We start from the raw sequence: 55,247 nt of genomic DNA on the forward strand, positions 1-55,247 counted from the left end.
GTTGCGCCGCAGGCGGTGGCGGTCGCAGTCGGCAATGCCTCGGTGATCTGCGCTCTGCTCCTTGCGGCACAGCCAGTAGGCCGTCGGGCTGTACTCCTCGCCGAACCATTCCGGGTGGACCGGGTCGGGGGCCGGCAGCCGGGCGGCGATGACCTGGTGGCGCAGCCGCCATTCGGCTTCCGTCATGTCCCCCCGGCGACAGCCACGCTCCAGGTCCCGTGGCCGCACCTGATCGGCATTGGCCGGCAGCGCGAGGCTAACGGCGATGAGGGCGCCGGCCAGGAGAGGGCCGCCTGCCACGCGGGTGCGGTCTGTTTCGTTGCGGCGAGGTGGTGGGTGCTGGCGGATGAGATGGGGTCATGATGCTGGGACTCCTATCGTCGATGCGCATGCCGATGGGGTGATGCCTGACGGCTCGGCGCGAGGTCTTGAGCCGAGCGTTGCGTTTCTAACACACTCTGCGGCGCTGCTGGCGTATCGAGCTTGCCGCGCACCCGCCGCCCGGCGGGCATGGCGTCATGCACATGCCGCATTGCCGTCGGCAGGCTGATCAATCTGCACCAGCAGTCATCATGGCCGGGTGTGGCTCACCGCCGCCTCGCTGCGCATGAAAAACACCAGCGCCTGGTCGACCAGCTCGTCCAGGCTCATCCTGCCGTCCTGCTTGTACCACTGCGCCATCCAGTTCAGCGCGCCGAACACCATCAGGCGGTCGATGCGGGTCGGCATGGCCCAGTCGCCGGCGGCCTGCAGGCGTGCGATCACGGCGTCCCACAGCGCTTCGTAGCGGTGCTGCAGCGCGATGATGCGGGCCTGGGCCGGGGCTTCGAGCGAGTTCCACTCATACAGCAGCACCGGGATGAAGTCGTGGTTGGGCGACAGGATGGTGTCGAGATGCGCGTGGATCAGCGCGCGGAAAGCCTGCGGCGCCGGCAGGGCCTCGACCTTGAGCGTCTCGATGCGTTCGAGCGAGTTGGCCATGCCCTCTTCCATCACCGCGGCGAGGATGTCCTGCTTGGTCTTGAAATAGTAGAACCAGCTACCGGCCTGCACGCCGCTGGCGGCGGCGATGTCGCGCACGGTGGTGCGCTCGTAGCCCTTGCTGCGGAACAGCGCGGCCGATTTGGCGATCAGCTCCTTGCGCAGGCTGTTGTTGTCGCCCTTGGGCGGGCGGCCGCGGCGGCGCGGGGTCGGGGTGTCGTTCATGCGGTGTCGTGCCTGGGGCGGCGCGCGCTTTGCGCGGCGCCATTGTCGTGAAGCCGGTATTTTCCCGTCTGTTGGCCGCAACGTCCAATCGCATGCGGGCGGATGGCCTTGCATATCGCTCCATCCGCGTTTGCTTATTTATTAAATCAAACGATTGATTTTTTATTCTGCGGCGTTATGATGGGTGGATCGAATCCTGCAAGGTGCCCTTCCGTGCGCGACTCCACTCTCAGAATAGGCTGTGCCGCCGGCTTTTGGGGCGACACCAATACCGCTGCGTTCCAGCTCGTGCGCGAGGCGCGGCTCGACTACCTGGTGTTCGACTACCTGGCCGAGATCACGCTATCGATCATGGCGGCCGCGCGCGCCAAGGATGCGGCGCTGGGCTACGCCACCGACTTCGTCGAGGTGGTGATGAAGCCGCTGCTGAAAGAGCTGGCCGAGAAGCGCATCAAGGTTGTCAGCAATGCCGGCGGCGTCAACCCGCAGGCTTGCCGCGATGCGCTGCAGGCCGCCATCGACGCGGCCGGCGTGGGCCTCAAGGTGGCCGTGGTGGCCGGCGACGACCTGCTGCCGCAGATTGACGCACTGCGTGAGGCCGGCGTGCGCGATATGTTCAGCGATGCGCCGCTGCCGGCGCGGCCGCTCACCGCCAACGCCTATCTCGGCGCGCAGCCGATTGCCGCCGCGCTGGCGGCCGGCGCCGACATCGTGATCACCGGCCGCGTGGCCGACAGCGCCGTGGTGCTCGGCCCGCTGATGCACGAGTTCGGCTGGGCTACGGACGAATACGACAAGCTCGCCGCCGGCTCGCTCGCCGGCCACATCATCGAATGCGGCGCGCAATGCTGCGGCGGCAATTTCACCGACTGGGAGACCGTGCCCGGCTACGACAATATGGGCTTCCCCATCGTCGAGGTCGAGCCGGATGGCCGCTTCACCGTCACCAAGCCCGAGGGCACCGGCGGCCTGGTCAGCTGCGCCAGCGTGGCCGAGCAGATTGTCTACGAGATTGGCGATCCGCAGGCCTACCTGCTGCCCGACGTGGTGTGCGATTTCAGCGAAGTGACGCTCACGCAGGCCGGCGACAACCGTGTCGCCGTCAGCGGCGCGCGCGGCCTGCCGCCGACCGACAGCTACAAGGCAAGCCTGACCTGGCAGGATGGCTACCGCGTCACCGCCGTCTTCCTGCTGGCCGGCGTCGATGCGCGCGGCAAGGCGCAGCGCGTGGCCGACAGCATTCTCGGCAAGGTCTCGCGCCTGCTCAGGCAGAAGGGCCTGCCGCCGTTCTCGGCCAGCTCGGTCGAGCTGCTCGGCAGCGAGGCGACCTACGGCCCGCATGCGCGCGCGACGGCCAGCCGCGAGATCGTGGTCAAGCTCGCCGTCACCCACCCGCTCAAGCCGGCGCTGCAGTTTTTCGCCGCCGAGATCGCGCAGGCGGCCACCGGCATGGCGCCCGGCATCACCGGCCTGCTCGGCGGCCGGCCCAAGCCATCGCCGGTAGTGAAGCTGTTCTCCTGCCTGGTGCCGAAAGCGCAGGTGGTGGCGACGCTCGACGGTGCCGCCCTGCCCGCCGCCGCCGCGCAGGCAGGCTACGAGCCAATCCCAAAGCGGCCCGCAGGCCCGCTACCAGAGCCATTCTTCGGCCAGATGATCGAGGTGCCGCTGTGGCGGCTCGCCTATGCGCGCAGCGGCGACAAGGGCAACGACGCGAACATCGGCGTGATCGCCCGCCGCGCCGACTACCTGCCGTGGCTACGCCGCGCGCTCGACGAAACGGCGGTGGCGGGCTGGTTCGCGCATGTGCTCGACCACCCGCAGAGCCAGGTGGTGCGCCATGAATGGCCGGGCCTCGATGCGCTCAACTTCGTGCTGAAGAACGCGCTCGGCGGCGGCGGCACATCGAGCCTGCGCATCGATCCGCAAGGCAAGGCCTTCGCCCAACAACTGCTGGACATGCCGATCGCCGTGCCAGCGCAACTACTGGAATAGTCATGCCCATCATTGATTCCCAGATCGATACGAGCCGCGACGACTACCGGCGCAACCGTGCGGCCATGCTGGCGCTGGTCGGCGAGGTCGAGGCGATCCGCCTGCGCGGGCTCGACAAGTCGCGCGAGGAAAAGCCCAAGTTCGACAAGCGCGGCCAGTTGCTGCCGCACGAGCGCGTGCAGCGCCTGCTCGACCCGGGCTCGCCGTTCGTCGAGCTGCTTGGCCTTGCCGGCTACCTGATGGACGACGACCGCGACGGCAGCGAAGCCGGCGGCGGGCTGATCGCCGGCATCGGCTACGTCAGCGGCGTGCGCTGCCTGATCAGCGCCAACAACAGCGCGATCAAGGGCGGCACCATCGCGCCTTCCGGCTTGCGCAAGACGCTGCGGCTGCAGCAGATCGCGCTCGACAACAAACTGCCGGTGATCACGCTGACCGAGAGCGGCGGCGCCAACCTCAACCACGCGGCCGACATCTTCGTCGAAGGCGCGCGCACCTTCGCCAACCAGGCGCGGCTGTCGGCCGCCGGCATCCCGCAGATCGCCGTGGTGCACGGCAATGCCACGGCCGGCGGCGCCTACCAGCCCGGCCTGTCGGACTATGTGGTGGCGGTGCGCAACCGCGCCAAGCTGTTCCTCGCCGGCCCGCCGCTGCTGCTGGCCGCGACCGGCGAAGTGGCGACCGATGAAGAACTGGGTGGCGCCGAGCTCCATGCCGCCGTCGCCGGCACCGCCGAGTATCTGGCCGAGGACGATGCCGACGCCGTGCGCCATGCGCGCGAGATCGTCGCCAACCTGGGCTGGGAGACACCGCCGCGCGCGCGCGCCAGCTTCAGCGAGCCGCGCTACCCCGCCGAAGAGCTGCTGGGGCTGATCCCGTGCGACGCCAAGCGCCCCTACGATGTGCACGAGGTGATCGCGCGCATCGTCGATGACTCGGCCTTTCTCGACTTCAAGCAGGAATACGACGCGCAGACCGTGTGCGGCTGGGCCGCCATCGCCGGCCACCGCCTGGGCATCATCGGCAACAACGGCCCGATCACGCCGCAGGGCGCGGCCAAGGCGGCGCAGTTCATCCAGCTGTGCGAGCAGAGCGGGCGGCCGCTGTTGTTCCTGCACAACACCACGGGCTTCATGGTCGGGCGCGAGGCCGAACAGGGCGGCGTGATCAAGCATGGCTCGAAGATGCTGCAGGCCGTCGCCAACGCGCGCGTGCCCAAGCTGTCGCTGGTCATCGGCGGCTCTTACGGCGCCGGCAACTACGCAATGTGCGGCCGCGGCCTCGACCCGCGCTTCATCTTCGCCTGGCCCAATAGCCGTACCGCCGTGATGGGCGGCGCGCAGGCCGGCAAGGTCATGCGTATCGTCGCCGAAGCGAAGCAGCGCAAGCTCGGCATCGAGCCCGACGCCGCAAACCTTGATGCACTGGAGCAGATGACGGCCAAGGGCCTCGACGCGCAATCGACCGCGCTGTATGGCACGGCGCGGCTGTGGGACGACGGGCTGATCGACCCGCGCGACTCGCGCCGGCTGCTGAGCTTCCTGCTCGACGTGATCGACGAGGCCGGGCAGCGCGAGCTGCGGCCGAACAGTTTCGGGGTGGCGCGGTTTTAGGGGGAGACGGGGGCCGGTGCGCTGACGCACAAGGCATTTGGGCGGGATTCCGTCCCGCTGCCGGGTTACTTCTTTTGCTTCGCTCCGGATCGCCGGCCGCCGGATCGCCGGCCGAAAGAATGTAAGTAAAAAGGCGACTGAAGTGCCGGCTTACGCGCCTTGCGCCTGCGGCTCCGGTCCCCCAGCGCTGCTCGGCGGTTGCGGCTGCCGCGGAACTCGCTGCGGCCCGATGGACTCCCGTTCAAACAGTCCAAGCCGAAAGCTACGCCTGACGCCTTGCGATGACCCCGCAAGGGGGAAAGCTGGCGCTAGGCGCGGAGCACCAAGGATTCAGCTTTCCGGCGCGCCACACGGGAACATCGAGTGCCAGCGCCGCTACCTGTGGCTATTGCCATGGCCGAGGCACTGGCACGTACCCCCTCTCCCTTGACGGGAGAGGGCTGGGGAGAGGGTGAGCACGGGACGAAAACCCGCCCCAACAACACTCGCGCCCCGGCACAAACAACACTAAGGGATTCAGAGGAGAAGCCATCATGCAATTCACCACCGAACACGAGCAGATGCGCCGCACGGCGCGGCAGTTCGTCGCCAACGAGATCGACCCGCACGCGGCCGGGTGGGAGCAGGCCGGGCGCTTCCCGGCGCATGCGCTGTTCAAGAAGCTGGGCGACCTGGGCCTGCTCGGCATCCACAAGCCGGTCGAGAACGGCGGGCTCGGGCTCGACGTGTCGTACAACCTGGTGGTCGCCGAGGAGCTGGGCCGCGCGGCCTGCGGCGGCGTGCCGCTGGCGATCGGGGTGCAGACCGACATGGCGACGCCGGCGCTGGCGCGCTTCGGCAGCCGGGAGTTGCGCGACGAGTTCCTGACGCCGGCGATCGCGGGCGACTATGTGTCGAGCATCGCGGTGTCCGAGCCGCACGCGGGCTCCGATGTGGCGGCGATCAAGACCACGGCGCGCAAGGACGGCGGCGACTACGTGATCAACGGTAGCAAGATGTGGATCACCAACTCGCTGCAGGCCGATTTCTTCTGCCTGCTCGCCAATACCGGTGACGGCCCCAAGCATGCCAACAAGTCGCTGATCATCGTGCCGGCCAAGACCCGCGGTATCAGCTTCTCCGCGCCGCTGAACAAGCTCGGCATGCGCTCGAGCGACACCGCGCAGGTGTTCTTCGACGACGTGCGCGTGCCGCAGCGCTACCTGATCGGGCAGGAGAACTTCGGCTTCATGATGCAGATGATGCAGTTCCAGGAAGAGCGCCTGTTCGGTGCCGCCAACACCATCGGCGCGGTGGAGCGCTGCATCGAGCTGACCACGGCCTATGCGCGCGAGCGGCAGGTGTTCGGCATGTCGCTGCTCGACAACCAGACCGTGCATTTCCGCCTGGCCGAGCTGCGCACCGAGCTCGAAGCGCTGCGCGCCCTCACCTACCAGGCCTGCGAGAAACACATCGCCGGCGATGATGTGACCATGCTCGCCTCGATGGCCAAGCTCAAGGCTGGGCGCCTCGTGCGCGAGGCGGCGGATGCCTGCCTGCAGCTGTGGGGCGGCCAGGGCTACATGTGGGACAACCCGGCCTCGCAGCTGTATCGCGACGGGCGCCTGTGCTCGATCGGCGGCGGCGCCGACGAGGTGATGCTCGGCATCATCTGCAAGCTGACCGACACCCTGCCGGGAAGGAAGAAAGCATGACACTGCCCGCTTGCGACACCCTGCTGCTGCGCCAGGACGGCTGGCTGCTCCACGTCACCCTGAACCGCCCCGAGCAGCGCAATGCGATGAGCCTGCAGATGGTGGACGAGCTGTCGGGCGTGTTCGAGGCCTTGAAGACTGCCGACGATGTGCGTGCCGTGGTGCTGCGCGGTGCCGGCGGCCATTTCTGCGCCGGCGGCGACGTGCGCGACATGGCCGGGCTGCGCCAGCGGCTGGCGGCCGACCCGCGCGCCGCCGCCAGCTTCAACCGTGCCTTCGGCCGCATGCTGCAGATGGCCGAGCGCACCCCGGCCGCGCTGATCACCGTGCTCGAAGGCGCGGTGCTCGGCGGCGGCTTCGGCCTTGCCTGCGTGTCGGATCTGGCGCTGAGCCTGCACGACGCCCAGTTCGGCCTGCCCGAGACCGGGCTCGGCCTGATCCCGGCGCAGATCGCGCCATTCGTGCTGCAGCGCATCGGCCTGACGCAGGCGCGGCGCCTGGCGCTGTTCGGCAACCGCATCGACGGGCGCGAAGCCAAGGCCCTGGGCCTGGTGCACAGCGTCTGCGACACGCCGGCCGCGCTCGATGCCGAGCTGGCCGCCGCACTTGCCCAGCTCGCCCGCTGCGCGCCGGCCGCCAGCCGCCGCACCAAACAACTGCTGCACGCGCTCGGCCCGAGCAAGCTCGACGCGGTGCTCGACCAGGCCGCCGACTGGTTCTCCGACGCGGTGCAGGGCGCGGAAGCCGCCGAGGGCGCCGCCGCCTTCATCGGCAAGCGCCAGCCGGCGTGGGCGACGAGACAGGAGTGAGGCCATGTTTAGCAAGATACTGATCGCCAATAGGGGCGAGATAGCGTGCCGGGTGATCACCACCGCCAGGCGCATGGGCTACCGCACCGTGGCGGTGTATTCCGAGGCCGACGCCGAGGCGCGCCATGTGCGCCTGGCCGACGAGGCCGTGCCTATTGGCCCCTCGCCCGTGGGCGAGTCCTACCTGAACATCGAGCGCGTGCTGGCGGCTTGCCGGCAGTCGGGCGCGGAGGCGGTGCATCCGGGCTACGGCTTTCTGTCCGAGAACGAAGACTTCGCCCAGGCCTGCCTTGACGCCGACCTGGTGTTCATCGGTCCGCGCCCCGAGGCGATTCGCCTGATGGGCAGCAAGCGGCTGGCCAAGCTCGCCATGCAGCAGGCCGGTGTGCCCTGCGTGCCCGGTTACGACGGCGAGGCGCAGGACGACGCGACGCTGCGCCGCGAGGCCGAGCGCATCAGCTATCCGCTGATGATCAAGGCCTCGGCCGGCGGCGGCGGGCGCGGCATGCGCCTGGTCGAGTCCGGCGACGGCTTCGAGCCAGCCTTGCGCACGGCGCGCAGCGAGGCGCTCAACGCCTTCGGCAGTGACGAGCTGATCCTCGAACGCGCCATCATGCGGCCGCGCCACGTCGAGATCCAGGTGTTCGGCGATAGCCTGGGTAATGTCGTGCATCTCGGCGAGCGCGATTGCTCGATCCAGCGCCGCCACCAGAAGGTGGTCGAAGAGTCGCCGTGCCCGGCCATGACCCCCGCGCTGCGCGCCAGTATGGGCGCCGCCGCTGTGGCCGCCGCCAGGGCCTGCGACTACGTGGGGGCGGGTACGGTCGAGTTCCTGCTCGATGCGCAGGGCGCGTTCTATTTTCTCGAAATGAACACACGGCTGCAGGTCGAGCACCCGGTCACCGAGCTGGTGACCGGGCTCGATCTGGTCGAATGGCAGTTGCGCGTGGCGGCGGGTGAAGCGCTGCCGCTGGCCCAGTCCGACATCCGCCTCGACGGCCACGCGATCGAGGTCAGGCTGTATGCCGAGGACCCGGCCCAGCAATTCCTGCCGCAGACCGGCCCGGTGCTGGCCTGGCGGCCCGGTGATGGCGTGCGTGTGGACCACGGCATGGTCGAGGGCGGTGCGGTCAGCCCCTATTACGACCCGATGGTGGCCAAGCTGATCGCCCATGGCCGCACGCGCGACGAGGCCGCACGCATGCTGGCGCGCGCCGTCGAGGATACGGTGCTGCTGGGCGTGAACCACAACCGCGATTTTCTCGCCGAGGTACTGCGCCATCCGGCCTTCCTGGCCGGCGACACGCACACCGGCTTCATCGCCGACCACATGACGGCGGCGGCGAGCCTGCTGCCCGCCGTCGCCACTGCCGAGCAGGTGGCGCTGGCCGCGGCGCTGCTCCACCATCTGGCGACGCCGGCGCACGCCTTTGCCGACTGGCAGCGCGAGCGTCTGGGGCCGCAGACACGCCGGCTGCGCATCGGCGAGCGCGAGCGCGTGGTGGCGGTGGCACGTGACGGCGAAACGCTGCATATCAGCGAGGCCGGCAGCCCGCCGCTGGCGGTCACGCTGTCGGCGGTCGGCGATGGCCGCTGCCTCGCGCAATGCGGCGAGCGGCGCTGTGAGCTGGCCTATGCCTGGTTCGATGGCCGGCTCCAGCTCGATCTGGGCCATGGCAATCTGCCGGTCGAGGACGTCACCCACGCACCGCCTCAGCGGCAGGACGCCGCCGGCAGCGGCGTCGTCAATGCACCGATGGACGGTGCGGTGGTCGATGTGCGCGTCGTCATCGGCGAGCGTGTCAGCAAGGGCCAGACCTTGCTGGTGCTGGAGGCGATGAAGATCGAGCACCAGCTCAAGGCCGATTGCGACGGCGTGGTCGGCGAGCTGCTGGCGGGCCTCGGCGTGCAGGTCAAGCGGCGCCAGCGCCTGCTGACGATCGCGGCGGAAGCCGGCTGATCGCGCACGAAAAAACGCCGGTGCATGGGCACCGGCGTGGCAGTGTGGGAGTCTTGGTGTCGTCTGCTTACCAGCTCAGCTTCAAGGTATATTTGCCATTGGCGGCGCCTGTGCCGCCGCTGTAGTACACGACGCGCGCGTAGCGGGCGATGGTGGCGCTGCCGCTATTGGTGACGCTCGCGCCGTCGACCAGGCCGGTGCCCTTCGTGCTCTTGGCGATCTGGCTGCCGGCGCTGTTGTAGAGGTACAGGTCGTAGTCCGCGCTGCCGCTCGGCGTCAAGGTCGCGGTCAGCGTCTTGCCGGCCGGCAGGTCGACGCGGAAGTAATCCGTGTCGCTGCTCGATCCCATCGTGCCGTTCATCGTCGTGCCGCTGCTGCTGACCAGGTTGGCGGTCGAGATCGTGTTGTTCGACTCCGTTTCGCTGTTGCCCGCGGGCGGCGTGGTGCTGCCCGCCGCATCGACCGCCGCGTTGGCATCGACGATGCCGCTACCGCACTGCGCGCATGTTGCCGGGAAGGCGCGGGCCGTGGCCTTGAGCTTGCTCTCGACATCGTCGGGCGTCAGGCTCGGGTTCTTCGACAGCATCAGCGCCACCACGCCGGCGACATGCGGCGTTGCCATCGAGGTGCCCTGGTAGAAGGCGTAGCTGTCCGCCCCCGGTGCCGTCTGGCCGGCATTCAAGGTCGACAGGATGCCGTTCGCGTCGGTCGCGCTGCTCATCGCCCCGCCCGGTGCCGCCACATCGACCACGCTGCCGTAATTCGAGTAGTAGGCGCGCCCGCCCTGGCGATTGGTCGCCGCCACGGCAATCACGCCCGAGCAGTTGGCCGGGTTGGAGTTGGCTGCGTCCTGGTTCTCGTTGCCGGCTGCCACCACCACCACCGTGCCGTGCGAGCGCGCGCTGTTGATCGCATTCTGCGTGGTGTTGTCGCAGGCCCCGCCGCCGCCGAGCGACATATTGATCACGCGCGCCTTGTTCGGGTTGGCCGGCACGCCGCTGACACTGCCGCCCGAGGCCCAGATGATGGCATCGGCGATGTCCGAGGTGTAGCCGCCGCACTTGCCGAGCACGCGCAGCGGCAGCACCTTGGCGCCGAATGCAACGCCCGCCACGCCGCTGCCGTTGTTGCTCAGCGCCGCGATGGTGCCGGCCACGTGCGTGCCGTGCCAGCTCGACGGCTCGTCCTGCGCGGGCTCGCCGCTACCGCACTCGCCGGCCTTCACCGCGTCGCCGGGGTCCTTGGCGTCGGCATCGCGACCGTCGCCATCGTTCGATACCGCGGTGTCGGAGATGAAGTCATAGCCGCCAATGATGTTGGCCGCCAGATCGGCATGCGGGCGGTAGCCGGTGTCGATCACGGCGACGATCACGCCGGCTCCGGTCGACTTGTCCCAGGCCTGCGGCAGGCGCATGCCGCCGGTGGTTTCGTAGTACTCCCATTGCTCGTTGTAGCGCGTGTCGTTGGGCGTGAACAGCCGCTTCATCATGCGGTCCGGCTCGGCGTATTCGATCGTCGGGTCCTGCGCGGCGATCTGCGCGGCCAGGCTGGCTGCCTCGGCCACCGTCACCTTGCGGTCCAGCTGCATCACCTGCGCGCCGCCCGCCGTCTGGCGCAAGGCCTTGATGGTGAAGCCGAGCCCGTGGCCGATGCGCTGCGCCGCGGCCATCCTGTCGACTGCAATACCGCCGGCAGCCATCGCGGCCACTGTCGGCTTGTACTTGATGATGAGACGGTCGGTATGCGCAATGCCGTAATTTACCGCCGTTGTTGCCGCAAATGTCATGTTTCCGCCTGCTAGCGCAAAACCTGGGAATGCCAGCGCCAGTGCGATAATGCATTGCTTTATTTGTGTCTTATTCCTCGATCGTTGCTGCTTCAAGTGAACTCTCCTTGATGAGTTTTTCGTTTATAAATATCTGTCTGTACGAATAAACTGATTGTTGTCCACCATTGCATTAAATCTTTTCCAGATCACCTCATTTTGTGCAAACAGAGCTTGGTTTTAGTACAGGGTATTGGAAAGGTCAAACACAATATGACGCACTCATTACCGCTGCAGAACAGGCTCTGGCTTGCACGGGGAGACATCGGAAAAGACGCTGGACTGCGGGTATTTTGCAGCCAGGCCGGTGCGGGCACATCGGCGAGCCGCACGCAAGCGGGGGCGGGCGACCGGGCGCTGTCTACGCGAGGCTGGGAGATGCGAGAGGGAGAGAAAACGTCCGGCCGGGATGGGGAAATATGGCGGCAGCGGTGTCGGCGGTGAACGGCGGCGGCGACAGGCGTCGGGGGTTGGATGGGGTCATGCGCGGCACCTCGATGGCGGTTTGAAAGGCCGCCCACACTTGCTGCCGGGGGCTCAAAACCATAATAGCCACGTGGCGTAGGACATTACTGCGCGCGCCGCGGCAATCCTGCTGGGGTGTGGGCTAAACCGGCTGTGCTAGCGTGCCTGCCGGGGCGGCATCGCACCGCGCAAACACGAAGAACTCGCGATTGCCGTCGCCGCCCTTGATCGGGCTGTCGAAATAATCGAGCACCGACAGCTCAAGCCGTTCGCACAGCGCCACGATCTTGTCGCGCACCGTGTCGAAGAGCCGTTCGTTCTTGACGATGCCGCCCTTGCCCAACCCCTCGCGCCCGACCTCGAACTGCGGCTTGACCAGGCTCAGCAGGTGGCCACCCGGGCGGATCAGGGCGGCGGCGGCCGGCAGCACGAGTTCGAGCGAGATGAAGGAGACATCGATCACTACCAGGTCCACGCCGGTGGCGCCCGTGTGCGCGGCGATGTCGTCGGCGTGCAGGTGGCGCGCGTTGACACCTTCGAGCAGCACCACGCGCGGATCGGCGGTGAGCTTCGGTGCGAGCTGGCTGTGGCCGACATCGACGCCGATGACCCTGGCCGCGCCGACCTGCAGCAGGCAATCGGTGAAGCCGCCGGTGGAAATGCCGAGATCGAGCACGATGAGGCCGCGCACATCGAGCCCGGCCTGCGCCAGCGCGCCGGCCATCTTGAGCCCGCCGCGCGAGACATAGCGGTCGGCCTCGTCCGGCACGATGTCGAATTCGATATCGGCAAACAGTTTCTGGCTCGCCTTGCCGACCGCCACGCGGCGCCCGGCGTCGAGCACGAACACGCGCCCGGCCTCGATCAGGTGCTGTGCGGCGGTGCGCGAGGCGGCAAGGCCGCGTTCGACGAGTAGCAGGTCGGCTCGAGTGGTCATGGCGGGTCGTGTGGCTGGATGGCCCGCCATTATAGCGGCGAAAAAACGGGCTCCGTAGAGCCCGAAAACACTGCCTGACAATGGTCGACGATCAGGCTGCGATACTGAGCGTGCTGCTGCTCGTCGTGCTCTGCGACGACTGGTCGAGTGCCGCCAGCAGGCGCCCGGCCAGACCACCACCACCGCCGTGGTGCGGCTGGCGGCCCTCGCTGCGCATCTGCTGGAACTGGCTTTGCAGCTGCTGCTCGACCTGTTTCATGCCGCTCTTGAACTCGTCGAGCGAGAGCGAGCCGTTGCCATCGCTGTCCGAGCTGCTCATCAGGTTGCTGCTCGACAGCAGCTGGGCCAGACCCGCCGGCGCGGTGTCGCTGGCGGCCTTGAGTTCCGCCGCGCTGACTTGGCCGTCCTGATCGGTATCGAGCTTGTCGAACAGCTTCTGCTGGCGGCTGCTGGCCTGGGTCGAGCCCACGGCCTGGGTGTCGTCACCGTCACCGTCGCCATCTCCCGGCGGCGGCCCCGACGGTGGGCCGCCCTGCGCGCCGCCGATGCGCATCTGCTGGAACTGGCTGTGCAGCTGCTGCTCCACCTGTTGCATCGCGGACTTGAACTCGTCCACGCTGAGGCTGCCGTCGCCGTTCGTATCCGATTGCGTGAACGCGCTGTCGCTGCCGCTGAACAAGCTTTGCATGCCCTGCGGCGCAGCCTTGGCCAGTACATCCAGCTCGCTGCTGCTGAGCTGGCCGTCGCCGTTGCTGTCCAGCTTGCTGAACAGCTTCTCCTGCATCTCGCTGCGCCGGCTGCTCGCAGTGCTCTGCGCACTGCTGTAGCTGCCGGTGTAGCTCGAACTGCCTATCGAACTCACCATGTTGCATCCTCCATAACGGTCAGCGCGGGAATTGCAGCCGGCAGGCCGCATCGGGGCTGGACGGGACGCTCCCGCGCCGTCCCGCCCGTCGTCGATCACGTCTGGCGCCAGGCACGCCCAGCCCCCATACTGGAAGCGGGCGTGCAGGCGTCAGGCGCAATGTCGGACGCTGGCAGCCTAGGCCGGCCATGTGCATGGAAGATGTGAGGTGGCGCGGCCTTGGTTAGCGGATGTGTCCAAGTGCGCCGTCTGAAACATTTGCTTACATTTCGCCGGCCGGATCCGGCGGCGCTCCCGGTAAACTGCGGCATGGAAAATACCCCCGACATTCTGCTGATCGACGACGATCCCGAGCTGCGCAGCCTGCTGCAGCAATACCTGGGCAAGCAGGGTATGAACGTGCGCACCCTGCCTGACGCGGGCGAGCTCGACCGGCGCCTGCTGCGCCAGCGTCCCGACCTGCTGGTGCTCGATGTGATGATGCCGGGCGAGGATGGCCTTGCTGTGTGCCGCCGTCTGCGCGGCCAGGGCGACGACCTGCCGATCATCATGCTGACCGCGCGCAGCGACGACATCGACCGCATCGTCGGCCTCGAACTCGGCGCCGACGACTACCTCGGCAAGCCCTTCAATCCACGCGAGCTGGTGGCCCGCATCCATGCCGTGCTACGGCGTCGCGTGCGGCTGCCGCCGGGCAGCCCCGACCCGTACGGCGAGGTGCTGCGCTTCGGGCCGTTCCGGCTCGACATGGGCGCACGCACGCTGTTTCACGACGACGAGCGCATCACGCTGACCAGTGGCGAATTCTCGCTGCTCGCCGCGCTGGCCAAGCACCCGCGCCAGCCGATGTCGCGCGAGCGGCTGATCGACCTGGCGCGCGGCCGCAGCGCCGAGACCATCGAGCGCAGCATCGACGTACAGGTGTCGCGGCTGCGCAAGCTGATCGAGGATGACGCCTCCGCGCCGCGCTACATCCAGACGGTGTGGGGGGTCGGCTACGTCTTCATCCCCGATGGCGGTGGCGCATGAGGCGCGGGTTCGACAGCCTGCTCGGGCGTCTGGCGCTGGTGATGGCGCTGGTCGTGGTGGCCAGCCACGCCTCCCTGTTCTATGTGCTGCGCAACAGCCATGACGAACAATTGCTCGATCAGGTGCGCGCGGCGCTGCACGACCCACAGCAGGCCCAGCGCGCCAGGCCCGGCGAGATACCGGACTGGGGCGCACGGCGCGAGCCGCCGCTGCTGCCCGCTGGCGAGCCCGAACGCCGCGCGGGTGGCGGGCCCGAGCACCACGAAGGGCCGCCGCACCAGGACATCGCCCTGCACCTGTCGCAGGAGCTGGGCCAGCCGGTGGCGCTGCACTGGCGCCGCGAGCCGCGCCCCACGCTGTGGGTGGGCATCGGCACGGGCGCGAGCCAGGTCTGGTATCACATCCCGATGAAGCCGGGCGAGCCGGGCTGGTTCGGCTCGCCATGGATGATGCTCGCGGTGGTGACGGCGCTGTCGCTGATGGGCTCGCTGTTCGTGCTGTGGCAATTGTCGCGGCCGATCGCCAGCCTGGCCGATGCGCTGCGGCGCACCGGTGCCGGGCATGCTGTTGCGCCCCTGCCGGTGGCCGGGCCGCTGGAGCTGCGCGAGCTGACCACGAATTTCAACCAGATGGTGCAGGACCTGTCACGCCTCGAAACCGATCGCCAGACCCTGCTCGCCGGCGTCTCGCACGACCTGCGCACGCCCCTGACGCGGCTCAGGGTGCGCGCCGAGCTGCTCGATGACAGCGCGCGCGCCGGTATCGGCCGCGACATCGACGACATCGAGCGCATCGTCGAGCAGTTCCTGCTGTTCGCCAGATTGCAGGCCGACAGCGAGCCGGCAAGCCAGGTCGAACTGGGCGGCTGGCTCACTGGCTGGCTGGGGCGCGATGAATACACCGATATTGGCTACCGGCCTGCCTTGCAGCCGGTGTCGTGTGCGATCCATCCGATCGCGCTGGCCCGTGCGCTGGCCAATCTGGTCGAGAATGCGCGGCAATACGGCGCCATGCCGATCGAGCTGAGTCTGGCGCTCGACGGCACAACCGCCCGCATCAGCGTGCGCGACCACGGCCCGGGCATCCCGCCCGAGCGGCTCGAACAGGCCCGCCAGGCGTTCGTCCGACTCGATGCGGCGCGTGGCGGGCGTGGACATTGCGGACTCGGGCTGGCCATCGTCGATCAGGTGGCGCGGCTGCACGGCGGCGAACTGCTGCTGACCAATGCCATGGACGGCGGCCTGCTGGCGACGCTGAGCTTGCCGTTGGGCCGAGCGCCAGGCAAATAGAGCAAACCGGCAATTGCCGGTTTGCTGTGCTTACTCGGGCTTGCCCATCTCGTGTCCCGGCCCTCGGCGGTGCGACTGCATCCAGTGTTCATGCTTCTGCATCTGCTGCTTGAGCAGGTCGCTGACGGTCTGCTTCTGCGCCGTCGACAGGCTGGCATAGGCCTTGAGCCAGGCGTCGCGCGCCTTGTCGTGGGCCGCGCGGCTGGCCTCGTGCAGCGCCTCGCTCTGGTCGGACAGCTTCTGCAGGTCGATCACGGCTTGCTTTTTCTGTTCGTCGAGCAGGGTCTTCATCTTCTCGTGCTGCGCCTTCATGGTGTCCATGGCATCGTGCGTGGCCTTTTCCGCCGCATCGAACAAGGCATTCTGCTCGCTGCTCAGGTTCAGCGTGGGCTTGGCCTGGCTCAACGCAGCGAAGGGGCCGCCGGCGCGCGGGCCGTCGCCATGGGACAGGGCCATCGCTGGCGCGGTCAGCGCAGCAAGCAGGGGGACGGCGAGCAAGAGGCGTTTCAGGCTGGGACTCATTGTGTGCTCCTTTTGATTTGCATCGTTAGTCAGGACTCGGCCGATTCGGTTCCCCGAACCGTTAGCGAAGCCAGTCTAGTCGGACGATGTCAATCAAAGGTGTGCGGCCGGCCCGGTGTGTTAGCAGGTGTGTCGCGGCGGCGCCGGTGCAACAGATATTTACGGTTGGCCGGGCGCAGCCTGCGCCGGCCCCTCGGCGGCCTCGGGCAGGGCGCGCCGGCGATACCACACGGTCCAGGCCCAGAGCGTGCCGTAGCAGCCGTATTGAACGAAGGGCGAAACGGCGAGGAAGCGCTCGGTCGTCAGCGTCCACAGCAGCACGGTGCGCAGGCCGGCCTCGGCGACCATGCCGGCGCTCCACACGGCAGTCATCGCGGTCATCAGCCGGCGCAGCGAGGGTGACGTCTGCCAGTAGGCCTCGAACTCGGCGGCGCCGGTGGCATCCTCGCGGCCCGCCGTGGCGCGGGCAAGGTAGTAGAGCACCGGGCGCGGCCACAGCAGCGACGACAGAGCCAGCAGGCCCATCAGCCCGGTCACGCCGGCCTCGCGCAGCAACAGCAGGCGCTCGTCGCCGCCGAACAGCACGGCTAGCAGCGACAGCGCGATGCCGAGCAGCACGGTGATCGAGATCGCATCCACGCGGCGGTGGCGCGCCAGTTCGAGCAGCGACCAGAGCAGCGGCGGCAGCGCTGACAATGCGATGGCGTTGAATTCGCCGGTGTACTGCCTGGCGAGCGTGTAGGCGCCCCAGGGCAGCAGGCCGTTGACGAGCAGTTCGAGGACGAGCTTGCCGCGTGTCATGGGTGTGCGGTCAGACGAACGATTCGTCGGCGCTCAGATAGCGCCACTTGCCAGCCGGTAGGTTGCCGAGCATGACGCGGCCGATGCGGATGCGCTTGAGGCCGACCACCTTGAGCCCGACCAGATCGCACATGCGGCGGATCTGACGTTTCTTGCCTTCCTTCAGGATGAAGCGCAGCTGGTTTTCATTCTGCCACCATACCTTGGCCGGCTTCAGGCGCTGGCCGTCGAGGCTGAGGCCGTGGTTGAGCTGCTGCAGCCCTTCCTTCGACAACGTGCCGTCGACGCGCACCAGGTATTCCTTCTCGACATCCGAATCCTCGCCGATCAGCTGCTTGGCGATACGGCCATCCTGCGTCAGGATCAGCAGGCCGACCGAGTCGATGTCGAGCCGGCCGGCCGGTGCCAGGCCGCGCAGGTGCGCCGCGTTGAAGCGGATGCGCGAGCTGTCTTCCTTCCATTGTCGGTCCGGCGTGATCAGCACGCTGGCCGGCTGGTAGCCCTCCTCCGCCTGGCCCGAGACATAGCCGACCGGCTTGTTGAGCAGGATGGTGACGCGGCTGCTCTGCGCGGCCTGGGCCTGGCGCTCGAGCGTGATCTTCTGGTTCGGCAGCACCTTGCTGCCGAGCTGGTCGACCACCACGCCATCGACGCGCACCCAGCCTTTGGCGATGTAGTCGTCGGCCTCGCGGCGCGAACACAGGCCGAGCTCGGCCATGCGTTTGGATAGGCGGATGGGTTCCATGGGGTGTCCGATGTGCAGGGCAAACGCGTAGTTTAACCCGCGCGCCGCAGTCTTGGCCCGTCCGGCGTGTCCTCGACATCGTAGCCGGCGGCGGTGATCTGCCCGCGCAAAGCATCGGCATCCGCCCAGCGTTTGTCCTGGCGCGCCTGCTGGCGCTGTTCGGCGAGCCGTTCGACAGCGGGCGGGATGTCGGCGCTGGCCGCCTGCCAATCGGCCAGGCACAGGCCCAGTACCTCGTCGATCAGGCTCAGCGTGGCGCGCTTGGTGGCGGGTGGCAGCGGTCCTTTCACCAGCTCCCAGACCAGCGCCAGCGCTTTGGGCGCATTCAGATCATGGTTCAGCTCATCGCGGAAGCGGCCGAGCGTGGCGGCGTCGGCCTCGCCGCCCGCAGGCCAGCTGTGGTAGGCCTCGCGCAGGCGGTTCAGCGCTGTCTGTGCCGCATCGAGACTGTTCCACGTGAAACTGAGCTGGCTGCGGTAGTGCGCGGTCAGGCACAGGTAGCGGTAGGCCAGCGGGGCGTAGCCGCGCTCGAGCAGCGTCTGCAGGCGCAGGAAATCGCCGCTCGATTTCGACATCTTGGCCGCGTCGAGCTGCAGGAAATAACCGTGCAGCCAGAAGTTGGCGAGCCGCGTGCCGTGGCAGGCTTCGGTCTGCGCGATCTCGTTGCTGTGGTGCACCGGGATGTGGTCCTCGCCGCCACAATGGATGTCGAACCACGGGCTCAGGTACTTGGCCGACATCGCCGAGCACTCGATGTGCCAGCCCGGGAAACCGCGCCCCCATGGGCTGTCCCACTCCATCTGGCGTTGCTCGCCGAGGCGGCTGAATTTCCACAATGCGAAATCGGTCGCGCTGCGTTTCTCGCCGAGGTCCACGCGCTTGCCGGCCTGCAGGCCGGTGCGGTCGAGCCGGGCGAGATAGCCGTAGTCGTCCTGCCGTGCCGTGTCGAAATACAGTCCGTCCGAGGTGCGGTAGGTGAAGCCCTTGGCTTCGAGCGTGGCGATGAAGTCGATCTGCTCGGCGATGTGGTCAGTGGCGCGGCACCAGACCGTCGGCTCGCGCAGGTTCAGCGCCGCCATGTCGGCCTTGAACGCGGCGGTGAAGCGCCCGGCGATGTCCCAGGCCGATTCGCCGGTGCGGCGGCTGCCCTTCTCCATCTTGTCCTCGCCGTCGTCAGCATCCGACACGAGGTGGCCGACATCGGTGATGTTGACCACGTGCCGTACCACGTGGCCGTTGAGTTCGAGCACGCGGCGCAGCAGGTCCTCGAACAGGTAGGTGCGCAGATTGCCGATATGGGCGTAGTCGTACACCGTCGGCCCGCAGCAGTACAGGCCCACGTGGTCGGCGTGGATAGGCTCGAAGCGGCGCAGGCTGCGGCTGTAGGTGTCGTAGAGGTGCAGGTCCATCTCGGTCTCGCAAGGAAAAAGAAAATGGCCGCAGGTGAGTTCACTCTGCGGCCATCGGGATTCGTTCGGACAGGCGAATGCGTGTCGGCGGGCCCCTACGGCCGGCCGCGACAACACTGGATCAGGAAAGGGCGTGCTGCAATCGCATTCATGTCCCTGATGCTAACGGGGGCATCCACGGTGGGTCAAGCGGGTTGACGTGCACCGCCGCCGGGCGTAGCGTCGCGCCTCATTGAAACGAGGGCTCGGCATGGAAACCATCATCTTCGAATTGAGCGGCGAATACATTGAGCTCAACAACCTGCTCAAGGTCGTTGGCGTGGCCGATAGCGGCGGTGCCGGCAAGGCGCTGGTGGCTGCGGGCGAGGTCAGCGTCGATGGCACGCTGGAAAGCCGCAAGACGGCAAAGATTCGCGTCGGCCAGGTGGTGACGCTGGCCGGGGTGCGCATCGAAGTCGTCGAGGGCGCGGCCGAGTAGTACGGGGCCAGAGGCCCCCTGCCCGATTGCAGCCTGGGCGGCTCGCTCAGGCGAGCACTTCGCTCATTTCCGCTTGCGGCAGGCCGACCAGGGCCTCGATGATTTCCAGTGCCGGCACGACAACCCCTTTTGCCGCATCGAAAATGACCGAGGTCACGGTCGCCTCGGCCACCACCTGCTTCGATTGGCGGCATTGCACCAGCTGCTTGAGCACGAAGCTGTTGGCCTTGACCGATTGCAGCGTGGTGACGATGTCGAGCAGCTGGCCGAGCCGAGCCGGCATGCGGAAATTCACCTGCATCGACGCCACCGGCACGGCCAGGCGCTTGCGCACGTATTCCTCGCGGCGCCCGCGCAGGTTCATGATGTCCCAGCGCCCCATCTCCAGATATTCCATGATGCGGGCGTTATTGACGTGACGGAAGGCATCCACATGGGATACCTGCACTTCGATCTGCGTCACAGATTTCAGGTCCTGCATACACTTCCCCCTTCTCTCTCTTTTTATGGAGTTGTTTTTTATTGCTTTGTCATTTGGCGTGCTTGGATGGCAATCCAATGTGCATATATTCGCACGACTGATATTTGTCTGAAAAGCCCTACTGGCGTTGGGTGTACCTGATTTGCCGCTTGCCGCTGCTCCGTCGTGGGCAGGGGCGGAATGTGCCGGATGGCCATATCGTCATGCCTCGCCTGGCTGGCCCGGCGTTTTTGCCGTCCGCCGTGGGGGTGTTGCCGCGGCCGACTCTGTATTAAGCTCGCCGCTCGAAATGAGGTGGTGAGATGAGTGAAATCGACATGGCGCGCCGTTTTGGCGGTATTGCGCGCTTGTATGGGGATGCCGCACTGGCGCGCTTCCAGACGGCCCACGTGGCGGTGATCGGGATAGGCGGCGTCGGCTCGTGGGCGGTCGAGGCACTGGCCCGCTCGGCCATCGGCACCCTGACGCTGATCGATCTCGATCATGTGGCCGAGTCGAACATCAATCGCCAGATCCACGCGCTCGACACCACGCTGGGCCAGGCCAAGGTGGAGGCGATGGCCGAGCGCATCGCGGCCATCAACCCGATTGCGCAGGTTCACCAGATCGACGATTTCATCGATCTCGACAATCTCGCGGGCCATATCGACCAGCGCTTCGATTTCGTTGTCGATGCCATCGACAGCGTCAAGGTCAAGGCCGCGCTGATCGCCCATTGCCGCCGCAACAAGATCAAGCTGATCACCTGCGGCGGTGCCGGTGGCCAGATCGACCCGACGCAAATCGAGGTCGCCGACCTTGCCCGCACCACGCAGGACCCGCTGCTTGCCAAGACACGCCAGATGCTGCGCCGCGACTATGGCTTCAACAAGGACGTGAAGAAAAAATTCGAGGTGCCGGCGGTATTCTCGACCGAGCCGCTGCGTTATCCCGAGGCGAGCGCCTGCGATGTCGACGATGCCGGTGCGGCCGGCCCGGCCGGGCTCAACTGTGCCGGCTTCGGCTCGGCCGTTGGGGTGACCGCGAGCTTCGGCCTGGTGGCGGCGTCCTACGTGCTCAACAAGCTGGCCGGACGCTGACACAACGTGGTCGCCGTGCAGGTCAAGCGGGCCTCGCAACAGGGCGCAGGGTGAATGTCAGCTTGCGCCGTTATCGCTGAACGAGGCCCTTCATGCCCCGGCCATTTTGCTGGTTCCCGCGTCCTTTCACCGCTGGTCAGGCCAGCCGTTTCACCATCACATAGTCATCCATCACGAAACCGTTGCCGATATCGAACACGGCCTCTTCGCGTACGCTGAAGCCTGCCTTGCGGTAAACCGCGATCGAGCCGGCGTTGTGCTTGTTCACGGTCAGCACCAGCGTGTCGGCGCCCAGGCTGCGAGCGCGCACCTCGACATGGCGCAGCATATGGCCGCCGTAGCCGCGCCCGTGCAGCTCGGGCAGCAGGTAGAGCTGCTCCAGCTTCATCTCCCCAGGGCTGTCGGTCAGCGCATAGCTGCAATAGCCGATGGCCTGGCCGTCGTGTTCGAGCAGGTCGAGCCCGCAGCGGCCGGAATCCAGGTACGGCTTTAGCTTGTCCGCGGTGTAGCGGCCGGCCAGCATGTACTCGATCTGTTCGGCACTGATCATGGCGATGTAGTGGCGGCGCCAGATGCGCGCACCGAGCTCGGCGACGGTGGGGAAGTCCGCCTCGGTGATTGGGCGCAAGGTGATGTCTGCTGGCTTGATGGTTGTCATGGTGTGCTCGCTCGATGGGTGCAGAATGGCCGACTGGGTGCCACAGGAATGGCCGGTATATGCTAAGGTCATTTCTAGTTTTGCCGCCCATGGCATTGATTTTCAAATGTTTCGCGCTAAAATGCGCAGCCCTTTACCGCGCCTGTTGAGCGCTTGGTCAATAGTTGATGCTAAAAATTCTCGGTCTCGATCGTGCGCTGAGCCTGCTGTCGCGCAAGCTGTTGTATGTCTGGGTGCGTACCCAGACCTTGCCGCAGGACCTGTCGACCCTCAATCTCGACCCGAACAAGCCGGTCTGCTACGTGTTGCAGACGCGGCAGCTTTCCAACCTGCTGGTGCTGGAAACCGAAACCCAGCGACTCGGCCTGCCGCGCGCGTTGAGCCGGCTCAAGAGCCTCGACGTGCGCGAGGACCGTTCCTTCTTCTTCCTGACCCGTGGCGACACCGCCGGGCCGATGCGGCGCAACCGTTTTGCCTATTCGCCACGGCTGAAGCGGCTGACGCAGGCAGTCGCGGCAAATCTGCAGCTCGACGTGCAGCTGGTGCCGGTCACCATTCTATGGGGGCGCCAGCCGCAGAAGGAAGACTCGCTGCTGAAGATTCTGTTCACCGATAGCTGGGCTACGCCGGGCGTGCTCAAGCAGTTCTTCCGCGTGCTGATTCATGGCCGCCGCACTCTGGTGCGCTTCGAAGAGCCGATCAGCCTGCGTGCGGTCGTGGATGAAGGCCAAGCCGAGGACCTGACGCTGCGCAAGATCGCACGCGTGCTGCGCGTGCATTTCCGCCGCCAGCGCGAGATGGCGATCGGCCCCGACCTGTCGCACCGCCGCACCCAGGTCAATGCGCTGCTCGAGGCTGACCCGGTGAAGCAGGCCATCGAGCAGGAGATGCGCGACAAGAGTCTGGCCATGACCAAGGTCGAGGACTCGGCGCGCCGCTATGCGATGGAGATCGCGGCCGACTACTCCTACCCCACCGTGCGCGCGCTGGAGAAGTTCCTCAACTGGCTGTGGACGCGCCTCTACGACGGCGTGAAGGTCTACCGCATGAACGAGCTGACCGATGTCGCGCCGGGCCAGGAGGTGATCTACGTCCCCACGCACCGCAGCCATATCGATTACCTGCTGATGTCCTACGTGATCTTCACCCAGGGCATGATGGTGCCGCACATCGCTGCCGGCGCGAACCTCAACCTGCCGGTGATCGGCGGCATCCTGCGTCGCGGCGGGGCATTCTTCCTGCGCCGCACCTTCAAGGGCAATCATCTGTATGCGGCGGTATTCAACGAATACCTGCACATGATGATCCAGAAGGGCTACCCGATCGAATACTTCATCGAGGGCGGCCGCAGCCGCACCGGCCGCATGCTGCAGCCCAAGGGCGGCATGCTGGCGATGACACTGCAGAGCTATCTGCGCGACCACCGGCGCCCGATCGTGTTCATGCCGATCTACTTCGGCTACGAAAAGGTGATGGAGGGCGGCACCTATGTCGCCGAGCTGTCGGGCAAGCCCAAGGAGAAGGAGTCGATCTGGGGCGTGATCAAGACCGTGCGCGACATCGAGAAGGTGTTCGGCGAGGTGCACGTCAACTTCGGTCAGCCCATCGTGCTGAGCGAGGTGCTCGACGAGGTCGAGCCGGGTTGGCGCGAGGCGGGCTCGCACCCCGACCCGAAATCGCCATGGTTCACCAAGACGGTCGATACGCTCGCCAACCGTATCGTCACGCGCAGCAACAGCGCGGCCGTGGTCAACCCGATCAGCCTGCTGGCGCTGGCGTTGCTGTCGACGCCCAAACAGGCTGCGGATGAAGACCTGCTGGTGGAGTTCCTCGATGCACTGAAGCGGCTGCTGACGGTGGCGCCCTACTCCGACCGGGTCGAGCTGACGTCGCTGTCGGGGCGCGAGCTGATCGCCTATGGCGAGAAGATGAAGGTATTGCGCCGGCTCGAACACCCGCTCGGCAATCTGGTGCAGTTGCTGCCCGAGCAGGCGCTGCAGATGACCTACTTCCGCAACAATGTGCAGCACCTGTACACGTTGCCGGGCATGATCGCCTGCTTCCTCACGGCCGATAACGCGCTCGAACGCGAGCGCATCGTCGAGCTGATCGGCAACATCTACCCCTTCCTCAAGGCCGAGCTGTTCCTGCACTGGAAGGCCGACGAGCTGCCGGCGGTGGTCAACGCCATGATCGATGCGCTGCTGGATACCGGCCTGCTCGCCGCGCGCAGCGACAACAACACGATCAAGGCGCCCAATCGCAACAGCGCCGAATACATGCAGCTGGAAATCCTCGCGCGCTCGGTGCGCCAGGCGATGGAGCGCTACTACATCGCCATCTCGCTGCTGACGCGGCAGGGCTCGGGCAAGATCTCCGCGAGCCAGCTCGAGGAACTGTGCTCGCTGTTCGCGCAGCGGCTCGCCATCCTGCACGAGCACTCGGCGCCCGAGTATTTCGACCGCGCGGTGTTCAAGTCCTTCATCTCGACCTTGAAGCGCATCGGCCTGCTCAGCGACGACGAATCCGGCCAGCTGGTGTTCGACCGGCGCATCCAGGCGGCAGCCAACGAGGCGCAGTTCGTGCTGCCGCACGACGTACGGCAAACCGTGCAGCAGCTGACCCGGCTCGATGCCGACGAAATCCGCCGCGCGATCGCGGATTTCCGCGCCAAGGCGGCCGAGAAGAGCGCCAAGAAGAAGTAAGCCGGGCTGCGGGCCGAGCCGGGCGTGCCCAGCGCGGCCAGATGGCGCCATGGCGGTAAAACTAAATGCGGCGGGGCAGGTCAATCCGTTCAGGCTGTAAGCTCGACGTTCGATACGCGACCAAGCCGCAGATACCCACCGACCGGATGCCCCGATGCTGCCCTCGCAACTCTCCCCTGCCCGCTTCAAACGGCTCAAGACGGCGCTGTTCGTGGCCTGCCTCTACCCGCTTGCACGCCTGCTCGTGCTTGGCGCCACGCATGGCCTCGGTGCCAATCCGATCGAATTCATCACGCGCTCGACCGGCACCTGGACACTCGTCGGCCTGCTGCTGACGCTTGCCATCACCCCGCTGCGCCGGCTGACGGGCATGAACTGGCTGCTCAGGCTGCGCCGCATGCTCGGGCTGTATGCCTTCTTCTACGCCTGCCTGCATCTGACGACCTATCTGTGGCTCGACCAGTTCTTCGATGTCGCCGCCATCCTCAAGGACATCGCCAAGCGCCCGTTCATCACCGTCGGTTTCAGCGCCTGGCTGTTACTGCTGCCGCTGGCCGTGACCTCGACCAACGCCATGATGAAGCGCCTGGGCCGCCGCTGGGGCTTGCTGCACCGCGCGGTCTACCTGATCGCGCCACTCGCGGTCGTGCATTACTGGTGGCTGGTGAAGAAGGATGTCACGCAGCCCGCGCTATACGCTGCGGTGCTCGTCGTCCTGCTCGGCTACCGGCTGTGGTGCTGGGCGCGGGCGCGGCTGCGCGAGCGCTGGCCGGCGCCGGCCGCGACGCAGATGCATTAGGCCATGATGTGATCGGCGGGGCCGCTCAACGGAGCGGGCTGTCGAGCTGGCGTTGGTATTGCGTGTCGATCTTCTTGACCGTGCCATCGTTTTCCATGGCCTTGAGCGCCTGCTGCAGGCGCGCCACCATGTCTTCCGGCACACCGGGGTGGCAGGCCAGGTACAGGCTGCTGTGGCCGAAGGTGAGCAGCGCCCTGAGCCTGTCCTGCACGCCGAGTTTCAACGCCAGGGCGGTTGCCGCGGCGCGGTTCGATGCCCAGTAGTCGATGCGGCCGAGCAGCATGTTCCTGAGACTGATTTCGTCGGCGCCGGAGTGGGCGACGCGATAGCCGTGCTGGTCCAGGTAGTCGGCCAGGATGTCGGCGCGGTAGCCGCCGATGACATAGGGCTTGAGTTCTTCCAGGCTGGCGGAGGTCAGCCTATTGTCCCGGCGCGTGAAGATGGTCCAGTCGGTCGATGCGAGCGGGCCGACCCACTGGAAGCGCGCCTCGCGCTCGGGGGTGCGCGCCGTACCGAATACGCAGGTGTCGGGCCGGCTCTGCGCGAGCTTGAATGCGCGCTGCCAGCTGGAGGGCTCGACGGCGTAGCTGATGGCGGCGCGGCGCATCATCTCCACGATCTTGTCGCCGACCAAGCCGCTGATCTCCCTGCCCGTTTCCGACACGATGTTGTAGGGCGGCAGGGGCTCGGTCGTCAGTACCAGCTCCTGCGCCGCCACCGAGCCAGATGCCGGCAACGCCATCGCGGCGGCACAGGCCCTGGCAATGCATGAGTGTAACAGGGGGGCGTCGGGTGGGCCGTGGGGCATGGTTCGATATCTCATGGGCAATATGTAGCGTGCTTTCTATCGGTATAGCAGAGCATCGCCAGCCCACGCGCGGGAAGGCTGGCGCTTGCCAAGCCGCAAGGCTTTGGGTAGAAAGCCTGATGTAAGTAATCTACGGAATTCCCTATGCGCCTGTTCCTCGCCGAAGACGACGAAATTCTTGCCGATGCGCTCAAGACCGGGCTGGCCCGCAGCGGTTTCGAGGTCGAGCATTGCGCCGACGGCGCCGAGGCCGAGCGGCGCCTCGTTAATGGCGACCATGCGGCGGCCATTCTCGACATCGGCCTGCCGACCGTCGACGGGCTCACCGTGCTGCGGCGTGTGCGCATTCTCAAGCCGACGCTGCCCATCCTGCTGCTGACGGCGCTCGATGGGCTCGACAACCGCGTATCCGGGCTCGATGCCGGCGCCGACGATTACCTGACCAAGCCATTCGAGTTTGTCGAGCTCGAAGCCCGCCTGCGCGCGGTGTTGCGCCGTTCGCACCTGTTGCCGCCGTCGGCCCAGCAGCTCGGCCCGCTGCGGCTTGACCGCGCGGCCCAGCGCGTGTGGTGCGACGAAACGCCGCTCGATCTGTCGGCGCGCGAGCTTGCCGTGCTCGATGTGCTGATCTCGCAGCGCGACCGCGTGGTGACCAAGGAGCAGATCGCGGGCGAGTTCGGCTCCACCGGCGGCGAGGTGGGCACCAATGCCGTCGAGGTGTATGTGCATCGCCTGCGCAAGAAGCTCGAACCCTACAACGTCGGCATCCGCACCGTGCGTGGCCTGGGCTATCTGCTCGAAGTCGATGCCGACTGAGCCCGCACCCCGCAAGCCCCAGCGCCTGTCGCTGCGGCGCCAGCTGCTGCTGTGGCTGTTGTTGCCGCAGCTGGTGCTGTGGCTCGCGGCGATCTTCGTCGCTTATACCGTGGCCTTGCGCTACGCCAATATCGCCATCGACCAGAGCCTGCTGCAATCGAGCCGGGCGCTGGCGCGGCAGGTCAAACCGCTCGGCAACGGGCTGTTCATCGATTTCCCCAAGGCAGCGCAGCAGATTCTCGAAGAAGAGCCCGAGGATCGGGTCTATTACAAGGTCAGCACGCCACCGGGCCAGTTCATCCTCGGCAACAACAACCTGCCGCCGCCGCCGCGCAGCGACAAGCCGGAGCTGAACCACCCCTACTACTACGACGGCCGCTTCAACGGCAGCAAGATCCGCATTGCCGCGCTCTACCTGTCCATCGGTACGCCGGCGATGCCGCAGACCATGCTGGTGCAGGTGGCCAAGGGCATTGCCGTGCGCGAGCGGCTGGCGCACGACATCCTGGTCGACACGATCCTGCCGCTGTCGCTCCTGATGCTGCTGACCAGCGTGCTGGTGTGGGGCGGCGTCAGCCATGGCCTGTCGCCACTGCGCAAACTGCGGCGGCAGGTGGAGAACCGCAGCGCGCTGAACCTCGCGCCGATCGAGATCGAGAGCGCACCGGCCGAGGTACGGGCACTGGCCGGCGCGGTGAACACCCTGCTCGAAGCCGTCACCCACAATATCGCCTACCAGCGTCGCTTCATTGCCGATGCCGCGCACCAGCTGCGCACGCCGCTGGCGGGGCTCAAGTCGCAGACCGAGCTGGCGCTCAACGAATCCGATGCGCAGTCGCTCAAGGCCCGCCTGCAGCTCGTGCATACCAGCGCGGCGCGTACCGTGCACATGGTCAACCAGCTGCTGACGCTGGCGCGTGCCGAGCCCGACCAGCAAAACGCGATGCCGACCGAGCCGATCGACCTCGCCCGCCTGGTGCGCGACATCGTCGCCGAAGCCGCGCCGCGCGTGCTGCAGAAGGGGCTGGAGCTGGCCTGTTATGCCGATGTGAGCCCGCAGCAGATTTCGGGCAATTCCACGCTGTTGCGCGAGATGCTGCTCAACCTGATCGACAACGCCACCCGCTATGCCGGCAAGGGCTGCACCATCGTCGTGCGGGTGCTGGCCGGACGCAGCCATACCACGCTCGAAGTCGAGGACGACGGCCCGGGCATCCCCGAGGCCGACAAGGACAAGGTGTTTGATCGCTTCTATCGCGGCAGCCAGGGCGGCGAAGGCTGCGGCCTGGGCCTGCCGATCGTGCGCGAGATCGCGCACCGGCACGGCGCCGAGGTCAGGCTGCGCGATGCCCGGCCGCATGGCCTCGTCGTGTCGCTGCGCTTTGTGCTCGAGCCCGTCTGACCCGGTACGCGCTCAGAAGTACTTGCGCAGATCCATCCCGGTATACATCGATGCCACCTGGTCGGCGTAGCCGTTGAACATCAGCGTCTTGCGCTTGAAGAATTCGCCGATACGCCGCTCGCTCGCCTGGCTCCAGCGCGGGTGATCGACCTGTGGGTTCACGTTGGAATAGAAGCCGTACTCACTCGGGTTGGCGCGCATCCAGCTCGACACCGGCGGCTTCTCGACCAGGCGGATGCGCACGATGGACTTGGCGCTCTTGAAGCCATATTTCCAGGGCACCGCGATACGCACCGGCGCGCCATTCTGGTTCGGCAGCAGCTCGCCGTAGAGGCCGAGCGTGACCAGCGTCAGCGGGTGCATCGCCTCGTCGATGCGCAGGCCCTCGACATAGGGCCAGTCGAGCACGGCGCCGCGCTGGCCGATCATCTGCTCGGGGCGCCTGAGCGTGGTGAACTCGACGTATTTCGCCTTACCCGTCGGCTCGACGCGCTTGAGCACCTCGGACAGCGAATAGCCTATCCACGGGATCACCATCGACCAGCCTTCGACACAGCGCAAGCGGTAGATGCGCTCTTCCAGCGGCGCGAGCTTCAGCAGCTCGTCGATGTCGAAGGTACGCGGCTTGAGCACCTCGCCGTCGATCTGTACGGCCCACGGTCGCGTCACCAGGCGGCCGGCGTTGGCGGCCGGATCGGCCTTGTCGGTGCCAAACTCGTAGAAATTGTTGTAGCCGGTGATCTCGTCGCGCGTGTTGGCGGCGCCGGCCACCGACAAGGGACTCCTGCGCGCGGCCAGCCGTGGCGCGGCGGCTGCCTCGCTGTGCAAGCCACTGGCGGCGAGTGCGAGTGCGCCGGCGCCTTGCATGAACTGGCGACGGTTCAGGTAGAGCGTCTTGTCGGTGATGTTGCTCGGCGCGATGTCCGAGGCGGGTTTGATGAGCATGTGCACTCTCCGGTGGCGGGTTGGCGACTGTTGCCCTTGGTCGGGTGAGCCGCTTTTTTCTGACAGTGGGCAAGACATTTGACCACCGGTTTCAACAGAAATCCCCGCCTGGCGCGCAATGTTGCGGCAAAGGGCAAAATGTGCGCGTAAACGCTTTATTCTAGAGCGATTATTCTATTAGAATAACGCCAATGCCATATTTAGCTACCCATGCTGTAGCCGAAAGCCGTGCCATGAAACTGCGTATTCCCCTGCTGTTGCTTGCCTTGTGTGCCGCCCTGCCCGTCCGGGCCGAAGGCGATGCGTCCGCCGTCAAGGTGACCCCGCTGACCGAAGCCCCGCCGACCGAGATTTCCCCAGCCGTGGAAACCCCGCCGGTCTACAAGGCGCCTCACCTCAACAACCGGCAGCCGTTGCTGAGCGAGGTGTCGCGCGAGCTCGGCGAGCGCGGCAAGGTCGTGGTGACGGCGTTGATCGGCCGTGACGGTACGCTGCAGGATGCGAAGATCGCGCAGAGCAGCGGTTTCCCCCGTCTCGACGTATTGGCGCTCGATACCGCGCGCGGCTGGCAGTACGAGCCGGGCAAGCGCGACGGCAAGCCGGTGCTGGCCAAGGTCGACATCCCCTTCGAATTCGGCACGCTGGAGCCGCAGACCGCCAAGGATGGCAAGGACAAGGCCCCCAACCCCAGGGCAGCAGCAGCGGCCCGTGGCGACCGGCCGGAGCTGTGCGGCAGCAGCATTCCGAATGTCACCAAGTGGCTGCCGCTACTGACCCCGCAGCCCTCGGACATCGACTATCCGAAGCCGGTCAAGGATCGCGCCATCGACATCGGCCGCTGGGACCCGAACTTCGACTTCGACAGCGGCAACAGCCCCTACCTCGCGTTCGAGTTGCCCAAGTACGAAGGCCCCTATGCGATCAAGATCACCAGCACGGTCAACCCCAAGCTGTTCTACCCGGTGATGCTGTTCCTTGATCGCCAGAAGCGCCCGACGCGCTGCCTGACCGCCGCCGTGGACAGGTTCGTGCCGGCCAGCTGGTCGAATTTCGCCAGCTTCGTCGGCGAGATCCCGATCACGCGCGAGTCACGCCGCGACTACTACGTGATCATCTTTACCACGCCCGAGCAGGCGGTTTCGAGCACCGACCCGAAGGACGGCTACAACCTGGTGAGCTGGGTGCAGGACTATCTGTGGAGCCTGGTATCGAAGGACAAATGGAACGAGCCGCAGCAGATCCCGCATGACTACACCGGCATGTTGCGCATCGAGACGCGCAAGCTGGGCGGGCCTGCCGAGCCAACCAGGGTCGCCTCGAACGACTCGCACTGAGCCGACCCGGCTGCCCCGACCTGACGCCCGCTTGCCGGGCGTCAGTCTTTTGCGAACAGCGCCAGTGCGACCGCGCGTGCCTGCGCATGATCGACCAGCGGTGCCGGGTAGTCGTGCCCGACCCGTATGCCGCATGCCTGCTGTGCCGTCAGCGGCATGGTCCACGGCGCGTGCAGATAGCGCTCGGGACAGCGTGCGAGCTCCGGCACGTAGCGGCGGATGAAGCTGCCCTGCGGATCGAACTTTTCCGATTGGGTGACCGGGTTGAAGATGCGGAAATAGGGCTGGGCATCGCAGCCGGTCGAGGCCGCCCATTGCCAGCCGCCGTTGTTGGCGGCGAGGTCGAAGTCGATCAGCTGTTCGGCGAAATGGCGCTCGCCCCAGCGCCAGTCGACGTGCAGGTCCTTCACCAGGAAGGAGGCCGCGATCATGCGCAGCCGGTTGTGCATATAGCCGGAATGCGCGAGTTGACGCATGGCGGCGTCGACGATCGGGTAGCCTGTCCTGCCCTCGCGCCATGCGGCAAACCTGGCCGGGTCGTTGGGAAAGGCGATGTGCTCGTAGGCCGGCTTGAACGCGTGGCCCACGACGTGCGGAAAATGCCACAGGATCTGCTGATAGAAGTCGCGCCAGATCAGCTCCGACAGCCAGCAGGCATGGCCCGGCCCGGCACCGGGCTGGCTGCCGTCCCAGGCGGCCCGTGCCAGCTGGCGGATCGACACAGTGCCGAAGCGCAGGTGTGCCGACAGGTAGGACACACCCTTCACCGCCGGGAAATCGCGCGCCTCGTGATAGCGGTCGATGCGGGCGAGAAAATCGCCGAGCAGCGCCGTGCCACCCGCCATGCCGCAGCGGACGCCGAGCTCGCCCAGATTGGTCGGGGCAAAGCCGAGGTCCGCCAGCGTCGGCATCGGCCCGGCCTCGTGCGGGGCCAGCGCCGCGAGATAGCGCTCGACCGGGTAGGCCGTCACATGGAACGGCGTCAGCCGCTTCAGCCATGCATTCTTGTAGGGCGTGAACACGCTGAACGGCGTGCCGGCCAGGGTCAGCACCTCGTCGCGCTCGAAGATCACCTGGTCCTTGCATTGCGGGAAGTCCACGCCCTGCGCGGCGAGGGCGGCCTCGACCGCCGCGTCGCGCGCGATGGCGGCAGGCTCGTAGTCGCGGTTGCTGAACACGGCCTCGGCCCCGAGAGCCTGTGCCAGCTGTGGAATGGCCTCGACGGCGCGCTCATGCAGTACGATCAGCTCACCGCCGTCGGCACGCAATGCCCGCCTGAGCTCGGCGACGCTGCGCCAGATGAACTCCACGCGCCGGTCGTGACGGCTTGGTAGCGCATCGAGGATGTCGCGATCGAACACGAAAACGCAATAGACCTGCCGGCTGTGTTTCAACGCGTGGTATAGCGCGGCGTGGTCGTAATTGCGCAGGTCGCGGCGAAACCAGCACAAGCTGCGCGAATAGCGGGGAGACGGCATGTGGGGCGGCTCAGCGGGGTGGTGGCATGGTGGTTGGCCAGGGCGCTCTGGCACGGACGTTTCCTGCCGAGACAGGCGCTTTGTGCGATAATTCAACCATGCAAAGCGTGAATCTGACCAACCATTTTCTGATCGCCATGCCCAATATGGCCGACCCGTATTTCCAGCGCTCGCTCACCTATATCTGCGAGCACAATGAAAACGGGGCGCTCGGTATCGTCGTCAACCGACCTATCGACCTGACCATGGAAGGCCTGTTCGAGCAGATCGGCATCGAGCTGAGCCGGGGCGACTTGGCCGAGATGCCCGTCTACTTCGGCGGCCCGGTGCAGATGGATCGCGGATTCGTGCTGCACAACCCGCTCGGCAGCTGGCAATCGACCATGGCGATGAATGAGAGCTTCGGCCTCACCACCTCCAAGGATATCCTGCAGGCCGTCGGCGAGGGCCGTGGCCCCGGGCGCATCATGGTGACGCTCGGCTATGCCGGCTGGGATGCCGGCCAGCTTGAGCAGGAGCTCGCGCAGAATGCCTGGCTCACCGTCGAGGCAAGCCAGGACATCATTTTCGAGATGCCGGCGGAAGAGCGCTACGACGCCGCCATGCACCGCCTCGGCGTCGATTTCGGCAACCTGTCGGATCAGGCCGGACATGCCTGAGGCCGCACTGCCCGACAGCGGCGGTGTGCTGGCCTTCGATTTCGGTGAAAAGCGCATCGGCGTTGCCACCGGCGACCTGTCCGTCCGCCTTGCCACGCCGTTGACGATGATCGCGACGGACAGCAACGACGAGCGTTTTGCCCGCATCGGCGCGTTGATTGCCGAGTGGCAGCCGGCGCTGCTGGTCGTGGGCCTGCCCACCCACATGGATGGCACCGAACATGAATTGACGCGGCTCTGCCGCAAATTTGCGAACCGGCTCCATGGCCGGTTTGCTTTACCCGTGCGGCTCGTCGACGAGCGCCTGTCCTCCGCCGTGGCGGATGGCATGCTGGCCGAAATCGGCCTCAGCGCCAAAAAGCGCAAGCCTGCGCTCGACCAGGTCGCCGCACTCCAGATACTGCAAGCGTTTTTTGACCACCCCGAGGCAAGCGTGGCCCACAATGCCGCGTCCAACTCATCCAGCACGACGGAATGACGATGGCCCTCTCTCACCCGCAATTAGACAGCAACGGCGAGCTCAAGCACCTTCTGACCATAGAAGGCCTGCCGGCAGCCATTCTCGAACAGATTCTCGACAAGGCCGAGAGCTTTGTCTCGGCGTCGGATCACGACGTAAAGAAGCTGCCCGTTCTCACCGGCAAATCGGTGTTCAACCTGTTCTTCGAGAACTCGACGCGCACCCGCACCACCTTCGAGATCGCCGCCAAGCGGCTGTCGGCCGATGTGATCAACCTCAATATCGGTGCATCGAGCACCTCCAAGGGCGAGACGCTGCTCGATACCATCCACAACCTCGAGGCCATGCACGCCGACATGTTCGTGGTGCGCCATGCCGAGAGCGGCGCGCCCTTCCTGATCGCCAAGCATTGCCGGCCCGGCGTCAGCGTGGTGAATGCGGGTGACGGTCGCCATGCGCATCCGACGCAGGCGCTGCTCGACATGTACACGATCCGCCACTACAAACGCGAATTCAGCAATCTGCGCGTGGCCATCGTCGGCGACATCCTGCACAGCCGCGTCGCGCGCTCGCAGATCCACGCGCTGACCACGCTGGGTGTGCCCGAGGTGCGCGTGATCGGTCCTAAGACGCTGCTGCCGACCGCCGTCGAGAGAATGGGCGTGCAGGTCTATCACGACATGAACGCCGGCCTCAAGGATGTCGATGTGGTGATCATGCTGCGCCTGCAGAATGAGCGCATGAATGGCGCGCTGCTGCCTTCCGCGCAGGAGTTCTTCAAGAATTACGGCCTGACCCAGGAAAAGCTCGCGCTCGCCAGGCCCGATGCCATCGTGATGCACCCGGGGCCGATGAACCGCGGCGTCGAGATCGACTCGGCGGTGGCGGATGGCGCGCAGTCGGTGATCCTGCCACAGGTGACCTTCGGTATCGCGGTACGCATGGCGGTGATGAGCATTCTGGCGGGGAACAAGTAAATGAATATCGAAATCAAGCATGGCCGCCTGATCGACCCGGCAAGCGGCCTCGACCAAGTTGCCGATCTCTACCTGAGCCAGGGTAAGGTTGCCGCCATCGGCGCCGCACCGGCGGGGTTCGTGGCTGACAAGACCATCGACGCCAGCGGCCTGGTCGTGGCGCCCGGCCTGGTGGACCTTGCCGCGCGGCTGCGCGAGCCGGGCTTCGAATACAAGGCCACGCTCGAATCCGAGATGCAGGCCGCGGTAGCCGGCGGCGTGACGAGCCTGGCCTGCCCGCCTGATACCGATCCGCCGCTCGACGAGCCGGGCCTGGTGGAAATGCTCAAGCATCGCGCGCGGCAGCTCAACCTCGCCAACGTCTACCCGATAGGCGCGCTGACCCAGCAGTTGAAGGGCCAGCGGCTGACCGAGATGGCCGAGCTGACCGAGGCCGGCTGCGTTGCCTTCTCGCAGGCCGACAACCCGTTCGAGAGCAATCTGTCGCTGATGCGCGCGCTGCAGTATGCCTCCACCTTCGGCTATGGCGTGTGGCTGCGCGCACGCGATTTCGGCCTGGCGGCCGGCGGCGTCGCGCATGACGGCGAGGTCGCCTCGCGGCTGGGGCTGGCACCCGTGCCGGTGGTGGCCGAAACCGTGGCAATTTCGACGGTGCTGCTGCTGGTGCGCGAGACCGGCGCTCGCGTGCACTTCTGCCGCGTCGCCAGTGCCGGCGGCCTGCAGATGATCCGCGAGGCCAAGCAGGCTGGCCTGCCGGTCAGCTGCGATGTGAGCATCCACCATGTGCACCTGTCCGACATCGACATCGGGTTTTTCGACCCGCACTTCCACCTGGTACCGCCGCTGCGCTCGACCGAAGACCGCGCGGCGATCCGCGCGGCCTTGCTCGATGGCACGATCGACGTGATCTGCTCCGACCATACCCCGGTCGATGAAGACGCCAAGCTGCTGCCGTTTGCCGAATCCGAGCCGGGTGCCACGGGCCTCGAGCTGCTGCTGACGCTGACGCTGAAATGGGCCGAGGAGGCGAAGCTGCCGCTGGCCCGGGCGCTGGCCAAGATCACCACCGAATCTGCCCGGGTGCTGGGCATTGCGGCCGGCAAGCTGGCCGTGGGCGAGACCGCGGATGTGTGCGTGTTCGATCCCGAGCGCGAGTGGAAGGTCGAGCCGAAACAGCTGGTCAGCCAGGGCAAGAATTCGCCGTTTGCCGGTTTGCCGGTGCGTGGTAAAGTGCGCTTCACTTTCGTCAACGGCCAGCTCGTTTACGCAATCGAATGACCCACCGGAGGCCGCCAGCCGGCTTCATGGATGGAGGAGGCGCGGCGTCGGGAGAACGCCGCGCAACACAATAACAGCCGCCAGAGCGGCCGATAACCACACCATATTTTGCTTCTACTACAAAGGGAAACACCATGTCCGACCTGAAAGCGCAATTCGAACAAGCCCAAAAAGACATCCTGACGCTCTCCGAAGCGCCCGACAACCAGACCAAGCTCAAGCTGTACTCGCTGTTCAAGCAGGCATCGAGCGGCGACGTGGCCGGCGACCGTCCCGGCATGATGGACTTCGTCAACCGCGCCAAGTACGACGCCTGGGCCGAGCACAAGGGCAAGTCGGCTGACCAAGCCATGCAGGACTACATCGGCCTGGTTAAGAAGCTGCTCGGCTAAGCGACACTTCTTCTGCGAAAACGGGGCTGCCACGCAGCCCCGTTTTGTTTTCTGGTCTATGCTGGCGAAGGAAGCCTGCAGACCTGGCATGGCGGGTACCGGTGGATGGCTGGCGCGAGTACGGGGCGCTTGCTGGCCAAGTGGCGAGCGCACAAATTATCAAGTTTTGTATCGCATCCACCGCTAGAGTCTTGGCTCAGATGCAACCGCATCACCGATTTGCCCCTGCCATACCGCGGACCTCGCGGTGGGTAGTTTGGGGTGGGGGCTTAGGCAGCCACCCCAATTTTCTTCCCGGCCCCACGCGATGCGTGATGGCCCAAAAAACAAAACGCCTTGCCGACTGGCAAGGCGTTTTGTTTCATGTAGCCGTCTGTTTCAGGCGGCGTCGCTCGGCGGCAGTTTCTGTTCCAGCTCTGCAATACGCGCTTCGAGCTGGCTCAGCTTCTCGCGTGTGCGTTTGAGCACTTCCTGCTGGATGTCGAACTCCTCGCGCGTGACCAGGTCGAGGCGCGTGAAAGCCGCGCCGAGCATGGCTTTCACGTTCTTCTCCATATCCTTGGCCGGGCTGCTGGCCAAGGTCTCGCTGATCTTGGCACTGATGTCTTCCATGATTTTCTGGCGCAGCATATCGGTACTCCCGCTTGTTCAATTCAGCTGCAAGTCTAGCAAAAAGGCGGCGCCGAGGCTCGTCCGGCAGACATGGCGACATCGTTTCATAGCAATTTCTGCATGAAAGCCAGGTCCAGCCAGCGCTCGAACTTGTAGCCAATCTCGCGGAAACGGCCTGCCTCGGCGAAGCCGAAGTGACGGTGCAATTGCAGGCTAGGCCGGTTGTCCGTGTCGATCACCGCGATGATGCTGTGGTATCCCCCTGCCCTGGCGGCGCCGACCAGCGCCTGCATCAGCAGCGCGCCGATTCCCTGGCCGCGGTGGCGTGCGTCGAGATGGAGCGAGCATTCCAGCGTGTAACGGTAAGCCGGACGAGGGCGAAAGCTGCCGAGCGAGGCCCAGCCGACGACGATGCCCTCAACGGTGGCGACGAACACCGGCAGACGCTGCTCGCGGACTGCCGCATACCAGGCCTGCTGGCCGGCCAGCGAGCGCGGCTGCTCCTCGAACGAAGCGGTGCTGGTCAGCACCACATCGTTGTAGATGTCGACGATGGCTGGCAGATCGGCCTCGATGGCCGGGCGGACGTCGATGCGATGGAGCGTGAGCAACATGCAGCTGGCGCTGACCGGGCACTGCTGCTGCCATTGGCGCGATGCGTGCAGTGGCTCGGGCAGCGCGCTGCGCTCGACCGGTGTGAAGCCGAAACGTGGAAACCAGTCTGCCGCGCTGCTCGTCAGCAGGCCCAGGCACAGCACGCCGCTGGTCTGGGCGCGGGCGATGCAGGCATTCACCAGCCGGCTGGCGACGCCCTGCCGCTGGCTGGCTGGCCGCACCGCCACCGAGCGCAGCAAGCCGAAGCGCCCATGGCGCTCGAAACCGGCTACGCCGACGACGACATCGCCCGTACGAGCCACGAGAAAATCGGCAAGGTGATCGGCTGCATCGTCATGGGGCAGCTGCGCCGCCTCCAGCAGATTGACGATGGCCGCCCAGTCGGCGGGGCGGGCGGCGGCGATGGTAAGGGGAGTGCTCATGGTTGGGGCTCCGAAGGCGAGGTCAGGGCTTGCAGGAGGGCTTGCAGGGCGGTGTTGACGTCAGCGCGCTGGGCCGCCGTCAACCGCGCCAGGACGGATTCGCCATGGCCGTTGAGCAATGCTTCGAGAGACTGTGCGCGGCTTAGACCGTCGGCCGTCAGCGTCAACTCCACCGCGCGTTTGTCGGTGGTCGACGGAGCCTTGCTGAGCAGGCCGTCGCCTACCATTTGTTCGACCACCCGGCTGACCCAGCTTTTCTCCAGGTTGAGCCTGCTGGCCAGGTTCTGCTGCGACAGCTGCCCGGCCCGTTTGAGCTCGGTCAGGATGTGGCAGCGCGTGGTGCTGAGCATGTCTGCATCGCAGGCCAGCGCTTGGCGCTGGGACTGCACATAGCGGCGGACGACCTCGCGCAACAGGGCGCCGGATTCGAGAGTAGTCATGATTTTGGTTGCTAATGACAACATAACCAGTGTTGATCAAGGCTATATGGTTGTCAACAACAACCATATGAATATCGCCCGGTCATTCCTGCACAAAACTGGTGCGTAGCGCAAAACTGGTGCGCACAGATGGTGCTGATCTCCACCGCGGTGCACGTATATGGCGCAGATCATATTGAATATCAAGGGCATTTCGACCTGGCACGGTGCGTGCTTATGGTTAGGCAGCAGCAAAACCTTGTGATGTTTTCGAATAACCGGGCAGGTCACCTAGCCCGCACTGGAGAATTAGGAGCAGATATGAAGCTAGTTACTGCGATCATCAAGCCGTTCAAGCTGGATGAAGTGCGCGAAGCGCTGTCCACCATCGGCGTTCAAGGCATCACCGTGACCGAAGTGAAGGGTTTTGGCCGCCAGAAGGGCCATACCGAGCTCTATCGCGGCGCCGAATACGTGGTTGATTTCCTGCCCAAGGTGAAGATCGAAGCGGCGGTCAAAGATGAGATCCTCGACCAGGTCATCGAGGCCATCGAGAAGTCGGCCAATACCGGCAAGATCGGCGACGGCAAGATTTTTGTGTTCGACCTTCAACAGGTCATCCGCATCCGCACCGGCGAGACCGGCGCCGACGCCCTGTAACATTCCAAGGAGAGGGACTCATGAAGAAGTTACTCGCGACACTGGCCCTGTTCGGGGCCATGCTCGCCGCCCCGAGTTGGGCGGATGATGTCAAGCCGGCCGATACCGCGCCGGCTGCCACGGCTGCGGCACCTGCCGCCGCGCCGGTGGCCGCCCCTGCCACAGAGGTCAAGCCGGCAGATACCGCCGCACCCGCTGCCGCCACTGCGGCACCTGCAGTCGCGGCGCCCGCCCCAGTGCCCAACAAGGGCGACAATGCCTGGCTGATCGTCGCAGCGGCACTGGTGATCCTGATGTCGATCCCTGGTCTGGCGCTGTTCTACGGCGGCCTGGTGCGCTCCAAGAACATGCTGTCGGTGCTGATGCAGGTGTTCTCGGTGTTCTCGCTGATCTCTCTGCTGTGGGTCGTGTACGGCTACAGCGTGGCGTTCACCGAGGGTAACGCGTACTTCGGCGGCTTCTCCAAGCTGTTGCTCAAGGGCATTACGCCGGATTCGGTGGCTGCGACCTTCACCAAGGGCGTGGTGGTTTCCGAGTTCATCTATGTCGTGTTCCAGGGCGCGTTTGCAGCCATCACCTGCGGCCTGATCGTCGGTGCCTTTGCCGAGCGCGTGAAGTTCTCCGCCGTGCTGCTGTTCTGCGTGCTGTGGTTCACCTTTGCCTACCTGCCGATGGCGCACATCGTCTGGTACTGGGCTGGCCCGGATGCCTACACCACGCAGGCTGCCGCTGATGCTGCGACCGCGACTGCCGGCCTGATGTTCCAAAAGGGTGCACTCGACTTCGCCGGTGGCACCGTGGTTCACATCAACGCCGCAATGGCCGGCCTGGTGGGTGCCTACATGGTGGGCAAGCGCGTTGGCTACGGCAAGGATGCGATGACCCCGCACAGCCTGACCATGACCATGATCGGTGCCTCGCTGCTGTGGTTCGGCTGGTTCGGCTTCAACGCCGGTTCCGCACTCGAAGCCAACGGCGTGGCTGCCCTCGCCTTCGTCAACACCTGGGTGGCCACTGCTGCCGCGGCTTGCGCATGGCTGTTCGCCGAATGGCTGCTGAAGGGCAAGCCCTCGCTGCTCGGTGCTGCATCGGGTGCCGTTGCCGGCCTGGTTGCGATCACCCCGGCTTGCGGTTTCGTTGGCGTCGGTGGTGCGATCGTCATCGGCCTGCTGGCTGGCGCGGTCTGCCTGTGGGGCGTGCATGGCCTGAAGAAGCTGCTCGGTGCCGATGATGCGCTCGACGTGTTCGGGGTGCATGGCGTGGGTGGTATCCTCGGCGCGCTGCTGACTGGTGTGTTCGCCTCGCCCGACCTCGGTGGTACCGGCGTGTGGGACTATGTTGCCAACGCCGTCACGCCGAACTACTCGATCGCGGCGCAAGTCAAGATCCAGGCCATGGGCGTGGGCCTGACCCTGCTCTGGTCCGGTATTGTGTCGGTTGTCGCTTACAAGCTCGTCGATATCGTGATCGGCCTGCGTGTCAGCGAAGAAAGCGAGCGCGAAGGTCTGGACGTGACTTCGCACGGCGAAAAGGCATACAACATGTAATCCGAACGGATCACGGTTGTTCAGGAAAAGGGCGCTGCGGCGCCCTTTTCCGTTCGCTGCCGGCCCATCGTGTGCGGGTAGGCACGCACGCCGGGCTGGCTGTGGGCGGGCAGGCCCGAAACGTCGGAATTGACGGTTTTGTCCCGGCCGGGCGCCATGCTATGCTGCACGCGATTTTCACCGGGCTCGCCCCGTCATCCAAGGTTTTCTGCCCCATGTCAGTCCAGCAATACGACGAATCTTCGGTCAAGGTGCTCAAGGGTCTGGAGCCGGTCAAGCACCGGCCCGGCATGTATACCCGCACCGAAAACCCGCTCCACATCATCCAGGAAGTCATCGACAACGCGGCCGACGAGGCGCTGGCAGGCTTCTGCAAGGCGATCAATGTGCGCGTGCACAGCGATGGCTCGATCTCGGTGGCGGACGATGGGCGCGGCATTCCGGTTGGCATCCATCCCGAGATGGGCGTGCCGACGGTCGAGGTGGTGTTCACGCAGCTGCACGCGGGCGGCAAGTTCAACAAGAAGGATGGCGGCGCCTACAGCTTCTCCGGCGGCCTGCACGGCGTCGGCGTCAGCGTGACCAACGCGCTGTCGACACGGCTCGAGGTGGTGGTCAAGCGCGACGGCGCCGAGAACCGCCTGGTGTTCGGCGACGGCTTCGTGGTCGAGCCGCTGGCGCAGATCAAGGAAATCGCCAAGAAGGCGACCGGTACCTTCGTGCGTGCCTGGCCCGACGCCAAGTATTTCGATTCGCCCAACATCCCGATGGGCGAACTCGAACATATCCTGCGCTCGAAAGCGGTGCTGCTGCCCGGCATCACGGTCAGCCTGACCATCGAGAAGCGCGATGGCAGCGAAGATGCCAAGAGCTGGTGCTACCCTGACGGCCTCGCCGGCTACCTGTCGGAGATGCTGGCCGAGCAGGAACTGGCGGTGCCGCTGTTCAAGGGCGAGAAATACGCCGGCAGCGATTCCGAAACCTTCGCGCCGGGTGAAGGCGCGTCCTGGGTGATCACCTGGACCGAAGAAGGCGGCATCTCGCGTGAATCCTACGTCAACCTGATCCCGACGCCGTCCGGCGGCACGCACGAGACAGGCCTGCGCGACGGCGTGTTCAACGCGATTAAGAGCTTCGTCGACATGCACAGCCTGCTGCCCAAGGGCGTCAAGCTGCTGCCGGAAGACGTGTTCGCACGGGCGTCCTTCGTGCTGTCGGCCAAGGTGCTCGACCCGCAGTTCCAGGGCCAGACCAAGGAGCGCCTGTCGAGCCGCGACGCGGTGCGTCTGGTATCGAGCATGCTCAAGGACCCGTTCGAGCTGTGGTTGAACGAGCACATCGAATACGGCAAGAAGCTCGCCGAGCTGGCCATCCGCCAGGCGCAGAGCCGCATGCGCGCAGCGCAGAAGGTGGTGAAGAAGAAGTCGTCGGGCGTCGCCGTGTTGCCGGGCAAGCTGACCGACTGCACTTCCGACGATACCTCGCGCACCGAGCTGTTCCTGGTCGAGGGCGACTCGGCCGGCGGTTCGGCCAAGCAGGGACGCGACAAGGATTTCCAGGCCATCCTGCCCTTGCGCGGCAAGGTGCTGAACAGCTGGGAAGTCGACAAGAACGAGCTGTTCGGCAACAACGAGATTCACGATATTGCCGTCGCCCTGGGGGTGGACCCGCATACCGTGGACGAGGTCGCCGACATCTCGGGCCTGCGCTACGGCAAGCTGCTGATCATGTCGGATGCCGACGTCGATGGCTCGCACATCCAGGTGCTGCTGTTGACCTTGTTCTACCGCCACTTCCCGCAGCTGATCAAGAATGGCCACATCTATATCGCACAGCCGCCGCTGTACCGCGTCGACGTGCCCGGCCAGGGCAAGAACAAGCCGCCGCGCAAGTATTACGCGCTCGATAACGGCGAGCTCGAGGCGATCGAGGACAAGCTGAGGCTGGAAAAGGTGCGCGAGGGCAGCTGGCAGATCTCGCGCTTCAAGGGCCTGGGCGAGATGAATGCGGAACAGCTGTTCGAGACCACGATGAGCCCGGACACGCGCCGCACGCTCAAGGTCAGCATCGAGGACGTGGCCGCCGACACGCGCCGCATCATGAACATGCTGATGGGCAAGGGCGAAGCATCGAGCCGCCGCGCGTGGCTGGAGCGCCACGGCAATGCGGCTGAGGGCGATATCTGATCTTGCCGGGCCGGCCGCACGAGTGCTGCGGCCAGCTGTGGCGCCATGCCTGGTCCGGCGTGACTTCAGCGACCCTTGTCCGGCCCGACTGGCAATTGGCCGAGCTCACCGAGCCGTTGCCTGAGCTGCTGCTTGATCGCCTGCTTGTTCTGCTGGACCTTCAGCAAGGCTTCGGTGTATTGCCCGCGCTCCTTGGCATCGGCGGCGCCGTTGCGCAAGGTCTCCAGTTCGTACACCTTGTCACGTTCGGCCTCCAGCGACGTCAGCAGGTCGCTGGCAAGCGGATCCTTGGCATCGTTGGTGTATTTGTTCAGCAGCTCCATTTCCGACTCTTCCTGCAGCTTGCCGCCAAACGGCTGGAAACCGTGTTGCTGCCGGTGCCCCTGAAAGTAGTAGAAGCCGGCGATCAGCGAGGTGCTGAGGATCAGCCCCGCCAGCTTGAGGATGAGCTTGGTGCGGCCGATATCGACCGAGCCCAGCCCGCTGCCCAGGTTGCCGCTCTCCGCCAGCTTGCCCAGCCCGGTCGGGGCTGGCGTGCCGGGGTTGATGCCGCGTTCGAGCGTGCTGGCCTGGCCCGCCGCCAGGCTCGCATCATAGACCCGGCGCCGGACCGGGTTGGATAGCAGCTCGTAGGCCTTGTCGAGTGCTGCCAGCTTCTGGTCCCGGTCAGGCCCGGGCAAGGTCTCACCGTAGCTGTGCTGGACTGCCTGGTAGGCAGCCTCGATCTCGGCTGATGTGGCGTGCTGTTCGATGCCGAGCATCGCATAGAGGGTCTTGTTGCTGCTCACCAGGGCTCTCGCGTGGATGGATGGGCGGCCTTAACGGCCCGGTTTGCGCTTGATATACAGGGTTTTCGTCACCCTTGCCACCAGCTCGCCTGCATCGTTGACGATGTTGATCGGCAGCTCGGGCAGGTATTTCTCGCCGCCCGCCGTTTGCTCGCGGATCTCGCTCAGGATATTGTCGTTCAACTCGAAGTGGGCGCGCACCGTGCCGCGACCGGGGGAGATGAATTCGATGCTGGCCGACTTGTCCCACACGAAATAGTCGCGGCCCAAGAGCTGCATCAGCATCAGCATGTAGAACGGATCGGTCATCGCGAACAGCGAGCCGCCGAAATGCGTGCCCACGTAGTTGCGGTTGTACCAGCGCTGTTTCAGCGCCACCACCACTTCCCGATAGTCCGCACTGATCTTTTCGACCTTCACGCCAGCCCCGAGAAACGGGCCCCAGAGGTTGATCAGGGTTTTCATGAGACGAGGGGACATCAGCATCACCTTATTTAAACAAGCGTTTGATTGGCGATGGTCGCGGATGTGCCGCCGAATGTCAACTCCCAGCCCTTGGGCCGGGCGGGTCTAGCGGGAGGCCATATGCCGCCACCACCGGCAGTCCTGGCCATGCCAGGTGTTCGTGCTCAATGGTGGCCGGTTATATTGTGGTAGTAGGCCTTCAGCTGGGCCATGTCGCTTTCGATGTCGCCACTGGTCGTGAATGGCGCGCCGAAACCCGCGCGTTTGGTGCGGTAATCGATATAGCCCGGCAGGATGGGGACGCCAGCGCCATGCGCGATCCAGTAGAAGCCGGTACGCCATTGCGACCCCTTGCGGCGCGTGCCTTCCGGCGCGATGGCGATGGCGAGCTCGGGATGGCTGCGGAAGGCCTCGATCGTGGCATCGACCAGCCCGCCCGACGTGCGGCGGTCGACGGGGAGCCCGCCGAGCCAGCGCATCACCGGGCCGAACGGAAACGCGAACAGCGTGTGCTTGCCCATCCAGTAGATGCGCAGGCGATAGCGCAACACCAGCGCCAGGCCGATGACGAAATCCCAGTTGCTGGTGTGGGGCGCCACGATGACGACGTAGCGGCGTGCCGTGGGCAGCTCGCCCTCGAGGCGCCAGCCGGATAGCCTGAGAAAGCCGCCGGCCAGCCCGTGCAGCACGCTGCGCAGGACAGGGGTGTCAAGAAAAGTGGTTTGCATGTCTTTGGTGGAAACAGGGGCCGGTACATTGCCGGCCCCTTGTATTATTGCGGGTTGTACGGTGCTTACTTCTTGCCGGCACGCAGCTCGATGAAACGCTGCTTGTCCTGCTCGGCCTTCATGCGGATGTTGACCTTCTCGTTTTCCTTGGCTTTGACCAGCTCGTCGATACGCTTGAGCTCGTCCTGATCGCGCGCGATGTCGTTCTGTAGATCGGGCGGGATCGGTTTCTTGGCCTTTTCATACATGCCAAGGCGCTTGTAGCGATCGTTCAGGCGCTGCTCCGCCACCTTGCGGCGCAGCTGGTGCGACTTGATCTCCGCATCGACACCTTCGAGCGAGCGGTCGCGCAGCAGATCGACTTCTTCGGGCTTGGTGTAGGTCTTGAGCAAGGCGTTGTCGCGGCGGCGCTGTTCGAGCATGCGCTGCTCCTCGGGCGCCCCCTGGGCGCGCGCGGCCTGCTCGGCTTTTTCCGCCTGCGGATCTTTGGTGACGATGCCGCGGCGATTCATTTCCGTCGCCTCCGACTTGGCGTCCTGCGGCATCGGCGGCTTGTCGCTATATTGTGTGCGGCCGTGTTCGTCGACCCACTTGTAGGTGGTGGCGCCGGCCGTCGCGGCGAACAGCGCTGACGCCACGGCAAGCAGCATGGTGGCCTTGTTCATCACTGCACTCCGTATTGCTCGCGATAGCGTGCCACCGCTTCTTCATACTGCTTGAGCTCGGCGTGGCCCGACAGGTAGACCAGCAGGTCGCCGAGCGAGGCGATGCTGATGACCGGGATGCCGTATTCGAGCTCGACTTCCTGTACCGCGGACAACTCGCCCTTGCCGCGTTCCATGCGGTCCAGCGCGATCACCACGCCGGCTGGCCTGGCGCCGGCGGCGTAGATCATGTCCATCGATTCGCGTACCGAGGTGCCGGCCGAGATCACGTCGTCGATGATCAATACCTTGCCCTTGAGCGGCGCACCGACCAGCGTGCCGCCTTCGCCGTGGTCCTTGGCTTCCTTGCGGTTGTAGGCATAGGGGATGTTGCGGCCCTTGTCGGCGAGCGCGATCGCCGTGCCCGACGCGAGTGGGATGCCCTTGTAGGCGGGTCCGAACAGCACATCGAACTCGATGCCGGATGCGATGATCGCCTCGGCGTAGAAACGCGTCAGCCGGGCCAGGCTCAAGCCGTCGTGGAACAGCCCGGCATTGAAGAAATAGGGGGAAAGTCGACCGGCCTTGGTCTTGTACTCGCCGAACAGCAATACCTTCTGTTCGATGGCAAATTCGATGAACTGGGTACGGAATTCGTCCATGGTTGTATATCGAAAATTAGACAATGCTAAAGCATAGCACAGGCCATGTGCGGCGCTACATTTGGGTTACACTGCGGCGATTCAATCCACTGGGGCCGATCCATGCGCATCATTTCCGCCAATCTCAACGGTATCCGTTCCGCCGCTAACAAGGGCTTTTTCGACTGGCTGCCGCAACAGCATGCCGATGTCGTCTGCCTGCAGGAATTGAAGGCCCAGGATGCCGACCTGAGCGATGCGATGCGCCGTCCCGATGCCCTGTATGGCTACTTTCATTGCGCCGAGAAAAAGGGCTACAGCGGCGTCGGCATCTACAGCCGGCGCGAGCCGGATCAGGTGATCGAGGGGCTCGGCATCGCCGACATCGATGCCGAGGGCCGCTACCTGCGTGTCGATTTCGGAAAGCTCAGCGTGGTCTCGCTCTACCTGCCGTCCGGGTCGAGCTCGGAAGAGCGCCAGCAGATCAAGTTCAGCTTCATGGAACGCTTCTACCCCCATCTCGCCGAGCTGGCCCAAAGCGGCCGCGAGATCGTACTGTGCGGCGACTGGAACATCGCCCATCGCGAGATCGACCTGAAGAACTGGAAGGGCAACCTGAAGAATTCCGGCTTTCTGCCCGAAGAGCGCGCCTGGATCGGCAAGGTGTTCGACGAGCTGGGCTGGGTCGATGCCTGGCGCAGGCTCTACCCCGAGGCGCCCGGCTACACCTGGTGGTCGAATCGCGGCCAGGCCTATGCCAAGGATGTGGGCTGGCGCATCGACTACCACATCACGACGCCGGGGATCGGCGCTGCGGCCCAATCTGCATCGATCTACAAGGAACAGAAGTTCTCGGATCACGCGCCGTTGATCGTGGATTACGACTGGACGGCATGAGCACCCGCCACGGGCAGCACAAACGGGGGGGGGGATGCCCCCGTTTCCGTTTCAGGCGGTGACCGAGCTGCGGATCAGGTGGTCAAACGCCCCAAGCGCAGCCTTCGAGCCTTCGCCCATGGCGATGATGATCTGCTTGTAAGGCACCGTGGTGGCGTCACCGGCCGCGAAGACGCCGGGCAGCGAGGTCTGGCCGCGCGCATCGACTTCGATCTCGCCACGTGGCGACAGCTCGATCGTGCCCTTGAGCCAGTCGGTATTGGGCAGCAGGCCGATCTGCACGAACACGCCTTCGAGCTCGACACGGTGGCGCTCGCCGCGCTGGCGGTCCTGGTAGACCAGGCCGTTGACCTTGCCGTCGGCGCCGCTCACCTCGGTCGTTTGCGCCTCGGTGATCACGGTCACATTGGGCAGGCTGGCGAGCTTCTTTTGCAGCACCGCATCGGCGCGCAGCTTGCTATCGAATTCGAGCAGCGTGACATGGCTGACGATGCCGGCCAGGTCGATCGCCGCCTCGACGCCCGAGTTGCCGCCGCCGACGACGGCAACTCGCTTGCCCTTGAACAGCGGGCCGTCGCAGTGCGGGCAATAGGCCACGCCGCGGCCGCGGTATTCCTTCTCGCCGGGCACGTTCATCTCACGCCAGCGCGCGCCGGTGGCGATGATCACGCTCTTGCTCATGAGCGTGGCGCCACTGGCCAGCTTCACGCCGGTCAGGCCGTTGCCGTTGGCGGCGACCAGCCCGTCGGCGCGTTGCAGGTTGATCACGTCGACATCGTATTCCTTGACGTGCTGTTCCAGCGCCATCGACAGCTTGGGGCCCTCGGTTTCCTTCACAGAGATGAAGTTCTCGATGGCCAGCGTGTCCATCACCTGGCCACCGAAACGCTCGGCCACGATGCCGGTACGGATGCCCTTGCGTGCGGCGTAGATCGCCGCTGCCGCACCGGCGGGGCCGCCACCGACGATCAGCACGTCGAACGGGGCCTTGTCGGCCAACTGGGCGGCCTCACGCTCGGCGGCGCCGGTGTCGAGCTTGGCGAGAATTTCCTCGAGCGTCATGCGGCCCTGGCCGAACGGCTCGCCGTTCAGGTAGACCGAGGGCACGGCCATGATCTGGCGGGTGTTGACCTCGTCCTGGAACACCGCGCCATCGACCATGGTGTGACGGATGTTGGGGTTCAGCACGGCCATCAGGTTCAGCGCCTGCACGACATCCGGGCAGTTGTGGCAGGACAGCGAGATGAAGGTTTCGAATTCGAACGGGCCTGACAGGCCGCAAATCTGCTCGATCACCGCCGGCTCGACCTTGGCCGGGTGGCCGCCGACCTGCAGCAGCGCGAGCACCAGCGAGGTGAATTCATGCCCCATCGGCACGCCGGCGAAATGCACGCGCGCGGCCTCGCCTGGCAAGCCCACGGAGAACGACGGCCGGCGGGTATCCTGGCCATCTTCGCGGATGCTGACGTGTGGCGACAGCGTGGCGATGTCGTCGAGCAGGCTGCGGATTTCCTGTGCCTTGGCACTGCCGTCGAGCGAGGCGACGAGTTCGATCGGGCGTTGCAGTTTTTCGAGATAGGCCTTGAGTTGGGTCTTGATCGCGGTATCGAGCATGGCGGGTTCCTTGCAATGAATCTCAATGGAAAGGCGTCTGTGGCATCGCGTGGAGACGCCTTTGCGCTGACATCCCGGGAGCCCGCCTGGGCTCCCGTGGCGGGGTTTAAATCTTGCCGACCAGGTCGAGCGACGGCGCCAGCGTTTCGGCACCCGGCGTCCACTTGGCGGGGCAGACTTCGCCCGGGTGCGAGGCGACGTACTGCGCTGCCTGTACCTTGCGCAGCAGTTCCTTGGCGTCGCGGCCGATGCCCAGGTCGTGGATTTCGGCAACCTTGATCTGGCCTTCCGGATTGATCACGAAGGTGCCGCGCAGCGCCAGGCCTTCTTCCTCGATCATCACGTCGAAATTGCGGGTGATGGTGCCGGTCGGGTCGCCGATCATCGGGTAGTTGATCTTCTTGATCGTGTCCGAAGTGTCGTGCCACGCCTTGTGGGTGAAGTGGGTGTCGGTCGAGACCGAGTAGATTTCCACGCCCAGCTTCTTGAACTGCTCGTATTCATCGGCCAGGTCGCCGAGTTCGGTCGGGCAGACGAAGGTGAAGTCGGCCGGGTAGAAGAACACGACGGACCACTTGCCCTTCAGGTTTTCGTCGGTGACCGGGACGAACTTGCCTTCGTGGTAAGCGGTGGCCTTGAATGGTTTGATCGTGGAATTGATGAGGGAAGACATCTGCTTGCTCCTTGGTTGAACGAAGGGTGTGAGCGAATCTTAGGAGCAGGCGGGTTATTCGTAAAATTAAATGATCAAATAAAATTGATAGAAATTAACTATTAACAAGTTGTATAAAGAGGCGGCTGGACTGCGCCGCCTCGGGTGAGGCTTATTCCTTCAGTCTTCGTCGCGCCAGGGCGCAACCTTGAACAGCAGCGCCATGCCGGGCAGCGCCAGCACCGTGCACAGCAGGAAGAAGCCGAGCCAGCCCAGCTGCTCGACCAGCAGGCCGGTCGAGGCGTTGACTACGGTGCGCGGCAGCGAGGCGAGGCTGGTGAACAGCGCAAACTGGGTGGCGGTGTAGAGCGGGTTGGTGGTCTTGGCGATGAAGCCGGTGAAGGCAGCGGTGCCGAGGCCTACGCCGAGCGCTTCGAAGCTGATCACCACCGCGAGCATGCCGCGCTCGGTGGCGCCGATCGCGGCGAAATGGCCTTGCGACGATAGCCAGGCGAAGCCGAGAATGGACACCACCTGCACCACGCCGAACAGCCACAGCGCCCGGTTGATGCCGAGCTTGACCATCCAGATGCCGCCGAGCAGCGCGCCGATCACGCTCGGCCACAGCCCGGCGTGCTTGGCGACAAGGCCGATGTCGGTCTTGCTGAAGCCCATGTCGAGATAGAATGGCGTGGCAAGCGCCGTGGCCATGCTGTCGCCGAGCTTGTACAGCACCAGGAAGGCCAGGATCAGCGCGGCGTGGCGCCAGCCGTGGCGCGTCATGAACTCGTGGAAGGGCTCGACCACGGCCTCGCGCAGCGTCTTGGGCGGCGCGCCGATCAGCCTGGGCTCGCTCACCAGCAGCGTCATCAGGATGCCGGGCAGCATGAACAGGGAGGTGACTGCGAACACGCTGCTCCATGGCAGGTGGTCGGCGAGGATCAGTGACAGCGAGCCCGGTACCAGGCCGGCGATGCGGTAGGCATTGATGTAGACCGAGTTGCCGAGGCCCAGCTCGGCATCGGGCAGGATCTCGCGGCGGTAGGCGTCGAGCACGATGTCCTGCGAGGCCGAGAAGAAGGCGACGGCGACGCACAGGTAGGCGATATGCCACAGATCGAGCTGCGGCTGATACAGGCCGAACAGCGGGATCGAGCCCGCCAGCAGCAGTTGCGACAGCAGCATCCAGCCGCGCCGGCGGCCGAGCCAGGGCAGCGTGAAGCGATCCATCAGCGGCGACCACAGGAACTTCCAGGTGTAGGGCAGCTGGATTAGCGCGAACAGCCCGATGGCCTTGAGGTCGACATGTTCGCTACGGAGCCACGCCGGCACCAGCTGCAGCAACAGGTAAAGCGGCAGGCCGGAGCTGAAGCCGGTGAACACGCAGGTCAGCATGCGGCGGTTGAGCAGGGCCTGGCGCAGGCTCTCGGGCTGGGGCTGGGGCTGGGTCATCGTGGCGGGCGAAAAAGCGACGCGCTACCTTACCCGAAATCCGCCCGTCATGCAGCCGAGTGACTATAATCAAAGGCACTAGTCGAACGAATGAAGGGGGCACGGTGGATATTAGAACGGAACGTAGCGAGGACAAGGTCAGGTTCGTCCTCTCGGGTAGCTTCACCTTCGATGCCTACCGTGAGTTCAAGAGCCAGTACACGCCCATCCTCGACGAGGGCGGGTTCAAGGAAATGGAAATTGACCTGGGTGGCGTCGAATACCTCGACAGCTCGGCTCTGGGCATGTTGCTGCTGCTGCGCGAGCGGCTCGGCGGCAAGCCTATCGTGTTGTCGCACACCAAGGGTACGGTGCGCCAGGTGCTCGAGATAGCCAACTTCCACCAGTTGTTCATGATGAGTTGAACGACGTGGGCAGAACGAAGACAGCCGCCGCAGGGCGGCTGTTTGTTTTTCAGGATCGGCTTGGCGGGCCGTCGGCGAGTGTGTCGCGCAATGCGGCCAGCCGCTCGGCCGGCAATTGGCCGCGGGCGGTGGCCAGTTCGAGCGCGACCCACCCCAGCGCCCGGTAGGTCGGCAACACCGCCGGCAGGCGCGCCGCGATGGCGGCCTGATGGTGCGCCACGACGCCGGCGTCGCCGCGAGCCACCGGACCGGTGAGGGCCTGCACCGTGCCGAGCCGCGAGACGTTGTCGAGCGTGCCGCGCAGCAGCGGTTGCAATGCCTCGATGGCTTGCGGGCGCGCGAGCCCGGCCTGCTCGAAACAGCGCAGGCTGGTTTCGAGCAGCGCGACCAGGTCGTTGCAGGCCAGCACGGCGGCGGCGTGGTACAGCGCCTTGTCCGCGCTCGCGACGGTAAAGGCGTGCCCGCCGATGGCCTCGACCCACGGGCGCAGCCGATCGACTGCCGCCTGATCGCCTTCGAGCGCGCAGTAGGTGCCGGTAAACCCGGCATGGCTCAGCCCGGGCGCGGCAAAACTCTGCAGCGGATGCAGGCTGGCTGTCTGCACGCCTTGCTGCGCCAGCGCGACAAGCGCCGTGGCCGGCTTGGCGCCGGACAGGTGGAAGGCGAGCTGACCCGCGTCGAGCGCACCCAGATCGGCCAGCCGGGCGGCAACGGCTTCGATCTCGTCGTCTGGCGCGGCGATCAGCCAGGCTTGCGCACGCGGTAGTCGGGACAGTTCGCTGACCGCCAGGCCATGGCCGATCCAATCGACCGCTGCCTGCGCGCTGTCGAGGCTGCGGTTGCATACGGCGAGGATGTCACAGCAGCCGGCATCGTGCAGCCGCCTGGCGATCACCCGGCCTGCGCGGCCGGCGCCGATGACGTTGAGCGTGGTCATCTGCGGCTGGCGTAACGTGCCGCGAGTTGTTCGGATTCGATGATGTTGGTGCCGTGGCCCACGTCACGCGTCGCCTGCAGCAGGTTCCACGCCACGACCTCGGCGGCGATCGGCTGGTAGCGGCGCAGCCAGCCCAACAGCAGCGGCGACACGAGCCGTCCGGCGGCCAGGCTCAGGCGTTCGGCCAGGCGGAACTCTTGGCGTTCGCCCGTCAGCAGCGACGGGCGCACCAACAGCAGCTGATCGAAGGCTAGCGCCTTGAGCGCGTTTTCGAGCTGGCCCTTGGTCTTCAGATAGAAAGTGGGTGAGTCGGCATTGGCGCCGAGCGACGAGATGGCGGCGAAGCTCGGCACGCCGTTCATCTTAGCCAGCATGGCGAGCGTCAATGGGTAGAAGTAGTCCACCGTCTTGAAGCGCGCCTCGCTGCCGGCCTTGCGTATCGTGGTGCCGAGGCAGCAGTAGACGATGTCGGCGCGGATCAGCTCGCGCCGCTGTTCCAGCTCGGCGAAATCGAGCTCGACCTGCTCGAGCTTGGCATGGTCGATGGGCAGGCGCCGCCGCACCAGCGCGGTGACGCGCGCCACATGCGGGGCATCGAGCAGCAGGCGCAGCAGCGCACTGCCGGTCAGGCCGCTGGCGCCGACGATCAGGGCATGGCAGCCGTCAGGGAGCGAATCGGTCACGCGCGGCGAATACGGTAGATGGCGAGGCTGCCGAATACATTGGGCAGGATGTCGACCTCCTGCCCCTCGTGCAGCACCGCACGGTCAAGCAGGTGGATGCCGCGCGCCTCGCAGAAGAACTCGAAGTCGCGGATCGTGCACAGGTGGATGTTCGGCGTGTTGTACCACTGGTAAGGGATGGTTTCCGATACCGGCATGTGGCCGCCGAAGATCTGCAGGCGGTTGCGCCAGTAGCCGAAATTGGGGAAGGTGACGATCGCTTCGCGGCCGACGCGCAGCATTTCGTCGACCACACGCTCGACATGGCGCATCGACTGCAGCGTGAGCGACAGCACGACGAAATCGAAGGAATCCGACTCGAACGCCGAGAGGCCGGAGTCGAGGTCGCTCTGGATCACGTCGATGCCCTTCTCGACACAGGCCACCACGTTCTCGACGTCGATCTCGACGCCATAGCCGTGCACCTGCTTGTTATCATGCAGCCAAGCAAGCAGCGAGCCATCGCCGCAGCCCAGGTCGAGCACACGTTTTTCGGCCTGAATCCAGTCGGCGATGCGCAGCAGGTCGGGGCGCAACATGGGGGCGTGCCTTCTCATGCGAACTCCTGCGCCACGCGGGCCATGTAGGCATACATCAGCTTGTGGTAGGCCGGGTCCTCCATGAGGAAGGCATCGTGGCCGTGCGTCGATTCGATCTCGGCGTAGCTCACATGCTTCTTCGCATCGAGCAGTGCCTTGACGATCTCCTTCGAGCGCGCCGGCGAGAAGCGCCAGTCGCTGTCGAAGGCGGCGACAAGGAACTTGGCCTTGGCCACCGACAGCGCGCGCGACAGGTCATGCCCAAAATGGCGGGCGGGGTCGAAATAGTCGAGCGCCTTGGTCATGATCAGGTAGGTGTTGGCGTCGAAATGGCCGGAGAAGCGGTCGCCCTGGTAACGCAGGTAGGACTCGATCTCGAATTCGACGTCGAAGCCGTATTTGTACTCGCCCGAGCGTAGCATGCGGCCGAATTTCTCGCCCATGCCGTCGTCCGACAGATAGGTGATGTGGCCAAGCATGCGTGCAAGCCGCAGGCCGCGCTTGGGCACGATACCGTGCTCGTAGTAGTCGCCGCCGTGGAAATCGGGATCGGTCAGGATGGCCTGGCGCGCCACATCGTTGAAGGCGATGTTCTGTGCCGTGAGCTTGGGCGCCGAGGCGATCACCAGCGCGTGGCGGATGCGCTCCGGAAAGCTGATGGTCCAGCGCAGCGCCTGCATGCCGCCGAGCGAGCCGCCGACGACGGCGGCCCATTGCTCGATGCCGAGCTTGTCGGCGAGCCTGGCCTGGGTGTTGACCCAATCGGCGACCAGCACGAGTGGGAACTTTGAGCCCCAGGGTTTGCCTGTAGCTGGATCGAGGGTCGATGGGCCGGTCGAGCCGTGGCAGCCGCCGAGATTGTTGACGCCGACGACGAAGAACTTGTCGGTGTCGATCGGCTTGCCTGGGCCGATCATGTTGTCCCACCAGCCCGGCGCCTTGTCGTTGACGGTGTAGCGGCCGGCCACATGGTGGTTGCCCGACAGCGCGTGGCAGATCAGTACCGCATTGCTCCGGTCGGCGTTGAGGCGGCCGTAGGTCTCGTAGACGAGATCGTAGGACGCCAGCGTCGCGCCGCTCATCAAGGTGAGCGGCTGGTCGAAATGGGCGATTTGGGCGGAAACGAGTCCGACGGACTGGGGTTCTGGCATGAGCGACGTGTGAAGCCGGGTGTAAACCTCAATCGGCGGATTATATAGCGATTCCTGGCGCGCCGTGTGGGTGAGCGGGCGGAGCGCTAGCCGGGCAGCGGATTTTGGGCGGGATGCAGAACTGGCACGGGTTACATTACGCACTTGTCATAATCTGGCGGGGCGAAAAAAAACGGGATACCATCGTGCTTCAAATAAATAAAACAATCGCTTGCTCAACATCAGGCAGGCGGCCCGTATTGGTGCGGCCCGACCACAACGCCATACGCACCAGGTCAGAATTGGGGATGCAGAAGGAGGTGCTGTGAAGACAGCGCTGAGTCACGCTTTAGTTACGCTCGACGACTTGCCGGTATTGCTGCAGTGGTGGCAGGACGCCGCCGGCATGTCGCTGCTGTCGCCGTCGCTGCGCGAGCACCATGCCCGCGACCTTGCGCTGCAGTTGCAGGACCCATCGATTCACATCTACAAGTTCACCTGTGACGGTGCCGATGTAGGCATGGTGCGCGCCGAGCTGTCGGTGCGCGAATGGGAGCTGCAATGGTACATCGACCCGGCCAGACGTGGGCAGGGCTTGTCCGAAGCGATGGCATGGACGATCGTGGAGCGGCTCAAGGGCTGTTTTGCTGCCCGCATCAAACCCGACAACGCGCGCTCGCTCAAGGTGGCCCGCGCGCTCGGTTTCTTTCGTACCGGCTGTGACGGTGAATTCGAGGTGTGGCGTCTGTACCGCCATTTTGCCTACCACCAGGCGCCGCCGGGCCAGTTCCCGACGCTACGCTGGGGCCGGCTCAGCGCCCACTGGCATGGGCTGCCGGCAACAACAGTAGTCGCCTTGCCCGAGATGGCGGCAGCGGGGGCCTGGAGTGCCAAGGTGCTGCGCCCCCGCGCCAAGGCCATGGCGTGAAGCGGATCGGCTTGATGGGCGCCGCTTGCGTGGCCGGCACGCTGCATGCGGCGGATGACCCCTATCTGTGGCTCGAACAGGTAACGGCGGCACCGGCTCTCAAGTGGGTGGAGGCCAACAATGCCGCCACGCTCGGCGAGCTGACACAGCGGCCGGGCTACCAGCCGCTGTACGACAGGCTGCTGGCGATCTTCAACTCCAACGCACGCATTCCCTACGTGCAGAAGATCGGCGGGCATTTCTACAATCTGTGGCGCGACGCGGCCCATCCGCGCGGCATCTGGCGCCGAACCAGCCTGGACGAATACCGCAAGCCGGAGCCCGCATGGGAGACC

55 protein-coding genes (1 of these 55 running past the window's edge) are annotated in these 55,247 nt (G+C 65.5%); 26 read left to right on the forward strand and 29 right to left on the reverse strand.

Features of this window, described 5'->3' with window-relative positions:
• Positions 1-186, reverse strand: a 186-nt coding sequence (locus tag ABWL39_RS12785; protein ID WP_367791562.1) for a hypothetical protein, incomplete at its 3' end; no start/stop codon positions are given.
• 384 nt (positions 187-570) lie between these two features.
• Positions 571-1,206, reverse strand: coding sequence for a TetR/AcrR family transcriptional regulator (locus tag ABWL39_RS12790; RefSeq protein ID WP_367791565.1), 636 nt, complete (start codon positions 1,204-1,206; stop codon positions 571-573).
• Between the two features lie 213 nt (positions 1,207-1,419).
• On the opposite strand from ABWL39_RS12790, the gene ABWL39_RS12795 reads away from it, so the two are divergent.
• The 5 genes from ABWL39_RS12795 (at position 1,420) to ABWL39_RS12815 (ending at position 9,274) form a co-directional block, all read left to right on the forward strand.
• Positions 1,420-3,198 (forward strand): acyclic terpene utilization AtuA family protein, encoded by a 1,779-nt coding sequence (locus ABWL39_RS12795; RefSeq protein WP_367791568.1) that lies wholly within the window; start codon positions 1,420-1,422, stop codon positions 3,196-3,198.
• A gap of 2 nt (positions 3,199-3,200) precedes the next feature.
• Entirely contained in the window at positions 3,201-4,811 is a 1,611-nt protein-coding gene (locus ABWL39_RS12800; RefSeq protein ID WP_367791570.1) for an acyl-CoA carboxylase subunit beta, read from the forward strand.
• A 533-nt stretch (positions 4,812-5,344) separates the two neighbouring features.
• On the forward strand, positions 5,345-6,505 hold the full coding sequence (locus tag ABWL39_RS12805) for an acyl-CoA dehydrogenase family protein (protein WP_367791573.1): 1,161 nt from the start codon (positions 5,345-5,347) through the stop codon (positions 6,503-6,505).
• Positions 6,502-7,314, forward strand: a complete 813-nt coding sequence (locus ABWL39_RS12810) for an enoyl-CoA hydratase/isomerase family protein (RefSeq protein WP_367791576.1) — start codon at positions 6,502-6,504, stop codon at positions 7,312-7,314. The genes ABWL39_RS12805 and ABWL39_RS12810 overlap by 4 nt, the downstream gene beginning before the upstream one ends.
• A 4-nt stretch (positions 7,315-7,318) precedes the next feature.
• The gene (locus tag ABWL39_RS12815; RefSeq protein WP_367791579.1) at positions 7,319-9,274 is read left to right on the forward strand and encodes an acetyl-CoA carboxylase biotin carboxylase subunit; all 1,956 of its coding nucleotides are present in this window, start codon (positions 7,319-7,321) and stop codon (positions 9,272-9,274) included.
• A gap of 67 nt (positions 9,275-9,341) precedes the next feature.
• On the opposite strand, the gene ABWL39_RS12820 is transcribed toward ABWL39_RS12815, so the two are convergent.
• From ABWL39_RS12820 to ABWL39_RS12830, 3 genes are all read right to left on the reverse strand, one after another.
• Positions 9,342-11,060, reverse strand: a complete 1,719-nt coding sequence (locus ABWL39_RS12820) for a S8 family peptidase (RefSeq protein ID WP_367791584.1) — start codon at positions 11,058-11,060, stop codon at positions 9,342-9,344.
• Positions 11,061-11,706: 646 nt separating this feature from the next.
• Positions 11,707-12,501, reverse strand: a complete 795-nt coding sequence (locus tag ABWL39_RS12825; RefSeq protein ID WP_367791588.1) for a TlyA family RNA methyltransferase — start codon at positions 12,499-12,501, stop codon at positions 11,707-11,709.
• A 91-nt stretch (positions 12,502-12,592) separates the two neighbouring features.
• Positions 12,593-13,366, reverse strand: a complete 774-nt coding sequence (locus ABWL39_RS12830; protein WP_367791591.1) for an EF-hand domain-containing protein — start codon at positions 13,364-13,366, stop codon at positions 12,593-12,595.
• Between the two features lie 309 nt (positions 13,367-13,675).
• Between ABWL39_RS12830 and ompR the strand changes: the two genes are divergently transcribed.
• Complete coding sequence (ompR, locus tag ABWL39_RS12835; protein WP_367791594.1) at positions 13,676-14,395, forward strand: two-component system response regulator OmpR; 720 nt, start codon at positions 13,676-13,678, stop codon at positions 14,393-14,395.
• Positions 14,392-15,684, forward strand: a complete 1,293-nt coding sequence (locus ABWL39_RS12840; protein ID WP_367791597.1) for an ATP-binding protein — start codon at positions 14,392-14,394, stop codon at positions 15,682-15,684. Before ompR ends, ABWL39_RS12840 begins: the two co-directional genes overlap by 4 nt.
• Positions 15,685-15,714: 30 nt before the next feature.
• Here the strand turns inward: ABWL39_RS12840 and ABWL39_RS12845 are convergent, their stop codons facing one another.
• From ABWL39_RS12845 to cysS, 4 genes are all read right to left on the reverse strand, one after another.
• Positions 15,715-16,206 carry a Spy/CpxP family protein refolding chaperone gene (locus tag ABWL39_RS12845; protein WP_367791600.1) on the reverse strand — a complete coding sequence of 164 codons (492 nt, stop codon included), beginning with the start codon at positions 16,204-16,206 and terminating at the stop codon, positions 15,715-15,717.
• 159 nt (positions 16,207-16,365) lie between these two features.
• Positions 16,366-17,007: a VC0807 family protein gene (locus ABWL39_RS12850; RefSeq protein ID WP_367791603.1), complete on the reverse strand. Its 642-nt coding sequence runs from the start codon at positions 17,005-17,007 to the stop codon at positions 16,366-16,368.
• Between the two features lie 10 nt (positions 17,008-17,017).
• Positions 17,018-17,752, reverse strand: a complete 735-nt coding sequence (locus ABWL39_RS12855) for a pseudouridine synthase (RefSeq protein WP_367791606.1) — start codon at positions 17,750-17,752, stop codon at positions 17,018-17,020.
• Positions 17,753-17,784: 32 nt separating this feature from the next.
• Positions 17,785-19,161 carry a cysteine--tRNA ligase gene (gene cysS / locus ABWL39_RS12860; protein ID WP_367791609.1) on the reverse strand — a complete coding sequence of 459 codons (1,377 nt, stop codon included), beginning with the start codon at positions 19,159-19,161 and terminating at the stop codon, positions 17,785-17,787.
• 250 nt (positions 19,162-19,411) lie between these two features.
• Between cysS and ABWL39_RS12865 the strand changes: the two genes are divergently transcribed.
• Positions 19,412-19,639 (forward strand): RNA-binding S4 domain-containing protein, encoded by a 228-nt coding sequence (locus ABWL39_RS12865; RefSeq protein WP_367791612.1) that lies wholly within the window; start codon positions 19,412-19,414, stop codon positions 19,637-19,639.
• Between the two features lie 46 nt (positions 19,640-19,685).
• On the opposite strand, the gene ABWL39_RS12870 is transcribed toward ABWL39_RS12865, so the two are convergent.
• Complete coding sequence (locus ABWL39_RS12870; protein ID WP_367791615.1) at positions 19,686-20,120, reverse strand: acyl-CoA thioesterase; 435 nt, start codon at positions 20,118-20,120, stop codon at positions 19,686-19,688.
• Positions 20,121-20,422: 302 nt separating this feature from the next.
• Between ABWL39_RS12870 and tcdA the strand changes: the two genes are divergently transcribed.
• Positions 20,423-21,199: a tRNA cyclic N6-threonylcarbamoyladenosine(37) synthase TcdA gene (gene tcdA / locus ABWL39_RS12875; RefSeq protein WP_367791618.1), complete on the forward strand. Its 777-nt coding sequence runs from the start codon at positions 20,423-20,425 to the stop codon at positions 21,197-21,199.
• Between the two features lie 136 nt (positions 21,200-21,335).
• Here the strand turns inward: tcdA and ABWL39_RS12880 are convergent, their stop codons facing one another.
• Positions 21,336-21,857 (reverse strand): N-acetyltransferase family protein, encoded by a 522-nt coding sequence (locus ABWL39_RS12880; protein WP_367791622.1) that lies wholly within the window; start codon positions 21,855-21,857, stop codon positions 21,336-21,338.
• A 167-nt stretch (positions 21,858-22,024) separates the two neighbouring features.
• Here ABWL39_RS12880 and plsB point away from each other — a divergent pair, with 167 nt between their 5' ends.
• Complete coding sequence (plsB, locus tag ABWL39_RS12885; protein WP_367791625.1) at positions 22,025-24,562, forward strand: glycerol-3-phosphate 1-O-acyltransferase PlsB; 2,538 nt, start codon at positions 22,025-22,027, stop codon at positions 24,560-24,562.
• A gap of 154 nt (positions 24,563-24,716) precedes the next feature.
• On the forward strand, positions 24,717-25,361 hold the full coding sequence (locus ABWL39_RS12890; protein WP_367791628.1) for a sulfite oxidase heme-binding subunit YedZ: 645 nt from the start codon (positions 24,717-24,719) through the stop codon (positions 25,359-25,361).
• A 25-nt stretch (positions 25,362-25,386) separates the two neighbouring features.
• Here ABWL39_RS12890 and ABWL39_RS12895 read toward each other — a convergent pair whose 3' ends face one another.
• Entirely contained in the window at positions 25,387-26,103 is a 717-nt protein-coding gene (locus ABWL39_RS12895) for a substrate-binding periplasmic protein (protein WP_367791631.1), read from the reverse strand.
• Between the two features lie 210 nt (positions 26,104-26,313).
• Here ABWL39_RS12895 and ABWL39_RS12900 point away from each other — a divergent pair, with 210 nt between their 5' ends.
• Together ABWL39_RS12900 and ABWL39_RS12905 are read left to right on the forward strand one after the other, a co-directional pair.
• Positions 26,314-26,985, forward strand: a complete 672-nt coding sequence (locus tag ABWL39_RS12900; RefSeq protein ID WP_367791633.1) for a response regulator — start codon at positions 26,314-26,316, stop codon at positions 26,983-26,985.
• Entirely contained in the window at positions 26,975-28,387 is a 1,413-nt protein-coding gene (locus ABWL39_RS12905) for a sensor histidine kinase (RefSeq protein WP_367791636.1), read from the forward strand. The genes ABWL39_RS12900 and ABWL39_RS12905 overlap by 11 nt, the downstream gene beginning before the upstream one ends.
• Before the next feature lie 12 nt (positions 28,388-28,399).
• On the opposite strand, the gene msrP is transcribed toward ABWL39_RS12905, so the two are convergent.
• Complete coding sequence (gene msrP, locus ABWL39_RS12910; protein WP_367791639.1) at positions 28,400-29,332, reverse strand: protein-methionine-sulfoxide reductase catalytic subunit MsrP; 933 nt, start codon at positions 29,330-29,332, stop codon at positions 28,400-28,402.
• 233 nt (positions 29,333-29,565) lie between these two features.
• On the opposite strand from msrP, the gene ABWL39_RS12915 reads away from it, so the two are divergent.
• Complete coding sequence (locus tag ABWL39_RS12915; RefSeq protein ID WP_367791642.1) at positions 29,566-30,666, forward strand: MalM family protein; 1,101 nt, start codon at positions 29,566-29,568, stop codon at positions 30,664-30,666.
• A gap of 41 nt (positions 30,667-30,707) precedes the next feature.
• Here the strand turns inward: ABWL39_RS12915 and ABWL39_RS12920 are convergent, their stop codons facing one another.
• A complete protein-coding gene (locus tag ABWL39_RS12920) occupies positions 30,708-32,144 on the reverse strand; it encodes a deoxyribodipyrimidine photo-lyase (RefSeq protein ID WP_367791645.1) in 1,437 nt (478 codons plus the stop codon).
• 98 nt (positions 32,145-32,242) lie between these two features.
• Here ABWL39_RS12920 and ABWL39_RS12925 point away from each other — a divergent pair, with 98 nt between their 5' ends.
• From ABWL39_RS12925 to ABWL39_RS12945, 5 genes are all read left to right on the forward strand, one after another.
• The gene (locus ABWL39_RS12925) at positions 32,243-32,803 is read left to right on the forward strand and encodes a YqgE/AlgH family protein (RefSeq protein ID WP_367791648.1); all 561 of its coding nucleotides are present in this window, start codon (positions 32,243-32,245) and stop codon (positions 32,801-32,803) included.
• Entirely contained in the window at positions 32,796-33,281 is a 486-nt protein-coding gene (ruvX, locus tag ABWL39_RS12930) for a Holliday junction resolvase RuvX (protein WP_367791652.1), read from the forward strand. The genes ABWL39_RS12925 and ruvX overlap by 8 nt, the downstream gene beginning before the upstream one ends.
• A 2-nt stretch (positions 33,282-33,283) precedes the next feature.
• The gene (locus tag ABWL39_RS12935) at positions 33,284-34,240 is read left to right on the forward strand and encodes an aspartate carbamoyltransferase catalytic subunit (RefSeq protein ID WP_367791655.1); all 957 of its coding nucleotides are present in this window, start codon (positions 33,284-33,286) and stop codon (positions 34,238-34,240) included.
• Positions 34,241-35,518: a dihydroorotase gene (locus ABWL39_RS12940; protein WP_367791658.1), complete on the forward strand. Its 1,278-nt coding sequence runs from the start codon at positions 34,241-34,243 to the stop codon at positions 35,516-35,518. It begins immediately after the preceding gene.
• A gap of 134 nt (positions 35,519-35,652) precedes the next feature.
• A complete protein-coding gene (locus tag ABWL39_RS12945) occupies positions 35,653-35,910 on the forward strand; it encodes an acyl-CoA-binding protein (protein ID WP_367791661.1) in 258 nt (85 codons plus the stop codon).
• A 378-nt stretch (positions 35,911-36,288) separates the two neighbouring features.
• On the opposite strand, the gene ABWL39_RS12950 is transcribed toward ABWL39_RS12945, so the two are convergent.
• The 3 genes from ABWL39_RS12950 to ABWL39_RS12960 all read right to left on the reverse strand — a co-directional run bounded on the left by ABWL39_RS12950 (position 36,289) and on the right by ABWL39_RS12960 (position 37,999).
• Complete coding sequence (locus tag ABWL39_RS12950) at positions 36,289-36,540, reverse strand: accessory factor UbiK family protein (protein ID WP_367791664.1); 252 nt, start codon at positions 36,538-36,540, stop codon at positions 36,289-36,291.
• Between the two features lie 86 nt (positions 36,541-36,626).
• Positions 36,627-37,559: an arsenic resistance N-acetyltransferase ArsN2 gene (gene arsN2 / locus ABWL39_RS12955; protein ID WP_367791667.1), complete on the reverse strand. Its 933-nt coding sequence runs from the start codon at positions 37,557-37,559 to the stop codon at positions 36,627-36,629.
• Positions 37,556-37,999, reverse strand: coding sequence for a MarR family winged helix-turn-helix transcriptional regulator (locus ABWL39_RS12960; protein ID WP_367791670.1), 444 nt, complete (start codon positions 37,997-37,999; stop codon positions 37,556-37,558). The genes arsN2 and ABWL39_RS12960 overlap by 4 nt, the downstream gene beginning before the upstream one ends.
• Before the next feature lie 300 nt (positions 38,000-38,299).
• Here ABWL39_RS12960 and glnK point away from each other — a divergent pair, with 300 nt between their 5' ends.
• The 3 genes from glnK (at position 38,300) to parE (ending at position 42,371) form a co-directional block, all read left to right on the forward strand.
• The gene (gene glnK, locus ABWL39_RS12965; protein ID WP_367791673.1) at positions 38,300-38,638 is read left to right on the forward strand and encodes a P-II family nitrogen regulator; all 339 of its coding nucleotides are present in this window, start codon (positions 38,300-38,302) and stop codon (positions 38,636-38,638) included.
• Positions 38,639-38,658: 20 nt separating this feature from the next.
• On the forward strand, positions 38,659-40,185 hold the full coding sequence (amt, locus tag ABWL39_RS12970; RefSeq protein ID WP_367791676.1) for an ammonium transporter: 1,527 nt from the start codon (positions 38,659-38,661) through the stop codon (positions 40,183-40,185).
• A gap of 215 nt (positions 40,186-40,400) precedes the next feature.
• Positions 40,401-42,371 carry a DNA topoisomerase IV subunit B gene (parE, locus tag ABWL39_RS12975; RefSeq protein ID WP_367791679.1) on the forward strand — a complete coding sequence of 657 codons (1,971 nt, stop codon included), beginning with the start codon at positions 40,401-40,403 and terminating at the stop codon, positions 42,369-42,371.
• 65 nt (positions 42,372-42,436) lie between these two features.
• On the opposite strand, the gene ABWL39_RS12980 is transcribed toward parE, so the two are convergent.
• The 5 genes from ABWL39_RS12980 to pyrE form a co-directional block, all read right to left on the reverse strand.
• Positions 42,437-43,159, reverse strand: coding sequence for a J domain-containing protein (locus ABWL39_RS12980; RefSeq protein ID WP_367791682.1), 723 nt, complete (start codon positions 43,157-43,159; stop codon positions 42,437-42,439).
• A 30-nt stretch (positions 43,160-43,189) separates the two neighbouring features.
• Positions 43,190-43,639, reverse strand: coding sequence for a DUF4442 domain-containing protein (locus ABWL39_RS12985; protein WP_367791685.1), 450 nt, complete (start codon positions 43,637-43,639; stop codon positions 43,190-43,192).
• 149 nt (positions 43,640-43,788) lie between these two features.
• Entirely contained in the window at positions 43,789-44,352 is a 564-nt protein-coding gene (locus ABWL39_RS12990) for a lysophospholipid acyltransferase family protein (RefSeq protein WP_367791688.1), read from the reverse strand.
• Positions 44,353-44,417: 65 nt separating this feature from the next.
• On the reverse strand, positions 44,418-45,017 hold the full coding sequence (locus tag ABWL39_RS12995) for a DUF4124 domain-containing protein (protein WP_367791691.1): 600 nt from the start codon (positions 45,015-45,017) through the stop codon (positions 44,418-44,420).
• Positions 45,017-45,658 carry an orotate phosphoribosyltransferase gene (gene pyrE / locus ABWL39_RS13000; RefSeq protein ID WP_367791694.1) on the reverse strand — a complete coding sequence of 214 codons (642 nt, stop codon included), beginning with the start codon at positions 45,656-45,658 and terminating at the stop codon, positions 45,017-45,019. Before pyrE ends, ABWL39_RS12995 begins: the two co-directional genes overlap by 1 nt.
• 102 nt (positions 45,659-45,760) lie before the next feature.
• Between pyrE and ABWL39_RS13005 the strand changes: the two genes are divergently transcribed.
• Positions 45,761-46,534, forward strand: a complete 774-nt coding sequence (locus tag ABWL39_RS13005) for an exodeoxyribonuclease III (RefSeq protein ID WP_367791697.1) — start codon at positions 45,761-45,763, stop codon at positions 46,532-46,534.
• Positions 46,535-46,585: 51 nt separating this feature from the next.
• On the opposite strand, the gene ahpF is transcribed toward ABWL39_RS13005, so the two are convergent.
• The 3 genes from ahpF to ABWL39_RS13020 form a co-directional block, all read right to left on the reverse strand.
• Positions 46,586-48,148 (reverse strand): alkyl hydroperoxide reductase subunit F, encoded by a 1,563-nt coding sequence (ahpF, locus tag ABWL39_RS13010; protein WP_367791700.1) that lies wholly within the window; start codon positions 48,146-48,148, stop codon positions 46,586-46,588.
• Between the two features lie 106 nt (positions 48,149-48,254).
• Positions 48,255-48,821, reverse strand: coding sequence for an alkyl hydroperoxide reductase subunit C (gene ahpC, locus ABWL39_RS13015; RefSeq protein ID WP_367791703.1), 567 nt, complete (start codon positions 48,819-48,821; stop codon positions 48,255-48,257).
• Between the two features lie 159 nt (positions 48,822-48,980).
• Positions 48,981-50,252 (reverse strand): AmpG family muropeptide MFS transporter, encoded by a 1,272-nt coding sequence (locus ABWL39_RS13020; protein WP_367791705.1) that lies wholly within the window; start codon positions 50,250-50,252, stop codon positions 48,981-48,983.
• Positions 50,253-50,356: 104 nt separating this feature from the next.
• Here ABWL39_RS13020 and ABWL39_RS13025 point away from each other — a divergent pair, with 104 nt between their 5' ends.
• Positions 50,357-50,656, forward strand: coding sequence for an STAS domain-containing protein (locus ABWL39_RS13025; protein WP_367791708.1), 300 nt, complete (start codon positions 50,357-50,359; stop codon positions 50,654-50,656).
• Positions 50,657-50,705: 49 nt separating this feature from the next.
• Here the strand turns inward: ABWL39_RS13025 and ABWL39_RS13030 are convergent, their stop codons facing one another.
• From ABWL39_RS13030 to ABWL39_RS13045, 4 genes are read right to left on the reverse strand one after another with little or no spacing between them, the layout of a single operon-like run.
• The gene (locus tag ABWL39_RS13030; RefSeq protein ID WP_367791710.1) at positions 50,706-51,593 is read right to left on the reverse strand and encodes a Rossmann-like and DUF2520 domain-containing protein; all 888 of its coding nucleotides are present in this window, start codon (positions 51,591-51,593) and stop codon (positions 50,706-50,708) included.
• Complete coding sequence (locus tag ABWL39_RS13035) at positions 51,590-52,276, reverse strand: NAD(P)H-binding protein (protein ID WP_367791713.1); 687 nt, start codon at positions 52,274-52,276, stop codon at positions 51,590-51,592. Before ABWL39_RS13035 ends, ABWL39_RS13030 begins: the two co-directional genes overlap by 4 nt.
• Positions 52,273-52,872, reverse strand: a complete 600-nt coding sequence (gene metW, locus ABWL39_RS13040; protein ID WP_367791716.1) for a methionine biosynthesis protein MetW — start codon at positions 52,870-52,872, stop codon at positions 52,273-52,275. The genes ABWL39_RS13035 and metW overlap by 4 nt, the downstream gene beginning before the upstream one ends.
• Positions 52,869-54,005 carry a homoserine O-acetyltransferase gene (locus ABWL39_RS13045; RefSeq protein ID WP_367791719.1) on the reverse strand — a complete coding sequence of 379 codons (1,137 nt, stop codon included), beginning with the start codon at positions 54,003-54,005 and terminating at the stop codon, positions 52,869-52,871. Before ABWL39_RS13045 ends, metW begins: the two co-directional genes overlap by 4 nt.
• A 304-nt stretch (positions 54,006-54,309) precedes the next feature.
• On the opposite strand from ABWL39_RS13045, the gene ABWL39_RS13050 reads away from it, so the two are divergent.
• Positions 54,310-54,912: a GNAT family N-acetyltransferase gene (locus ABWL39_RS13050; protein WP_367791722.1), complete on the forward strand. Its 603-nt coding sequence runs from the start codon at positions 54,310-54,312 to the stop codon at positions 54,910-54,912.
• Positions 54,909-55,247, forward strand: partial view of a prolyl oligopeptidase family protein gene (locus tag ABWL39_RS13055; protein ID WP_367791725.1) — the 5' portion only. Its footprint extends 1,731 nt past the window's final position; 339 of the gene's 2,070 nt are visible here — the first part of the coding sequence; it begins with the start codon at positions 54,909-54,911; its stop codon lies off the right edge, out of view. The genes ABWL39_RS13050 and ABWL39_RS13055 overlap by 4 nt, the downstream gene beginning before the upstream one ends.

The organism is Chitinivorax sp. PXF-14, from assembly GCF_040812015.1.
Lineage (GTDB): Bacteria > Pseudomonadota > Gammaproteobacteria > Burkholderiales > SCOH01 > JBFNXJ01.

Bases quoted from the DNA above. Each gene is read 5' to 3' on its own strand.
- ABWL39_RS12790 (WP_367791565.1), bottom strand. From the start codon at position 1,206: ATGAACGACACCCCGACCCCGCGCCGCCGCGGCCGCCCGCCCAAGGGC.
- ABWL39_RS12800 (WP_367791570.1), top strand. From the start codon at position 3,201: ATGCCCATCATTGATTCCCAGATCGATACGAGCCGCGACGACTACCGG.
- ABWL39_RS12805 (WP_367791573.1), top strand. From the start codon at position 5,345: ATGCAATTCACCACCGAACACGAGCAGATGCGCCGCACGGCGCGGCAG.
- ABWL39_RS12810 (WP_367791576.1), top strand. From the start codon at position 6,502: ATGACACTGCCCGCTTGCGACACCCTGCTGCTGCGCCAGGACGGCTGG.
- ABWL39_RS12815 (WP_367791579.1), top strand. From the start codon at position 7,319: ATGTTTAGCAAGATACTGATCGCCAATAGGGGCGAGATAGCGTGCCGG.
- ABWL39_RS12820 (WP_367791584.1), bottom strand. From the start codon at position 11,060: ATGACATTTGCGGCAACAACGGCGGTAAATTACGGCATTGCGCATACC.
- ABWL39_RS12825 (WP_367791588.1), bottom strand. From the start codon at position 12,501: ATGACCACTCGAGCCGACCTGCTACTCGTCGAACGCGGCCTTGCCGCC.
- ABWL39_RS12830 (WP_367791591.1), bottom strand. From the start codon at position 13,366: ATGGTGAGTTCGATAGGCAGTTCGAGCTACACCGGCAGCTACAGCAGT.
- ompR (WP_367791594.1), top strand. From the start codon at position 13,676: ATGGAAAATACCCCCGACATTCTGCTGATCGACGACGATCCCGAGCTG.
- ABWL39_RS12840 (WP_367791597.1), top strand. From the start codon at position 14,392: ATGAGGCGCGGGTTCGACAGCCTGCTCGGGCGTCTGGCGCTGGTGATG.
- ABWL39_RS12845 (WP_367791600.1), bottom strand. From the start codon at position 16,206: ATGAGTCCCAGCCTGAAACGCCTCTTGCTCGCCGTCCCCCTGCTTGCT.
- ABWL39_RS12850 (WP_367791603.1), bottom strand. From the start codon at position 17,007: ATGACACGCGGCAAGCTCGTCCTCGAACTGCTCGTCAACGGCCTGCTG.
- ABWL39_RS12855 (WP_367791606.1), bottom strand. From the start codon at position 17,752: ATGGAACCCATCCGCCTATCCAAACGCATGGCCGAGCTCGGCCTGTGT.
- cysS (WP_367791609.1), bottom strand. From the start codon at position 19,161: ATGGACCTGCACCTCTACGACACCTACAGCCGCAGCCTGCGCCGCTTC.
- ABWL39_RS12865 (WP_367791612.1), top strand. From the start codon at position 19,412: ATGGAAACCATCATCTTCGAATTGAGCGGCGAATACATTGAGCTCAAC.
- ABWL39_RS12870 (WP_367791615.1), bottom strand. From the start codon at position 20,120: ATGCAGGACCTGAAATCTGTGACGCAGATCGAAGTGCAGGTATCCCAT.
- tcdA (WP_367791618.1), top strand. From the start codon at position 20,423: ATGAGTGAAATCGACATGGCGCGCCGTTTTGGCGGTATTGCGCGCTTG.
- ABWL39_RS12880 (WP_367791622.1), bottom strand. From the start codon at position 21,857: ATGACAACCATCAAGCCAGCAGACATCACCTTGCGCCCAATCACCGAG.
- plsB (WP_367791625.1), top strand. From the start codon at position 22,025: ATGCTAAAAATTCTCGGTCTCGATCGTGCGCTGAGCCTGCTGTCGCGC.
- ABWL39_RS12890 (WP_367791628.1), top strand. From the start codon at position 24,717: ATGCTGCCCTCGCAACTCTCCCCTGCCCGCTTCAAACGGCTCAAGACG.
- ABWL39_RS12895 (WP_367791631.1), bottom strand. From the start codon at position 26,103: ATGGCGTTGCCGGCATCTGGCTCGGTGGCGGCGCAGGAGCTGGTACTG.
- ABWL39_RS12900 (WP_367791633.1), top strand. From the start codon at position 26,314: ATGCGCCTGTTCCTCGCCGAAGACGACGAAATTCTTGCCGATGCGCTC.
- ABWL39_RS12905 (WP_367791636.1), top strand. From the start codon at position 26,975: ATGCCGACTGAGCCCGCACCCCGCAAGCCCCAGCGCCTGTCGCTGCGG.
- msrP (WP_367791639.1), bottom strand. From the start codon at position 29,332: ATGCTCATCAAACCCGCCTCGGACATCGCGCCGAGCAACATCACCGAC.
- ABWL39_RS12915 (WP_367791642.1), top strand. From the start codon at position 29,566: ATGAAACTGCGTATTCCCCTGCTGTTGCTTGCCTTGTGTGCCGCCCTG.
- ABWL39_RS12920 (WP_367791645.1), bottom strand. From the start codon at position 32,144: ATGCCGTCTCCCCGCTATTCGCGCAGCTTGTGCTGGTTTCGCCGCGAC.
- ABWL39_RS12925 (WP_367791648.1), top strand. From the start codon at position 32,243: ATGCAAAGCGTGAATCTGACCAACCATTTTCTGATCGCCATGCCCAAT.
- ruvX (WP_367791652.1), top strand. From the start codon at position 32,796: ATGCCTGAGGCCGCACTGCCCGACAGCGGCGGTGTGCTGGCCTTCGAT.
- ABWL39_RS12935 (WP_367791655.1), top strand. From the start codon at position 33,284: ATGGCCCTCTCTCACCCGCAATTAGACAGCAACGGCGAGCTCAAGCAC.
- ABWL39_RS12940 (WP_367791658.1), top strand. From the start codon at position 34,241: ATGAATATCGAAATCAAGCATGGCCGCCTGATCGACCCGGCAAGCGGC.
- ABWL39_RS12945 (WP_367791661.1), top strand. From the start codon at position 35,653: ATGTCCGACCTGAAAGCGCAATTCGAACAAGCCCAAAAAGACATCCTG.
- ABWL39_RS12950 (WP_367791664.1), bottom strand. From the start codon at position 36,540: ATGCTGCGCCAGAAAATCATGGAAGACATCAGTGCCAAGATCAGCGAG.
- arsN2 (WP_367791667.1), bottom strand. From the start codon at position 37,559: ATGAGCACTCCCCTTACCATCGCCGCCGCCCGCCCCGCCGACTGGGCG.
- ABWL39_RS12960 (WP_367791670.1), bottom strand. From the start codon at position 37,999: ATGACTACTCTCGAATCCGGCGCCCTGTTGCGCGAGGTCGTCCGCCGC.
- glnK (WP_367791673.1), top strand. From the start codon at position 38,300: ATGAAGCTAGTTACTGCGATCATCAAGCCGTTCAAGCTGGATGAAGTG.
- amt (WP_367791676.1), top strand. From the start codon at position 38,659: ATGAAGAAGTTACTCGCGACACTGGCCCTGTTCGGGGCCATGCTCGCC.
- parE (WP_367791679.1), top strand. From the start codon at position 40,401: ATGTCAGTCCAGCAATACGACGAATCTTCGGTCAAGGTGCTCAAGGGT.
- ABWL39_RS12985 (WP_367791685.1), bottom strand. From the start codon at position 43,639: ATGTCCCCTCGTCTCATGAAAACCCTGATCAACCTCTGGGGCCCGTTT.
- ABWL39_RS12990 (WP_367791688.1), bottom strand. From the start codon at position 44,352: ATGCAAACCACTTTTCTTGACACCCCTGTCCTGCGCAGCGTGCTGCAC.
- ABWL39_RS12995 (WP_367791691.1), bottom strand. From the start codon at position 45,017: ATGAACAAGGCCACCATGCTGCTTGCCGTGGCGTCAGCGCTGTTCGCC.
- pyrE (WP_367791694.1), bottom strand. From the start codon at position 45,658: ATGGACGAATTCCGTACCCAGTTCATCGAATTTGCCATCGAACAGAAG.
- ABWL39_RS13005 (WP_367791697.1), top strand. From the start codon at position 45,761: ATGCGCATCATTTCCGCCAATCTCAACGGTATCCGTTCCGCCGCTAAC.
- ahpF (WP_367791700.1), bottom strand. From the start codon at position 48,148: ATGCTCGATACCGCGATCAAGACCCAACTCAAGGCCTATCTCGAAAAA.
- ahpC (WP_367791703.1), bottom strand. From the start codon at position 48,821: ATGTCTTCCCTCATCAATTCCACGATCAAACCATTCAAGGCCACCGCT.
- ABWL39_RS13020 (WP_367791705.1), bottom strand. From the start codon at position 50,252: ATGACCCAGCCCCAGCCCCAGCCCGAGAGCCTGCGCCAGGCCCTGCTC.
- ABWL39_RS13030 (WP_367791710.1), bottom strand. From the start codon at position 51,593: ATGACCACGCTCAACGTCATCGGCGCCGGCCGCGCAGGCCGGGTGATC.
- metW (WP_367791716.1), bottom strand. From the start codon at position 52,872: ATGAGAAGGCACGCCCCCATGTTGCGCCCCGACCTGCTGCGCATCGCC.
- ABWL39_RS13045 (WP_367791719.1), bottom strand. From the start codon at position 54,005: ATGCCAGAACCCCAGTCCGTCGGACTCGTTTCCGCCCAAATCGCCCAT.